The organism is Paenisporosarcina macmurdoensis, from assembly GCF_042658845.1.
Classification (GTDB): Bacteria; Bacillota; Bacilli; order Bacillales_A; family Planococcaceae; genus Paenisporosarcina; species Paenisporosarcina macmurdoensis.
On record NZ_JBHSRI010000011.1, the window covers coordinates 1 to 56,199 of the forward strand.

The window sequence follows — 56,199 nt, forward strand, 5'->3', positions numbered from 1 at the left end:
AGTGATAATGGCAAAGAGGTCACACCCGTTCCCATACCGAACACGGAAGTTAAGCTCTTTAGCGCCAATGGTAGTTGGGGGTCTCCCCCTGCAAGAGTAGGACGTCGCTAGGCAAATAGAAAACCGGTACCTGTTAAAGGGTATCGGTTTTTTTGTGTTCCAATAAATTGAAGTTGAAGAAATAGATGATCAATAAATAGTCCTATGGTACAAAGGAAAGGTATTGACTATATTGCATGTAATTTTCTATTGATTCGAAGATGGGCGAGAAAGAGGAGGACCAGAGAGTTCGAGGAAACAATTGTACTTTAACAATCAAATTACTTCTCTAATGTGTTGCTCACCCAACAGCAGCGTAGCGAAAACCAAACAAAACCAAACAAAATGGCCCTCCTCGAATAGACCCTCGAGGAGGTTTTCTGTGGGAGAATATGGGTGAATCGGAATAAATTATGGATCAAGCCGAATAAATCATCAATGAAACCGAATAAATCAACCATCAAGCGGAATAAATCTTACCTTGGCCAATACGTTGAACAGCATCTTCTGAAATTTGTTCAATGATTATAGCCCCTGTAAGGGTAGGACGTCGCTAGGTAAATAAAAAGCCGGTACCTGTTAAAAGTTGTTGGTTTTTTGCGTTGAATCTAAGGAAGTAAGAGAGAAAGAGGAACAAAGAAAAGAGGTTTTCTGGCTCTTTTCTGTTAGATAGTGTTTTTATGCAGGAGATAAATCGTATCTCTTGCAAGGCCAAAATCAAATGTAAAATGACTTAACAGCAAATAGGGACAAGATCACTAAAATGTTATTCATATTGTTGTATAATAAGGTCATATTGAAGGTGCGAGGGATTAGCAAATGGATAAACGACCAATTGTAGAAGCGATGCAACGTTTTTATGAAAACCAAAACATATCGTTTCATGTGCCAGGCCATAAGCATGGAGCATTGTCTGAATTGCCGCGTGCGTTTATAGATGTGATGAAATTTGATTATACTGAGCTTGCGGGTCTCGATGATTACCATCACCCTGAAGGTATTATAGAAGAAGCTCAAGTTTTACTTGCAAAAACTTATGGTGCTCAGCATAGTTATTTTCTGGTCAATGGTTCTACTGTAGGGAATTTAGCAATGGTGTATGCGACATGCAGAGAAGGCGACCGAGTATTGGTTCAACGCAATGCACATAAGTCAGTTTTTCATGCGCTCGAGTTAGTTGGTGCAGATCCAATATTTTTAACTCCAGAATGGGATGAAGTGACACATTCGGCTACACATGTAAGTTTGGCAACTGTTACAGCGGCAATAGAACAATATGCTGATGCCAAAGCAATACTATTAACGCATCCAACCTATTACGGGGTGACAAATCCCACTATGGGCGAAGCGATTCGGATAGCACATTCACATGGAATTCCGGTGCTAGTTGATGAGGCACACGGTGCACACTTTATAGCAACAGATGAGTTTCCAATGTCTGCGCTTGAAATGGGGGCAGATGTAGTTGTACAATCTGCCCATAAAACGTTACCTGCAATGACGATGGGTTCTTATTTACATATTCAATCAAATCTTGTTTCTAAAGAAGAAGTGAACCGTTACTTGAGAATGCTTCAATCTAGTAGTCCATCGTATGTATTACTCGCCTCACTCGATGATGCAAGACATTTCATTGGAACATATGAGCAGGAAGATTATCAGTTATTTGCCAAGACTCGAAAGCAATTTATAGATAGTTTAAGAACAATTGGATCTCTTGAAGTAGTTGAGGTTGATGATCCATTGAAATTACTTTTACGGGTCCCTAAATTTACTGGTTATAGTTTGCAAAAGCAAATGGAGCGTGAAGGTGTTTACGCGGAGTTAGCGGATCCTGAACAAGTCCTATTGATATTACCGTTGTTAAAGGCAAGGCACCAATTCCCATTTGCGGAAATACGCATGAAGATTAAGAACGCCGTAGAAAAATGCTTAAAACAACAAAGAGACAAAGTAGATATCGATTACTCACATGAATTACAAGCTCTTTCCACTTTAGCTGTTTCGTACAAGGAATTACAGAGTGCAGAAAGTGAATGGATCTTATACACAAAAGCAGCGAGAAGAATTTGTGCGGGAATGGTTATTCCTTATCCACCAGGCATCCCCTTATTCGTTCGTGGAGAACAAATTACAACGACTAAATTAGAAATGCTTGCGGACTATTTAGCGAGGGGAGCAATGATTCAAGGTGAGCATGATTTGGGTCGAAAACAGTTGCTCGTTTTGAAGGAGGAAAAAACATGAACAACCAAGGATTTTTCATTACGATTGAAGGACCAGAAGGCGCAGGAAAGACAACTGTTATGAGTGATGTGGTCGCACAATTGACGGCTGAAGGATACGATATTGTCTCAACACGTGAGCCTGGTGGAATTCGGATTTCGGAACATATACGAGAAGTAATCTTAAATAACACATATACTGAGATGGACGGTCGTACAGAAGCCCTTTTATATGCAGCGGCGAGACGTCAACATTTGGTTGAGAAGATAGCTCCAGCACTGAAAGATAATAAAATTGTTTTATGTGATCGCTTTATAGATGCTTCCCTTGCTTACCAGGGATATGCACGCGGACTAGGAATAGACGAAGTTCTTTCCATTAATGAGTTTGCTATCGGAAAATTAATGCCAGACCTTACATTATTATTCGATCTGGAGCCGTCAATCGGACTAAATAGAATTGCAAAGCACGATGATAGAGAGAAGAATCGACTCGACGTTGAAAGTTTGGCATTCCATGAATCCGTTAGAGAAGGATATCAAGAAGTCGTTAAGCGTTATCCTCACCGTATTCACGTGATCGATGCGTCTAAATCACAAGAACAAGTGACAAAAAATGTACTTGAGGTTCTAAGAAAATCTCTTCAGTCACGCATGAAATGATCCGTCTTTTCATGTTATAATATTAGGAAGAACTTCCGGAAAAGGGGTTGAGCTGATGAAACTTATCGTGGCTGTTGTCCAAGATCAAGATAGTAGTCGTTTATCTAGTGCACTGACAAAAGGTGATTTTCGTGCAACTAAGTTAGCGAGTACTGGTGGGTTTTTACGTTCAGGAAATACAACGTTTTTAATCGGTACAGAGGATGATTTAGTATCTAATGCACTTGATTTAATTCGAGATAATTGCCGTTCTCGTGAGCAAATGGTAGCTCCTGTATCTCCTATGGGAGGCAATGCGGATTCATACATTCCTTACCCAGTTGAAGTTGAAGTTGGTGGCGCGACAGTATTTGTGCTTCCAATTGAACAGTTCCATCATTTTTAACCGATTTATTCGCCATTAATTTTATGTAGCCATACACGAAAATCCCGTGTTTTCCGGATATCCGGAGCACGGTTTTTTTTGAAAGAGAGGGTGAGCAACGAAATGAATGCAAACCTAAAGGACGTAAGAAAATTACAACCTGTTGTTATGAAGCAACTTTCAACGGTTTTTCAAAAAAATCGAGTTGCTCACGCATATCTTTTTGAAGGAGCAAAAGGCACTGGTAAAGTTGCAGTGATGCGATCTTTTGTGAAATTATTGTTATGTGAACAACCGATTGAAAATGTTTCATGTGAAACATGTCGCGGCTGTAGGAGATTTGAGTCAGGCAATCATCCGAATTTTATTCAGATTGAGCCAGACGGTCAAGATATTAAAAAAGATCAAATGTTACAACTGATTTTTGAGATGAATAAAACGGCTCTAGAAGCGGGTCGTAAAATATATGTATTACACAGGGCAGACCGATTAAATGCTTCGGCTGCAAATACCTTACTGAAATTTTTAGAAGAACCTGAAGGATTGGTTACTGCTATCTTATTGACGGAAAAAGCACATGCGATTTTACCAACGATTCGATCCCGTAGTCAAATTGTTTCTTTTCCATCGATTCCTCTTGATGAACGAGTTAAAGTAATGTTAGATGAAGGTCTTACAGCATCGATGGCGGCAACCGTTACTATGGTAACTAATGATTTGGAAGAGTCATTACGATTGGCAAAAGATGAGCAATTTGCACAGGTTCGAAAAACAGTGTTAAAATTGGTAGAGGCAGTTGAAACGAATGTGCATGAAGCGATGCTAACAGTACATGAGGATTGGTTACCTTTGTTAAAAGAAAAAGAAGAAACAGAACAAGCATTGGATTTACTTTTATTCGCATACCGCGATTTAGTGGCAGTTAAGGCGAATAGTAATGCAACATATACGTATCCGGATTTCTTGCCATTTTATCAACAACGCGCTCTTCACATTACGTATGAGCAGTTGTCAAATAAAATTGAGGCCATATTAAAAGCGAAGCAACAATTGCATCGCAATATGAATCGGACGCTGTTAATGGAGCAGTTAATGCTGAATTTGCAGGGGGGATATTCATTTGTATAATGTGGTAGGTGTCCGCTTCAAAAAAGCGGGTAAAATATATTATTTTGATCCAATTGATTTTCCTTTGGAAAAGGATCAGTATGTTATTGTAGAGACAGCACGAGGGATAGAGTATGGCAAGGTTGTAGTTGCCATTAAACAAGTTGAGGAACACGATGTGGTTTTGCCACTTAAACAAGTCGTACGTCCAGCAGATGAACGTGATCGTCATCAAGTAAAAGAAAACAAACTAGAATCCCAGCATGCATTTGATCTTGGAACAGAAAAGATCGTCGAACACACGTTAGACATGAAGCTAGTGGATGTAGAATATACGTTTGACCGCAATAAAATCATCTTTTATTTTACAGCTGAAGGTCGAGTGGACTTCCGTGATTTGGTAAAAGATTTAGCTTCTGTCTTTAGAACACGAATTGAGCTTCGTCAAATTGGTGTAAGAGATGAAGCGAAAATGCTAGGCGGAATTGGTCCATGTGGACGAATGCTGTGTTGTTCTACATTTTTAGGTGATTTTGAACCGGTTTCAATTAAAATGGCGAAGGATCAAAACTTGTCTCTAAATCCTTCGAAAATTTCAGGTTTATGTGGACGATTAATGTGCTGTCTTAAATACGAAAATGATGAGTATGAAACAGCAAAAGAGTTAATGCCTGATATGGGCGCACGTATATCAACACCTGATGGTAAAGGTAAGGTAGTAGGAATTAACTTGTTAGAACGCGTGATGCAAGTAGAAATAGCTGACCAACAACGTGTGCTTGATTATACATTAGAAGAAATACAACAATATGCAGAAACCCAGGTGTAATGGACTGAACAATGAGGTGATTTATGTGAAAGATCGTAATTTCTTGGATACGGTCATGGAGTTTGAACAGCAACTAGAATCATTGCAAGGACAGTTCCATGCACTTAAAGAATTCGTAGCATTTATGATGGAGGAACATCAGTCTTTGCAACAAGAGAATTTTCTTCTTCGCCAACGGTTAGATGAAATTCATGCTGCTGAAGAGGAAGTTTTAAAACAGTCCGAACTGAATGCGAAAAAATTAAGCCGTCTTGATATTGGAGAAGGTTATGATAATTTAGCGCGATTATATCAAGAAGGTTTCCATGTGTGCCATGTGCATTTTGGAAGCTCACGCAAAGGTGAAGATTGCTTATTTTGCCTTGCCTTCTTAAATAAACAAAACGGGTGATGAAAGGCTGAGTCCACTGTAAGTTAGTGGATGTCGGTCTTTTGTTGCGCTGATAGGAAGAAAGAATATTTCGGATATCAGCATATAAAAGGTAGCAGCTTCCACCAATATGGGTGAAAGCTGTGTTTTTCTAATGTTGGAGGGAATAGCAAATGGACTTACACTTACAAGACGATGAGCGATTGGACTATTTGCTAGCAGAAGAACTTCGTATCATTCAAAGTCCGTCGGTTTTTTCTTTTTCACTCGATGCCGTATTACTTGCTAAGTTTACATATGTACCGATCAAACAAGGCGCTATTGTGGATTTATGTTCAGGAAATGGGGTCATCCCATTATTTTTAAGTGCTAGAACTCAGGCGAAAATTATTGGAGTTGAATTGCAACAGCGGTTAGCTGATATGGCTGTGCGAAGTGTGCATTACAATCAATTACACGAACAAATTACCATTATTGAAGGTGATGTTAAAACAATTCCGAAACAACTGGGGTTTGAAAAGTTTGATGTAGTTACGTGCAATCCTCCTTATTTCCCTGCGCATGAAGCAAGTAATAAAAACTTAAAAGAACATATGGCCATTGCTAGACATGAACTGCATTTAACTTTAGATGAAGCGGTGCAATCAGCAAGTCAATTACTGAAGCAAGGTGGAAAAGCGGCATTTGTCCATCGTCCGGGACGGTTGTTAGATATCGTAACAGCGATGAGAGCCAATCGATTGGAGCCTAAACGTATTCGCTTCGTTTACCCAAAAGAAGGAAAAGAAGCGAATACGTTATTAATAGAAGGAATTAAAGATGGCAAACCTGATTTAAAGATTCTTCCCCCCCTATATGTCTATGATCAACATGGCGAATACACAGAAGAAGTGCGAGAGATGTTATATGGAAAGAACTAATGACCATACTTTTTATGTGTTGGAATGTGTAGACGGGTCGTACTATGCTGGTTACACCAATGATTTGAGCAAGCGGGTGAGTGTTCATAATAGTGGTAAAGGGGCAAAGTATACACGAGCGAGACTCCCTGTAGCATGTATTTATCAAGAAGTTCATGAAACGAAACAACTCGCTATGAAAGCAGAATATGCATTCAAACAGTTAACGAAGATTAAGAAAACAGATTATATAGCAAATGGATCGAGAGGTGAACAATGATGAAGACACAAAAAAGCTTTTCAGGACAATCAACAACTGGGATATTGTATTTGGTTGCTACTCCAATAGGAAATCTAGAGGATATGACAATTCGTGCGATTCGTCTTATGAAAGAAGCCGATTATATCGCTGCTGAAGACACTCGAAATACGAAGAGGCTGTGTAACTACTTTGAAATTGATACACCGCTCATCAGTTATCATGAACATAATCTAGAATATGGTGGAGATAAACTTCTTGAGCTACTTCGAGCAGGAAAGAATATTGCTCTTGTTAGTGATGCGGGTTTACCTTGTATTTCAGATCCAGGAGCAGATATTGTTGCTAAAGCGGTGGCTGAACATTTATCTGTGGTACCAATTCCAGGGGCAAACGCGGCATTAAGTGCATTAATTTCATCGGGTCTATCGACGTTGTCATTTACTTTTTACGGCTTTTTACCGAGACAAAAAAAGGATCGAAAAGCTGCACTCGAAGCTATTCAATATCATAAAGAGACCATGATTTTTTATGAAGCTCCACATCGATTAAAAGATACTTTGCGGGATGCGCAACAAATATTGGGGGCATCTAGAAAAGTAGTGTTGGCACGAGAAGTGACGAAAAAGTTTGAAGAATTTGTTAGAGGTACTTTGGAAGAAGCTGTCTCTTGGGCGGAAAACGAAGATATCCGAGGCGAGTTTGTCTTAGTATTTGCTGGTTCTACTGAAGAAAACCCTTTGGAAAGTGAGAAATGGTGGATGGATTTATCTATTATTGATCATGTGAATCAGGTAATTGAAAAACAATCACTGACGTCTAAAGAGGCGATAAAAGTGGTGGCGGTAGAACGGGATTTACCAAAGAGAGAAGTCTATCAAGAATTTCATATTCAAGAATAAAAAAATCCGGAGAGACAAAATGTCGCTCCGGATTTTGAACTTATTTACTTTGGTTTGTTTGAATTTCTTTTACTAACAAATCTGCGCCTTCTGGGCTTAAGATTAATTTTCCGCCAACTAAACGGAAGTTATCATCTGAAACTTCACCAGTAACAACACAAGTCATGTTTGGTAAATATTTTTTTAAGATGATTTTATCTTCATCAACATATATTTCTAATGCGTCTTTTTCTGCAATTCCTAAAGTACGGCGAAGTTCTATTGGAATAACTACGCGTCCTAATTCATCAACTTTACGTACGATACCTGTAGATTTCATAAAAACACTCCTCTCGAATTATAAAGCTAATTCGTCAAATTTCGACATTTATTGCTGTCTGTTATTTATCATACCAACTACTGACAAATCCGTCAATAATTATTCTTGCCAATTGAAAGTAATATTTGTTAAAATTATGATATTTTATAGATAATTTATAATATATTTGATTCTATTATTAAAATATGTCTATTGAATGGCAAAAAATGAAAATAAATGGGAGAAATTTAACGCGAATATTATTCGACATTTTTCGCTAACCTTCTATCATTGAAACAAAAGAAAGACTCAGATAGAATAGAATTACTACTTTATAGGAACGAAAGGGCGAATCTACGTGAACAACCAAAAAAATTCATTTTATATTACGACTCCTATTTATTATCCAAGTGGAAAATTCCATATTGGAACAGCTTATACAACTGTAGCTTCAGATGCTATGGCTCGATACAAGCGATTACGTGGATTTGACGTTCATTTTTTAACAGGAATGGATGAGCATGGTCAAAAGATTCAAGAAAAAGCTCAAGAAGCGGGGAAAGACCCGCAGTCCTATGTAGATGAAATTGCAGAAGCTGCCAAACAAGTTTGGGAATTAATGGACATTTCATATGACGATTTTATTCAAACTACTGAACAACGTCATAAAGATGGCGTGGAAAAGATTTTCCAACTGTTTTTAGATAACGGTGACATTTATAAAGGCGAATACGAAGGGTGGTACTGTACACCTTGTGAATCTTATTTCACAGAAAGCCAATTAGACGATGGCAAATGTCCAGACTGTGGACGTCAAGTAAACAAAGTCAAAGAAGAATCGTATTTCTTCAATATGAAGAAGTATGCAGATCGATTGGTTAAATATTATGATGAGCACTTAGAATTTATAGAACCTGAATCTAGAAAAAATGAAATGATTAACAACTTCATCAAACCAGGGTTAGAAGATTTGTCTGTGTCACGTACTTCATTTGATTGGGGAATTCGAGTGCCAGGCGATGCAAAACACGTTATTTATGTGTGGGTAGATGCATTATCGAATTACATTACTGCACTTGGGTATAAATCGGATGATGAATCTTTATTCAATAAGTTTTGGCCAGCAGATGTACATGTTGTTGGTAAAGACATTGTGCGTTTCCATACGATTTACTGGCCAATCTTCTGTATGGCATTGAACTTACCATTACCTAAAAAAGTGTTTGCACACGGCTTTATCATGATGAAAGACGGTAAAATGTCGAAGTCTAAAGGCAATGTTGTCACACCAGAACTATTAGTTGATCGTTATGGTTTAGATGCAACTCGTTATTTCTTATTGCGTGAGCTGCCGTTTGGAGCTGATGGAGTCTTTTCACCAGAATCCTTTGTGGAACGCACGAATTTTGACTTAGCAAATGACTTAGGAAATTTATTGAATCGTACTGTTTCAATGATGAACAAGTATTTTGATGGTGTCATTCCAACACAGCATAACGAACCAACTGAATTTGATGAGATATTACATGCTCATGCTAGAGAAGTGAAGGAAAAGTATGAAACAAATATGGAAAAAATGCAGTTTAGTATCGTCTTAAGTGACTTATGGTCTCTCGTTTCACGCACAAATAAATATATTGACGAGACACAACCATGGGTCTTAGCAAAAGAACAATCTGACAAGCCAAAACTGGGCTCAGTTATGTGGAATTTGGCTGAAAGTCTTCGTCAAATTGCCGTTTACTTGCAACCATTTATGACAAACGCACCGAAGCAGATTGCGCAACAACTTGGTTTAACTCCAGATACATTAACGTGGGAATCTTTAGAAAATACTTCAAGCATTGCTATTGGAACAAAAGTTATTGAAAAAGGAATTCCGATTTTCCCAAGACTGGATGTAGAATCTGAAATTGCTTATATTCAAGAACACATGCGTGGTTCAGTAACAAAAGAAGAGCCAATCATAGTAAAAGAAGAGACGCCTGAAGAAGTACCCGAAATTACAATTGATCAGTTTTTAAATGTAGATTTACGTGTAGCGACAGTGACGGCTTGCGAGGCTATGCCAAAAGCAGATAAATTGCTAAAACTTCAATTAGATTTAGGCTACGAGCAGCGCCAAGTAGTTTCTGGTATTGCCAAAAGTTATAAACCTGAGGAACTAGTGGGACAAAAAGTAATTGTTGTGGCCAACTTAAAACCCGTAAAACTTCGTGGGGAGTTATCTCAAGGGATGATTCTTGCTGGAGAAAAAGACGGTTACTTGACTCTTGCAACAGTTGATGAAAAGCTTGAAAATGGAGCGAAAGTAAAATAAAAACCTTCTAATAAGCCTGTTTAGCATCCGCTGAGCAGGCTTATTTCTTGTTATAAAGAATCTTAACATGTTATTCTTTAGGGCAATTGTATGATGACGATGCTGTTTTTTAGAAAGAGTATTATTATAATTAGGGCAATTGAACTGATTGACATATAAAAAACATGACTTTGTCATCAAATTGTTACAACCGTGAGATGTTAGGAATCCGAATAATAACTAAAATAGATAATATGTGAGGCGATTGTAGATGTATATAGATACACATGTTCATTTAAATGCAGATCAATATGACGAAGATATAAAAGAAGTAATAGATAGAGCTCTAAAAGCAAAAGTAGAGCATATGGTAGTTGTAGGATTTGATCGTAAAACGATAAAACGAGCAATCTCATTAGCAGAACAATATGAATTTATTTATGCCGTTGTAGGATGGCATCCTGTTGATGCGATTGATTGTACAGACGAAGATTTACTATGGATTGAAGAGTTAGCTGCACATCCGAAAGTTGTAGCAATTGGTGAAACCGGACTGGATTATCACTGGGACAAATCCCCGCATGATGTACAACAAGAGTTATTTAGGAAGCAAATTCGTTTAGCACAAAAAGTCGACTTACCCATCGTCATCCACAATCGAGATGCTACGGAAGACGTCGTTCGTATTTTACAAGAAGAACATGCCGAGAAAACGGGCGGAGTCATGCATTGTTATGGCGGCAGTGTCGAAACTGCACAAATTTGCATCGACTTAAATTTCATGATTTCACTAGGAGGTCCAGTGACATTTAAAAATGCGAAGAAGCCTAAAGAAGTGGCCACTGAGATACCATTAGATTACTTAATGATTGAAACGGATGCTCCGTATTTAGCTCCTCACCCGCACAGAGGGAAACGTAATGAACCAGCACTTGTTGTACTAGTAGCGGAAGAAATTGCCCGATTGAAAAACATCACAGTTGAAGAAGTAGCAAAAGCGACAACTGACAATGCGATGAAATTTTATGGAATTCCTGTATAAAATATGGTCTCCTATCCAATACTTGGATATTAAGACTTTTTTCAGCCAGAATAATTAGACTAATCCCGAATGGTTGACAGTCATTTTTGTAATCTATATAATCACACGAGTGATAAGGAGGCGTTTTTCATGTCAAATAATACCATGAAAACCCTGTTCACCTCATTGAGGAACAAACAAACAGGAATTGCAGTAATTGCAGTTATCTTGTTTATTTCAGTACTATCAGCCGTTCTTTTCGTTGGAACGAAAAAAACTGTCGCTTTGACGGTTAATGGTAAACAACAAGAAATTCATACCCATGCAGATACAGTCAGAGATTTATTAAGTGAACAAAACGTTCAATTCTCTGATGCTGATTTAGTAGTACCCTCATTGAACACATCGATTGAAAATGGAATTGCGGTCGAGTGGGAACAGGCAAAGAAAATGACGATTACAGTTGATGGGGAAGAACAAACCATCCACACAACTTCAGATCAAGTAAGTGAAGTTTTAGCAGAGGCTAAAATTAATGTGACTGAGCATGATAAGTTATTACCTGAGCTAAATGCAAAGGTTGGATCTGATTCGAATATTAATATTGAAAAAGCGTTTCAAGTTACGCTTATAGATGGTGTTAATGAAAAGAAAATTTGGTCCACTTCGACTACGGTCGCTGACTTTTTAAACCAACAAGCGATTAAAATGAATGAATTAGATCGTGTCGAGCAAAGAATGGAAGATGTATTGATTCCAAACGCTGTTATACAAGTCGTTCGAATAGAAAAAGTCACCGATGTAGTGGAAGCAACAACTAATTTCGCTGTAGAAACACGAAAAGATAAAGATTTGCTTAAGGGCAAAGAAAAAGTGGTCCAAGAAGGTAAAAAAGGACTAATTAAACGTACGTATGAAACGATTTCTAAGAATGGCAAGCCTGCACTTCGTATTTTAAAGAGTGAAAAAGTAGTAAATGTCCCTACTAAGAAAGTCATAGCTGTAGGAACTAAAGTCATAACAGCTAGCGTTTCGCGTGGTGCAACAAGTTCTAAAGATACAACTTCACCAGCTACAGTTAAAGCTAAAACTTCAACTTCTAATTCGTCAGCTGCCCCATCAGGTGGGAAAGAGTTTTATGTGTCAGCGACGGCATATACGGCGCACTGTAATGGTTGTTCAGGTATTACGGCCACAGGTATTAATCTTCGTTCAAATCCAGAATTAAAAGTGATTGCGGTAGATCCTAGTGTTATTCCGCTTGGCTCTAAGGTTTGGGTAGAAGGCTATGGTTATGCTGTTGCTGGCGATACTGGTGGAGCGATTAAAGGAATGAAAATTGACTTGTTTATGCCAAATACGGATCAAGCCTTTGGATTTGGTCGCAAACAAGTTAGAGTCAAAGTGCTAAACTAATTCAAGCTAAGCTTTCCCTTACATTTCGGGAAGGCTTTTTGTCTTTACATAAGAAAAATAGAATGTGTGAACTTAAGCGTTTCCGCCTCGCTAGAATTGGCTGCTCAGCTTTTCTGTGTATACATAAAGTCTTGGCGCAAGTAGAATAGTTACAGAACCATTTGGAAAAGAGGCATTGAATCGTGTTTATTGAAGAGGTTATTGTGGTGGAAGGAAAAGATGATACGACAGCTATTAAACGTGCTGTTCGAGCAGATACTATCGAAACAAATGGATCTGCTATATCGGCAGAAACTATTCGTCGAATCCAGCATGCTCAGAACAAAAGAGGCGTTATCGTATTTACGGACCCCGACTACCCAGGACGACGGATTCGTGCCATTATTGAGGATCAAGTGCAAGGTGTCAAGCACGCATTTTTATCAAAAGAAAAAACCATTGCTAAAAATGGCAAAGGTTTAGGAATTGAGCATGCTGCGGATGAAGATATTCGCTCAGCACTACAAAATGTCTACACACCTAGAAACCCATTAAATCAGACTGAAGAAATTTCACTTCACATATTGATGAAATCAAAATTGATTGGTCACCCTGACTCAAAAATGCGTCGTGATCGACTCGGTGAATTATTACAAATTGGCTATACTAATGGCAAGCAACTTCAAAAAAGATTATCAATGTTCCAAATTGAAATCGAGCAATTTGAAAAAGCCTTAGCACAACTGGACCAGGAGGATCTTACATGACTAAAGATATTGCAACGCCAAAACGCACACAAGAAATATTAAAAAAATACGGTTTTTCATTTAAAAAGAGTTTAGGACAAAACTTTTTAATTGACCCGAATGTTCTTCATAACATTGTAAGCCATGCGGATTTAACTGAAGAATCGGCAGCTATTGAAATTGGACCAGGAATCGGTGCATTAACGGAGCATTTAGCACGGAAAGCAGGTCATGTAGTTGCGTTTGAAATTGATCAACGCCTTTTACCTGTCCTTGAAGATACACTTTCACCATACTATAACGTAGAAATTATCCATTCAGATATCTTAAAGGTCAACGTATCAGAGATGATGAAAGAGAAACTGGCCGATTACAAAGATGTTATGGTCGTTGCTAACTTACCGTATTATGTAACAACCCCTATATTAACTAAATTGTTAATGGAAAAACTCCCGATCCGCGGAATGATTGTCATGATGCAAAAAGAAGTGGCAGATCGAATAACGGCAAAACCGAGTACGAAAGCATACGGTTCATTGTCGATTGCTATTCAATATTATATGAAGGCTGAAATTGCCATGATGGTTCCTAAAACTGTATTTATTCCTCAACCAAATGTTGATTCTGCAGTAATTAAATTAACACGTTATGAGACAGCTCCTGTTTCTGTTTTAGACGAGGATTTTCTATTCTTTGTTTGTCGCTCGTCCTTTGCTCAACGCAGAAAAACAATCATAAACAATCTACAATCCCAACTGCCACACGGGAAAGAGAAGAAAGAATTGATTTTAGCTGCACTTGCAGAAGCAAGTATCGATCCAACTCGTCGAGGCGAAACTTTAACGATTCAAGAGTTTGGGAACTTAGCGAACTTATTGCTTCCAAATTTCAAAGAAACACCCGAATTGTAACAAAAACATCACATTTTTTTTTGAAAAAGAAGAATTATTTGGACGAAATTGATTGACAAGTAGTTTGGTTAATTGTTAAAATGTTTAATTCGGTTGACAAATGTTTTTAGCTATGGTATGCTGATGTTTAAGTGAGGTGTAAGCGAAATGCCAAAAACTTTAGCAGATATTAAGAAGTCTTTAGATTGTCATTTGGGTAAACGTTTGCAATTGAAAGCAAACGGTGGTCGCAAGAAAACGATTGAACGAGCGGGCGTTTTACGTGAAACGTATCATGCAGTGTTCGTAGTGGATCTTGATCAGGACGAAAACGCTTTTGAGCGTGTGTCTTACAGCTACACAGATATTTTAACTGAAGCAGTAGAAATTACAATTGTTGACGGAATGCAAGAACTTGTAGTCGTCAAATAATCTTACGTATTATTGAACTTATTTTACTTTATTAAAAACACTCATGGATGTAATTATCCGTGAGTGTTTTTTTGTTTTTAGTACATACTACTTTTGTCAGTCCTCATGAGGAGGAAAAACATGTCACGTAACCGTGTAATGTCAAATCATCTAAAAGAGGAAATTGCGAAAGAACTTGGATTTTATGATGTCGTTGAGCGTGACGGTTGGGGAGGCATAACATCTCGTAATGCCGGCAACATGGTAAAGCGAGCGGTTGAAATGGCACAAACCGGATTAATGAACGGACAAAATCACTACAAGAAGTAGTAGCAATCTTTTCTGCGACGAGTAACCGCAGGAGCAATCACTTTGTTCTTGTTGTTGCGACGAGTAACCGCAGGAGCAAACTCTTTGTTCTTGTTGTTGCGACGAGTAACCGCAGGAGCAAACTCTTTGTTCTTGTTGTTGCGACGAGTAACCGCAGGAGCAAACTCTTTGTTCTTGTTGTTGCGACGAGTAACCGCAGGAGCAAAATCTTTTTTTCTTTGCAAGTTGCGACGAGTAACGGCAAGAGGAAGTTCATACGGGGCTGACAAGGCGGAGAAATCCGCCTTTTATTGTGTTCATTTCTTCAACCTTTTCATCATCATAAGCTGTGGTAAAATAGGGAACAGCAATAAACAGATAAAGGAGGCATTTTTATGCTTTATGTGAAAGCGCCCGCAAAAATCAATCTGACACTGGATGTCCTACACAAAAGACCGGATGGATACCATGAAGTCGAAATGATTATGACAACGGTGGATTTAGCAGATCGAATTGGATTAGAACGGCGTACAGATGGTCAAATCCGCATCATTTCAGCAGACCGCTATGTTCCAGACGACCATCGAAACTTAGCCTATCAAGCGGCAAGATTATTAAGAGATACATATGGGATTAAAGAAGGTGTAACCATTACATTAGAGAAAAAAATTCCTGTCGCTGCTGGCCTTGCTGGCGGAAGTAGTGATGCAGCTGCAACGTTAAAGGGATTAAATTATTTATGGGATTTAAAGTTAACGTCTGATCAATTAGCTGTACACGGTGCTAAAATCGGTTCAGATGTGTCGTTTTGTGTGTACGGGGGAACAGCTCTCGCAACAGGTAGAGGAGAACTTATTCAGGAATTACCTGCACCACCAAACTGTTGGATTATTTTAGCTAAACCCTCTATCGGTGTATCGACGGCTGATGTGTATGGTGGCTTAAAAATAAATGAAGTCATTCATCCGAAAACGAAAGACATGATCCGTGCGATTCACGAGAAAGATTATGAATTAATGTGTGAGGCGATGGGGAATGCTTTAGAAGCTGTAACTTTAAAATTGCATCCTGAAGTCTCGATGATTAAGGAACAAATGATGAAATTTGGGGCAGACGCAGTATTAATGAGCGGAAGTGGTCCCACCGTATTCGGGATTGTCCAACATGAATCGAGAGTAAACCGAATCTATAATGGCTTACGTGGTTTTTGTGACGAAGTTTATGCGGTAAGATTGTTAGGAGAACGGGATCCACTTGCCTAAAACCGTATATTTGTTTAAACTTACGTATAAATCATTCGTGTTTAGGAGTGTGACCGATGAAGTGGAAACGCAGTGAGCGTCTCGTTGATATGACCCATTATTTGTTAGACCATCCTCAACAGTTAATCCCATTAACTTTGTTTGCGGATATGTACCAGTCTGCTAAATCCTCAATAAGTGAGGACTTAACCATTATAAAAGAAACATTTGAAGAAAAAGGGATCGGATTATTAATGACTGTTCCCGGAGCAGCGGGCGGAGTTAAGTATATGCCTAAAATGCGAGATGAAGCCGTTCGTGAATTGATTCACGATTTGATGGAAGAGCTGGGTCACTCAGACCGCTTGTTACCTGGTGGATATTTGTATATGACGGATTTACTTGGCAACCCTGAAATGATGAACCGTGTAGGTAAAGTATTTGCTTCTGCGTTTGCGAAAGAACCGATTGATGTCATCATGACGGTGGCGACAAAAGGTATTTCGATAGCACATGCAATCGCTCGTCACCTAAATGTGCCAGTAGTGGTGGTAAGAAGAGATAGCAAAGTAACTGAAGGATCTACGGTTAGTATTAATTATGTGTCAGGCTCATCTCGTCGTATTCAAACGATGGTGTTGTCGAAGCGCAGTATGAAGAGTGGCCAACGCGTGCTTATTACAGATGACTTTATGAAAGTCGGAGGCACGATGAATGGCATGAAAAATCTACTTGAGGAATTTAATTGTCAATTAGCAGGTGTCGCGGTGTTGGTTGAAACAGAACACGCTGACGAGCAATTAATTGAAAATTATCTTTCACTTGTTAAATTGCACGAAGTGAATGAAAAAGAGCGCACAATCGCTTTAACAGAAGGTAATTATTTTTCGAAAGGTGGAAAAGAATAATGAAAGCAGTATCGACAACGAATGCCCCAGCGGCGATTGGTCCATATGTCCAAGGAATGATTGTAAACGGTATGTTTTATAGTTCGGGTCAAATTCCATTAACAGCTGAAGGCAACATGGTGGAAGGTTCAATTACTGAACAAACACATCAAGTTTTTACAAACTTGAAAGCTGTACTAGAAGAAGCGGGCTCTTCTTTGCATCAAGTTGTGAAGACTACTGTATTTATTAAAGATATGAACGACTTTGTTACGTTTAATGAAATTTATGGTCAACATTTTGGAGATCATAAACCAGCGCGTTCGACAGTGGAAGTTGCACGACTACCTAAAGACGCGCAAGTTGAAATAGAAGTTATAGCCGTTATTGCCTAAAATTCCGAAAAAACCATAGAGCTTTTCTCTATGGTTTTTTTGTATATATTTTTAATTTTTAAAATATTCCATTAAAAAGAAGGAAAAATATGATAAATGTAGAATATAGTTGTCAGAGTCTGTAAATCATCTATGAAGAAAGGTGGGTAAAAGAATGGAAGTAACTGATGTTAGATTACGTCGAGTACAAACTGATGGCCGCATGCGCGCCATTGCTTCCATCACACTAGACAGCGAGTTTGTCGTACATGATATTCGGGTCATTGACGGCAACGCAGGGCTATTTGTGGCAATGCCAAGTAAACGAACGCCAGATGGAGAATTTCGAGATATCGCACATCCGATTAATACTGGAACGCGTACGAAAATTCAAGAGGCGGTATTACATGCATACCATGAGTCTAGCGAAGAAGATGTTATTTCATATGAAGAAGCTGGCGCTTAATAGAGAACAATTGAGAGACTTGTCATATCCGTGATAGGTTTCTTTTTTTTTAATAAAACAGCGTGGAATTTTGGAGCTGCAATACTAGTAACGATAGCGCCTGTTGTGCCTCTTTTTTTAATTTTAATGAAAGGCTATGTTAAAGGGTGCTGTTGCTATTAAACGAAAATCCAAAGTGTCCATTCTTGTTGACTCATGCGGCTAGCGCATTTGGACAATAAGTAACCGTAAAGTTAATCAAATAGCACATTGTAACTCGCCAATCCGACACGGGTGTTGTATAAGTTGAAGTAGAAACATATTCTACTAAAAAAGAGGTGTTCCATGTGAACTTTTTAACCAAATTTAGTTTGAAAAATGCAGCAGCGGTATTTATTATTTCTTTCTTACTCATTGTCCTTGGTCTTTATTCCTTTAGTCGTTTGAAAATTGATTTGTTACCAAACATCGAATTCCCTCAATTATCGGTACAGGTAGTGTATCCAGGTGCTTCACCGGAAGATGTAGACGACCTAATCATCACTCCGATTGAAGAAAAGTTGGAAGGAATTGAAGGAGCCACTGAAATTCAGAGCGTTTCCTATGAAACAATAGGCATCATTAATTTACAGTTTCCTTTTGATACGGATTTAGATCGTGCAGAACAACAAACGGAAACGGCTATTCGTGGACTTGAATTACCGGAAGGTGCCGAAACGGAAATTAGCCGCTTATCATTTGGTTCTTTCCCCATCTTCAATATTTCTCTTTTTGGCAAAGGCCAAGAAAACATTGAAGAACTGTTGAATAAAGAAGTCATTCCAGAGTTAAATAAAATTCCTGGCATCAATTCGGTGTCTGTAGGTGGTTTGCAAGAAGAATTATTACAAATCACTGTCAATCAAGATAAAGCGGCGGAAGCGGGACTTTCCCTCAGCCAGATAAAAGAACAAATTGATCAACAAATCTTTTCATTCCCAGCTGGAACCGTCAATGATAATGATATTAATATTCCAGTTCGCGTAGAAGAGAAGCTAGAGTCGATTGAGAAGTTACAATCCCTGAGACTCAGGTCTTCATTTAATTCACAGGGACCACCAGTAGAGCTACAAGATATCGCTACAATCGAAGAAGTATCCAAACAAAGTGAGATTACTCGCTATAACCAAGAAGATGCATTGTCGATGGCGGTAACGAAAAAACAAGATGCCAACACAGTGGAAGTAGCCAATCGAGTGATTGAAGTGTTAAATCAATACGATGATCGTCTCAAATACGCAGTCGGTTTTGATTCGGCGGATGGAATTGAAAAATCAGTAGAAACCTTAGTAAAAGAAGGGTTACTTGGCGCTTTATTCGCATCACTTGCCGTGTTGATTTTCTTGCGTAATTTCCGGGCAACGATTATCGCGATCATTTCCATTCCATTATCATTGCTGATTGCAGCTATTTTCTTAGCTCAACTCGATATCAGTTTGAACATCATGACACTGGGCGGGATGGCCGTTGCAGTTGGTCGAGTTGTCGACGATAGTATTGTGGTGATAGAAAATATCTTCCGTCGTTTGCGAAAATCAAATGAACCAATGTCGAATGAATTAGTAGCGTCGTCAACCAAAGAAATTTTACGTGCCATCACGTCATCAACCTTGACCACGATAGTCGTGTTTTTACCAATTGGTTTCGTCAGTGGCATTACCGGGGAGTTTTTCTTACCGTTTGCTTTAACGGTTATTTTCTCACTAGCAGCTTCGTTGCTCGTCGCGGTAACCATTGTGCCGATTTTAGCGCGGTTTGCATTTAAGAAAGTGAAACAAGAAGAAAAAGAAGATGCGATGCAACGCTTCTATGAACGTGTTATTTTATGGTCGTTAAACCGCAAAGTGGTTATTTTAGTATTGTCCGTATTGCTCCTTGGCGGCTCATTTGCGCTTGTCCCAGGGTTAGGCTTCACCTTTATTCCAAATGAAGAAACAAAGCTCGTCCAAGCGAGTGTAGAGCTTCCTGCGTCTACATCACTTGAACGGACAAACGAAGTATCTCTTGAAGTAGAAAAACTATTAGCAGAATTAGAAGATATTAAAGATGTCACAACCGCAGTAGGCTCTCGTGATTTTGGAACAGGAATTAAACTTGAGAATCGTGCCGGTTATATTTTGACGTTAAATGAAAATGTAGATGTCTCTGACTTCGTGGAGTCATTAGAGGAAGATATGGAAGCTGTCATTGCAGATATTTCTCCGGATTCCACCATTTCAGTTTCAGAGCTTTCAACTGGTGGACCTCCTACGAATAACAATGTGTCAGTAGATTTATTTGCAAGCGACTTAGAAGCTCTGTCAAAAGCTGCTTCGGATGTTGAAGCTTACATGAATACAGTAGATTCATTAAAATATGTCTCGAATAATTTCTCGGAAAAGCAACAACAATTAGTCATTCAAATTGATTCGGCTAAAGCCGACGAATTAGGAGTATCTGGCTTCCAACTACTGGGTGCAATTGCTGATCAAACAAAGCCAGTTTCTGTTGGCAACTTAACGCTTGATAATATTGATCGTTCTGTTCAATTATCGTACGACGAATCACTAAAGAGTATTGACGAAATTCGAACACTACCGATTTTTACAGCTAGCGGTCCTGTCGAAGTGCAAGACGTTGCTACAATAGAAGAAATTGATTCAGTCACAGCTATACAAAAACTAGACGGAAAAGTATTTGCACGGATCGAAGCACAAATCGATGCGGAGAACATACAAAAAGTTTCATCTGAAGTAGCAGAAGGAGTAAAAGCGAACGTGGACTTGCCGGAAGGGGTCAGTTTAGAAAGTGGTGGAGGAAGTGATGACACGGTTGAAATCTTCCAACAACTCGGACTCGCCATTGCAAGTGCAATTGGACTCGTGTATTTAACGATGCTCATTACATTCGGGCAAGCGCGTATTCCGTTCATTATCTTGTCTTCACTTATTTTCGTACCAATTGGTGCTTTGATTGGATTAGTTATTGCACGTGAGCCATTGTCAGTTAGCGTCATGATTGGATTCTTGATGCTCATCGGAATTGTCACTACGAACGCCATCGTTTTGGTGGATCGTATTAACCAAAACAGGAATGACAAAGGGATGCTCATTCGAGAAGCACTTGTCGAAGCGGGTAAAACGCGTTTACGACCAATTTTAATGACGGCTTTTGCAACGATTGCAGCGCTCATTCCACTTGCGCTCACGACTTCGTCAGGGACGTTAATTTCAAAAGGGTTAGCAGTAACGGTAATTGGTGGGTTAACTTCATCTACCTTGCTAACGTTGGTAATTATTCCCGTAATGTACGAAATCTTTTATGCTCGTCAAGCGAAACGTGAAAAACAAGTGAATTAACAGGTTAAGGACTTCCACCATTTGGGTGTGAAGTCCTTTTTATTGGAAAATGATTAATCATAATGGTTTTGTCACTATTTTGTCAAGCGAGATTTCCTTGAATTACGGTTGTATTTCGGCTATAGTCAAAAGAGTAAATTGAACATATTGGAGGACTTACTTAATGGCACATACATACGCAGTGGTTTTAGCTGCAGGTCAAGGTACACGTATGAAGTCCAAATTATATAAAGTTTTACACCCCGTTTGTGGCAAACCTATGGTTGAACATGTGGTTGATCATATTCAAGCAATTGGTGTAGAGCGTATTGTGACCATCGTAGGTCATGGTGCTGAAAAGGTAAAAGACCAGCTTGGGAGTCGTAGTGAATATGCGCTTCAAGAACAACAACTCGGAACGGCACACGCTGTATTACAGGCAAATGCAGCTTTAGGGAAGTTAGCTGGGACAACACTAGTTATTTGTGGAGACACCCCACTAATTCGACCAGAAACGATGAAAGCTTTACTTGCACATCATCAAGAAACTTCGGCTAAGGCGACGATTCTTACTGGAATTCCTGAAGATCCTACAGGTTACGGTCGCATTCTTCGTAATGCTGAAGGCCGTGTTGAACGCATTGTAGAGCAAAAAGATGCATCGGCTGACGAACAACAAGTGAAAGAGATTAACTCTGGCACATACTGCTTTGATAATGAAGCTTTATTTGCAGCGTTAAAGCTTGTGAAAAATGATAATTCACAAGGTGAATTCTATTTGCCAGATGTGATTGAAATCTTGAAATCTCAAGGTAATATTGTTTCTGCTTTCGCAACAGATGATTTTGAAGAAACGCTTGGTGTTAACGATCGTGTAGCACTTTCGCAAGCTGAAACGTTGATGCGTAAACGCATTATCGAAAAACATATGCGAAACGGTGTAACGATTATCAACCCAGCTAATACTTACATTAGCTCGGATGCAATTATTGGCTCTGATACGGTGTTGCAACCAGGTGTTATGATTGAAGGGGCTAGTGAAGTAGGCGAAGATTGTTTAATTGGCCCAAATAGCCAAATTACAAATAGTAAAATTGGCCATCGTACAACTGTACATTCATCTGTCGTTACTGAAAGTGTTATTGGCGAAGATACAGCGGTTGGTCCATTTGCTCATATTCGTCCAAATTCAGAAATTGGCAATGAAGCGAAAATCGGTAATTTTGTCGAAATTAAAAAAACAAAATTAGGTAACCAATCGAAAGTATCACATTTAAGCTATATTGGAGATGCTGATGTTGGGGAACGTGTAAATATTGGTTGTGGCACGATTACTGTGAATTATGATGGTAAAAATAAATTCTTAACGACGATAGAGGACGATTCCTTTGTCGGATGTAATTCAAACTTAGTCGCTCCTGTAAAGATTGGTCAAGGGGCGTATGTCGCAGCTGGATCGACCATTACCAAAGATGTACCTGCACAATCTTTATCGATTGCACGCGCTCGACAAGAGAACAAAGAGGGATACGCTCAAAAACTAAAATTAAAATAACAGGAGGAACATCATGTCTTACCAATATGCAGACACGAAATTAAAAATTTTCTCATTAAACTCAAACGAGTCTCTTGCTAGAGAAATAGCAGAAGAAGTGGGCCTTCCACTTGGTAAAATTTCTGTTAACCGTTTTAGCGATGGTGAAGTTCAAATTAACATTGAAGAAAGTATTCGTGGGTGTGATGTCTTCATCATTCAGTCAACTTCTTCTCCTGTAAACGAAAACTTAATGGAACTTTTAATTATGGTAGACGCTGTGAAACGTGCTTCTGCGCGCACAGTAAACGTTGTTCTTCCTTACTATGGTTATGCTCGTCAAGACCGTAAAGCACGCGCTCGTGAACCAATTACAGCGAAACTCGTGGCTAATTTACTAGAAACTGCTGGTGCAACGCGTGCCATCGTATTAGATTTACATGCTCCTCAAATTCAAGGGTTCTTTGATATTTTGATTGACCACTTAATCGCAGTGCCGATTTTGTCCGATTATTTCTTAGAGAAAAATATCGACCCTTCTGACATTGTGATTGTTTCACCTGATCATGGCGGAGTTACGCGTGCACGTAAAATGGCGGATCGATTAAAAGCACCTATTGCTATAATCGATAAGCGTCGTCCTCGTCCTAATGTGGCGGAAGTCATGAATATTGTTGGTAATGTAGATGGAAAAATATGTATTTTAATTGATGATATTATTGATACTGCAGGTACAATTACAATTGCAGCTAACGCTCTTGTAGAAAGTGGAGCAAAAGAAGTGTATGCTTGTTGTACACATCCGGTATTGTCAGGGCCGGCAATTGAACGTATCGACAACTCTGTTATTAAAGAATTAGTGATTACGAACTCGATTGAATTACCAGCAGAAAAAAGTTCTCCGAAGATTCTACAATTGTCAGTTGCTCATCTTTTAGCAGAAGCCATTGTACGTGTATTCGAAGAAAAATCAGTTAGTACGTTATTTGATTGATATTCCTAGGTTTTATTTACTAGGCAATTGGGTAAACATAGAAACAGAAAAGACTTACACAGGAGAGTGAATCTACATGTCAACAACAGTAAAAACACAAGTACGTGAAAAAGGTCAACATTCTAATTTAACTAAATTACGCGGTGAAGGTTTCGTACCTGCAGTCGTTTATGGTTATAAAACAGGTACATCTTCAATCGCAGTAAGCGAAAAAGATTTACTTAAAACATTACGTGAAGTTGGTCGTAACGGTGTTATGAAATTAGAACTTGAAGGAAAAAAACTTAATGTTGTATTAAGTGATTACCAAATGGACGTTTTAAAAGGCAGAGTTGTTCATGCAGACTTCTTAGCAATTAACATGTCTGATGAATTAGAAGTTAGCGTTACAGTTGTACCAACAGGAGATTCTGTAGGCGTAAGCGAAGGCGGAGTCTTGAATCAATCAAACCGTGAAGTAACGATTAAAGTAAAACCATCTGCAATCCCAGAAGTAATTGAAGTAGATGTTACTGAACTTGCTGTTGGTGATACATTAACAGTTGGCGATATTCGTGAAAAAACAGAGTTCCATATTTTGAACGAAGATGATTTCGCATTAGTATCAGTTTCTGCTCCACGTTCAGATGAAGAATTGGAAACTACAGCTGACGAACCAGCAGTAGCTGAAGATGAAAACGCTGAAGAAAACACTGAAAAAGCAACTGAAACAAAAGAATAAGATATTTTCAAAAAGGGATTGTCATTTGACAGTCCTTTTTTTTATGGAATCTATTCTTTGTGGTAAAATGAGAAGTATTCAGTAAGTAAAGGACGTATCGTTTATGAAAATGATAATCGGACTCGGGAATCCCGGGAAACCGTATGAACACACAAGACATAATATTGGGTTTGATGTAATAGATGAGTTATCAAAACGGTTCAATTCACCATTAAACCAAATGAAGTTTAAAGGGATGTACACAATTATTCATCGACCAGAAGGCAAGTTCTTGCTCGTAAAACCGCTCACATATATGAATTTGTCGGGTGAATGTATCGTGCCCATGATGAATTATTTCGATGTAGCGGAAGAGGATATCGTGGTCATTTATGATGATTTGGATCTGGCAGTTGGCAAATTAAGACTTCGTCAAAAAGGCAGTGCAGGTGGTCATAATGGGATCAAGTCCATGATTCAACACCTAGGGACACAGGAGTTTAATCGCATTCGTGTGGGAGTTGATCGTCCACCAGCTGGTATGAAAGTACCCGATTATGTATTGTCTAGGTTTAAATCTGACGAAAAACCTTTGATGAATGAGGCGATAACTAAAAGTGCTGATGCATGTGAAGTTTGGTTATCCTCCCCATTTCTAGAAGTAATGAACCGTTTTAATGGTGCATAAGGAATAATTTTAGTCCGTCCGGTCTATACTTTGAAAAAGGAGGCCGGTCCGTATTATGGCAATTCGTGTAAAGTGTCGGCATTGCAAGACAGACATGGGGCATCTATCAGGCCAATCAGCTCTGCAACATGGTCGAGTAAAGCAAATGAGAGAAGAATTTGCAGAAGAGTTTATTACAGAAGATGAAGAGGGAACACTAACAGTAACCAGTATTTGTGAGCATTGTGAAAAATCTTTACGGGACAATCCAAATTACTATGCTATACAAAAGTGGATACAATAAGAATTAGCTTTGGCGCGGGTTTCGCGCACAAAGCCTTTTTCTGTTTTTCTAGGGCATAGACTATAATTTATCGTGTCTAGCTCTGAAGCCTAGCTCGCACCTCCGCTTCAGAAACTCATTCGAAAACAGCTTTTCGAATGAGTTTCATCCGCCGTCGGAGTCAAGCTAGAGTAGGCTTCTGCACTTTTCTTACAAGGAGGTTCACATATGGAACCATTACATCAATTATTAATGAAAGATCATCATATAACGACGTTGCTTTCAGATATTCAAAAAGGTAACGACCAGCAACTCGTGACAGGCCTCGTTGGAGGAGCACGTCCACTTTTCATCCAGTCGATAGCAAAAGAGATGGAGAGACCAATTTTAATAGTTTCACCAAATTTGCTACAGGCTCAGCGACTATTTGAAGATATGGTTAAGCTACTGGGCGAAGATCAAGTGCGATTATATCCAGCCGATGAATTGATTGCAGCGGATTTGTCAGCATCAAGTCCTGAACTTCGAGCAGAGCGTATTGAGACGCTTGAATTTATGCATTCTCAGAAGCGTGGAGTCGTTATTACGCCAATTGCAGGGCTTCGTCGCCATATGCCAAACTTACAGCAATGGAGAGCGAGTCGTCTTGAAACGGCTCTCGGAGAACAAGTAGTGATGGACGACTGGCTCGATCAATTGGTAGCAATGGGCTACTCTAGGCAAGCGATGGTTACTGCACCTGGAGAGTTTGCATTACGTGGAGGTATTCTAGATATTTACCCCATCTATTTGCAACATCCAGTGCGACTTGAATTTTTCGATACAGAGGTCGATTCTATTCGTACCTTTTCCGCGGAAGATCAACGTTCGATTGAAAAGCTAAAAGAAGTCTGTATCCTTCCAGCAACAGAATTTGTGTGGACGCGACACCAACTTCTCATTCTTGCTGAAAAATTAGAAGATTCATTGGCTGCTAGTTTGAAGAAATTGAAGAAGCCCGAAACAAAGGAACTGCTGCTGCAACATATCAATCATGACATCGAACTGTTGAAGCAAGGTGATGTACCTGAACAAATGACCAAGTATATCTCCATACTAGAAGATCACCCTACTTTCTTAGGCGATTATTTCGCGCAAGATGGTTTGGTGTTATTTGACGAGCTTGGACGAATCCAAGAAACAACGGATTCACTAGAACGCGAAGAAAAAGATTGGTATATTTCTTTACTTGAAGAAGGAAAAACCGTTCATGATGTGAAATTGTCATTTAGTTTTAAAGAAATAATGGGCATGTTAAATCAGCGGAAAGTGTATTTATCTTTGTTTGCACGTACATTCTCCGGCCTTAAAATAAAGAAATCAATCGCGTTTTCATGTAAACAGATGCAACATTTTCACGGGCAAATGAACCTGTTGAAAAGTGAAATGGAACGTTTTGTTTCGGGTAAATTTTTTGTCTTTATCTTGGCTGATGGAAAAGAACGACAGAAAAAAGTGAAAGATGTTCTCGAAGATTACGGTATGACCAGTCATGTTTTAGTGGAACAGGATGCACCTGAACTCCCTGGTATTTATATCGTAGAAGGTGACATGTCGAGTGGTTTTGAATTGCCTCTTCAGCGCTTAGCGGTTCTGACGGATGAAGAACTATTTAAACAACGTCCGAAAAAGAAAGCACGTCCACAAAAAATGACGAATGCTGAGCGTATTAAAAGTTATTCTGAAATCAAACCTGGCGATCATATCGTTCATATACATCATGGTATTGGGAAGTATATTGGTATTGAGACGCTTGAAATCAACGGGATTCATAAAGACTACTTACACATTCGCTACCGTGCAGAAGATAAATTATTTGTCCCAGTTGATCAAATTGACCAAATTCAAAAATACGTCGCGTCTGAAGAAAAAGAGCCAAAGCTACATAAACTAGGCGGCGCCGAGTGGAAGAAAACAAAAATTAAAGTAACAGCTGCGGTGCAAGATATTGCAGACGATTTAATTAAACTGTATGCAAAACGCGAGTCTGAAAAAGGGCATGCTTTTGAGCCGGACCAAGATATGCAACAAGCATTTGAATCAGCCTTTGCATATGAAGAAACAGATGATCAATTGCGTTCAATTGAAGAAGTTAAGCGTGATATGGAAAAAGAACGACCAATGGATCGCTTGATTTGTGGGGACGTTGGGTACGGTAAGACGGAAGTGGCAATTCGAGCTGCCTTTAAAGCTGTGCAAGAGAGTAAACAAGTAGCTTTCCTGGTACCAACGACCATTTTAGCGCAACAACATTACGAAACCATGAAAGAACGATTTGCTGATTTTCCAGTCGAAGTCGGCTTGCTAAGTCGTTTCCGTTCAAAAAAAGAGCAAACTGAAACAACTAAAGGATTAAAAGCAGGCGTAATTGATGTCGTCGTTGGGACACATCGTTTATTATCAAAAGACATTGTCTATCATGATTTAGGATTACTTATTGTCGATGAAGAACAGCGATTTGGTGTAACACATAAAGAGAAAATTAAACAGTTAAAAACGAATGTCGATGTCTTAACATTGACTGCTACTCCTATTCCGAGAACTCTTCATATGTCGATGATCGGAGTTCGTGATTTATCTATTATTGAAACGCCTCCAGCCAATCGTTTTCCGGTTCAAACATATGTCATGGAACAAAATCCATCTCTAGTCCGAGAAGCAATTGAACGTGAAATGGCTCGGGGAGGACAATCATTTTATTTGTATAACCGAGTAGAAGATATGGCACGGAAAGTGGATGAAATTCAAATGCTTGTTCCTGAAGCGCGTGTAGGTTTTGCGCACGGGCAAATGGCGGAACGAGAGCTGGAATCCGTCATTCTGTCATTTTTAGAAGGGGACTATGATGTACTCGTAACTACGACCATTATCGAAACTGGGATTGATATTCCTAATGTGAATACGCTAATTGTTCAAAATGCAGATCGTATGGGGCTGTCACAATTGTATCAATTAAGAGGACGTGTAGGTCGGTCAAACCGCGTGGCTTATGCGTACTTCATGTATCAACGTGACAAAGTGTTAACGGACGTTGCTGAGAAACGATTGCAAGCCATTAAAGAATTTACAGAACTGGGTTCAGGATTTAAAATTGCCATGCGCGATTTATCAATCCGTGGAGCAGGAAACTTACTAGGCTCACAACAACATGGCTTTATCGATTCAGTCGGCTTTGACTTGTATGCTCAAATGTTACAAGAAGCGATTGATGAAAGACAAAGTGGCATCAAAAAAGATGAAATCTTCGAAGTCGAAATTTCGATACCGTATGACGCGTATTTGCCAGATGCTTACATTCCAGATGGATTCCAAAAAATTCAGATGTATAAACGAATTAAAGCAGTGGAGAATGAGAAAGATTACGAAGATTTAGTGGATGAATTAATTGACCGTTTTGGGAATATGCCAATTGAGGCAGAACGGTTAATGCGAATTTCTCGAATGAAAGTTTGGGCAAAATTAGCGAGCGTTGAATCCATTAAAGAACAACATAAACAATTGATTGTGAAATTTTCGAAAAACGGCACACAAACAACCAACGGTGCCGTGTTAGTGGAGTCGTCCATGGTTTACGGGCGAGCAGTAGGTTTCCAGATGAATGCCAATCAACAATTGCTGTTATCTATTGATGAAAAGAAAACAGGTACACATCATCCGTTTGATGTTTTAGAAGCTATGATGAAGGTTTTACCTGATGCGCAAAAAGAAGTTGATTCCTTTATTGGTGAGCAATGACGAACCTGCATAATTTGTCCAATCTTGATGCATACTAAGTTTGAAATCAAAGAAATTTGAATTCTGTCGAAAGTGAGGCAACAAGGATGAAAGCAACAGGTATCGTCAGACGAATTGATGACCTCGGCCGTGTCGTCATTCCAAAAGAAATAAGAAGAACACTTCGCATCCGCGAAGGGGACCCGCTAGAAATTTTTACGGACCGAGATGGCGAAGTCATTTTAAAAAAGTACTCCCCAATTAATGAACTTGGTAGTTTTGCGCAAGAGTATGCAGAAACACTGTATGCGACACTGGGCACACCCGCTTTTATCAGCGACCGAGATGAAATGATCGCAGTAGCAGGCGTATCAAAAAAAGATTATATTAATCGTCGATTATCCTCTCAAGCAGAAGAAATTTTGCAAACGCGATCGATTATTTCGGAAAAAATGGAAAAATCGGTTGAATGGGTTCCAGGTCAAGTTGAGCAAGTGAAATCGTATTGTGTCGCGCCAATTATTGTTGATGGCAACCCAATCGGAGCTGTTTACTTGATTTCAAAAGTTCATTTCATCGGAGAAACAGAAACAAAAGCAGTAGAAACAGCAGCCCACTTTTTAGCCAAACAAATGGAACACTGAAAAGCGAAGAAGGCCACGCTAGACCGACTCCGACGTTGGAGGAACCGAATCGAAACTCGTTTTCGAGTGAGGTTGTGAAACGGAGGTGCGGTCTGGCCTTCGAAGCTAGACACTGAAAAGTGCAGTACGCCGTTTAGACCGACACCGGTGCTGGAAGGAAGAAAGGTGGAAATCCGCCTTTCTGACCCTAAAAGGTCCACGAGGTCTGGCGTAAGGAACTAGATATAGCAGAGAAGCGTCTTCTTATTCACATAAGAAGACGTTTTTTTCGTGTTATAATGGAAATCATAAAAAGTGGATACGTCCGCGCTAGCTATGGATTGATTGGAATGAGGAACAAACTATGACCAATGATTGGACGATGCAAAAATTTATGAAAGGTGCTGTATTATTGACGATCGCCGCCTTAATCGTCAAAGCCTTAAGTGCAGTGTATCGTATTCCTTTTCAAAATATCGTAGGAGATCAAGGGTTTTACATATATCAGCAAGTATACCCATTTATTGGGGTTCTGACCGTTTGGACCTCATATGGATTTGCGGTCGCTATTTCAAAACTCTTAGCAGATGCACATGAGCAGTCACACCCAAATCAACGCTCGACCATCTTACGTATTGCATTTATCTATTTAAGTATTATCTCGATTATCAGTTTTGCGTTGTTGTTTACAGGAGCGGATGTATTAGCACAATGGATGGGTGATGAAGAACTTGCTCAACTTCTCCGCACCGGCTCGTTTGTGGTGTTATTAATGCCTATGCTTGCGCTACTAAAAGGTTCATTTCAATCAGAGGGACGAATGGAACCCGTTGCATATGGACAAGTTGTTGAACAGATGGTGCGTGTAACCGTTATTTTAGTAGGTACATATTTTGTCGTGAAGACAGGCGCATCTTTATATACGGCAGGGAGTGCGGCATTATTGGGTGCCATCGTTGGCGAAATCGCTGGTATTGTATTGCTTCTTCTCTTTGTACGAAAACAATTTTCAATTGAATTATTGAAGAAAGGACCAAACACAGTTGCGGTTGGTCCAATTATTAAGGATTTGACCATCATTAGCTTAAGTGTCAGTATGAGTTCTCTTATCTTGTTATTTTTCCAACTGGTCGACTCTTTTACCGTTTTTAGTAGTTTAACTGAAACGGGAATGAATCGGCTAACCGCAATGGAAACGAAAGGCACCTATGACCGAGGATTACCCCTTGTTCAAATGGGGATTCTAATCGCTTCTACATTGTCCCTTTCTATCGTCCCGTTAATTGCACATACTACGAAAAAAAAGACCGGTAGAAATGCTGTCCCTTACGCACAATTAACGTTTCGGATTGCCCTTTTATTTGGAACTGCAGCGACGCTAGGTTTGATTTTAGTATTGCCGCCAGTTAATGAAATGTTGTTTGAAACAAGAGATTTATCGGCAACTTTAATGGTTTTTTGTATCCAAATCTTTTGGCTATCGTTAATTTTAACTATGACGTCTGTGCTGCAAGGGTTAGGAAAAGTGATTCTTCCGGCCATCTTGCTAATCACTGGACTTATTCTTAAATGGCTATGCAATGCTTGGTTACTTCCTAAGTATGGAATAATGGGAGCAGCGATAGCTAGTAATGTTGGATTTGCCTTTATCACCATAAGTTTATACCTGTATTTATATTCAATTTGGAAGATTCGTTTTGCGACAGTCAGATTTTATGGCCATTTAGTGGTAGCATCGCTACTAATGATTGTTACCGTGCTGACGTGGGGCATTGTCGCAGACAGTTGGGTATTTGATGGACTGTCAAGCCGCTTAAGCGCCATGTTTACAGCTCTCACTAGTGTAGGTTTAGGTGCGACTGTCTTTTTACTTTATATAGCAAAGAGTCGAATTATTGCAGAAAAAGAATGGTTTTTATTGCCACTAGGGCGAAGAATGGCCATGATTCAATTATGGCTACATATTGAAGAGAGAAAGGGGTGACGCTTGTGAATACGATTACAGTGCTAGGATTAGGAGCGGGAGATTTAGAGCAGTTACCGCTAGGTGTATACAAAAAATTAGTGAAAGCACAACGCCTTTATGTGCGGACAGCTGAACATCCGGTGTTACAAGAATTAGTGAATGAAGGAATTTCATTTGAAAGTTTTGATGCAATATATGAAAAACACGATGCCTTTGAAGCGGTTTATAAAGAAATTGTTGAAACATTAATCACATTAGCACAATCAGATTCTATATTTTATGCAGTTCCAGGTCATCCTTTAGTTGCGGAACAAACTGTTCAGTGGTTAGTACAAGCAGAAAAAGAGGGACGCATTCAACTTGAAATTATTGGTGGGCAAAGCTTTTTAGATCCAATTTTTAATGCATTACGTATTGATCCAATTGAAGGTTTTCAATTGCTTGATGGGACGATGTTCAAAAGAGATGATGTTCAGATGTCTCAACACGTCTTAATTGCCCAAGTATATGATGGCTACAGTGCGTCGGATGTGAAGTTAACGTTAATGGAGAAGTATCCAGCAGATTATCCAGTAACCATAGTCACTGCTGCTGGTTCGGCCGAGGAGGTATTGAGAGTTGTCCCTCTATTCGAACTCGACCGTGCTGCGGAACTAAACAATTTGACGACGATTTATGTGCCGCCGACAAGTAAGCGGGAAGATCGATTAAAAGAATGGTCAACATTCAGAGAGATTATTGCTATGCTTCGTGCACCTGAAGGGTGTCCGTGGGATCGTGAACAAACACATGAGACCTTAAAAAAATACTTAATAGAAGAAGTGCATGAATTTTTACAAGCTGTAAACGATCAAGATGATGAAGGTATGATTGAAGAACTCGGGGACGTTTTACTTCAAGTGTTCTTACATGCTCAAATCGGAGAAGATGATGGATACTTTAGTTTAGAAGATGTGCTAGAAAGCGTTTCTTCTAAAATGATTCACAGACATCCACATGTCTTTGGTGACGTGAAAGTTGAAAGTTCAGATGATGTATTGCGCAATTGGCAGCAATTGAAATCTGCTGAAAAAGGCAATCAAAACAAACGCATTCTAGATGGACAAGAACGCTCAGAGTCATCGCTTTTGACATCATATAACTTCCAAAAAGAGGCAGCTAAAGTTGGTTTTGACTGGCCGAATGCGGAAGGTGCATGGTTGAAATTTGAAGAAGAGTGGCAAGAATTTAAACAAGAAATTAGTGAAGGCACTACAGAATCACAGCTTGATGAACTAGGCGATGTGCTATTTACAATTGTCAATGTAGCTCGTTTTTATGGTCTATCGCCAGAAGAAGCCATGATACATGCAAATAGAAAATTTAAAAACCGCTTTCACTTTGTTGAAGATAGTGTAGTACAAGGCAAGGGTGAGTTTAGTGGCTATACACTAGAGGAACTCGAAGCATTTTGGCAACAAGCCAAACAATTAAAAGGGGATGAATGACATGAGATTAGATAAATTTTTAAAAGTTTCACGTTTAATTAAACGACGTACACTCGCAAAAGAAGTAGCAGATCAAGGTCGTATTACGGTCAATGGCAAAGTAAGTAAAGCCAGTTCGGTCATTAAAGTAGGCGACGAATTAGCTATTCGTTTCGGTCAAAAGGTTGTAACAGCACGTATCGAGATGCTAAAAGAGGCTGTAAAAAAAGAAGAGTCAACGTTGATGTATACCATTTTAAAAGAAGAGAGACTTGAAAAGGTTGATCCTGAGTTTGTTGATGATGAAGATTAATTAATTGATGGGCATGGCCAAAAAATGGTCATGCTTTTTTGTTTGGCTGCATATAGTTAATGGACTGGACAAGTAAAGGAGGAATTTTATGCAATATCAAGCCGAACATGCATCCATCACGATTCCATCAGGAGATCACGTAGTTAGTTTACGAAATCGTAAGCGTATGGACTTAACATCTGTCAAATCCATTGAGCGTTTTGACGCAGAAGAGTTTGTAGTAAGAACTTCACAAGGACATTTAAATATTAAAGGTGAAGAGTTACGCATTGTTCATTTAGATGTGGACAAAGGGTTACTGACACTCGAAGGTCTTGTACGAACATTCCAATACGATGATGAAGATCGTGAACCTAGCCGTAATTTCCTGCATAAATTGTTTGGATGACGATTTCATATCAATTCTTAAGTCTGTTGGCCATGATTTTAAGTGGCGTGGCCACAGGTTTTCTAGTTGAAAGTTTTCGCGACAGTTGCCAAGCTCTCCGTCCAGGTGCATTACTCAGGCGTTACCAAAGGTTTTTTGAAATTTTTTTATGGGTAGGACTCGGAATCGCGAGTTTTTACTTATTATTTCATATAAGAGATGGAACTTGGAGAATATATGACCCGTGTGCTCAAATTATAGGAATCATTAGTTATGAATTGTGGTTTCGCAAGCCAATGCTCTTAGGGAGACATGTATTTATGCGATTAATCGCTCAGCCCATATGGTGGATTCTACATGTAATTGTGACAATTATTCGTACTATTTTGCGCATCATTATTAAAATATGTATGACTATACTATGGCCATTAATAAAAGTATTTGAAAAAATAATTGAAAAAATACCCCGAAGGTCCCTTCAAAAAAAGTAATTTATCAGTTATAATAGCAACTACTAATTAGTTGACAAATTATGGCTGGGAGTGAACAACATGGGTGTGAATAACCGTAAAAATGAAGAAAATCGTAATGTTTCATCCATTAATAAGGATTATGTCCGCTCGGTAGAACGCCAAGAGAAGCGTGAAAAAGCACATAAAATTCGTTTGTTTAGACGATTGAGTGCTTTTGCTGTCATCGTAGTCCTGGTTATGGGTTGGCTAACTCTTACAATGTTTGATAAATCACAAGCACTAGCTGCTAAAGAAAGCAAAAAGTCAGAAGTTCTTCAATCGCTAGAACAAGTTCAAGATGAACAAGACATGTTGAAATCTCAAATTTTAAAATTAAATGATGATGACTATATTGCGAAGCTTGCAAGAAAAGAATACTTCCTTTCAGATGATAACGAAATAATTTTTGCTATCCCTGAAAATGAAGGAAATGACGACAAAAACATTGATTCAAAAGAGTAGTCTTATTGACACTCTTTTTTTGTTGGCTATAATTAAGAGTGGAGATCTTTATTTTCGGATCCGATTTTACTATTACAAGGCTTCTAAAGGAGCCGGCTTAATTTCTAAGGAGGAGCATTTTTTTTATGTCAATTGAAGTAGGCAGCAAGGTACAAGGTAAAGTAACAGGAATCACAAATTTCGGCGCATTCGTAGAACTACCAGGTGGCTCAACGGGTCTTGTTCATATCAGTGAAGTCGCTGACAACTATGTAAAAGATATCAACGAGCATTTGAAAGTCGGCGATATGGTTGAAGTTAAAGTGATGAATGTGGAAGCTGACGGCAAAATCGGCTTATCTATTCGTAAAGCCAAGCCACAAGCTGAGCGACCAGAACGTCCTCAACGTCCACGCCCGAATAGTCGTCCAAACGATCGAGATCGTCCGTTTAAAGAGAATTTTGAACAAAAAATGGCACGTTTCTTAAAAGACAGTGAAGAACGTTTGACCACTTTAAAACGTGCCACTGAAACGAAACGTGGCGGTCGCGGCGCGAAACGAGGATAATTGCTGGCTGTTTTGATCGTAGAAAAAGTGTTTTTACAACATCCCTGCTGATATGCAGGGATGTTTTTTTGTTGTTATAAGAAATTTCATTTTTATTTGAACTACTTTCATCGTCCACTCAACTTGGCTTATCGTCCATTCAACTTGAGTTTCCGTCCACTCAATTGAGGTTATCGTCCATTTAATTTGATTATCGTCCACTCGCGTAACGTAATCGTCCATTCGCTTGCAGAAGGACACCATTCTTCCCCAGATGGACAGCGGTCTCTATGAGTGACTTAGTTATTTTAACAAGATAAGAAAGTGTATAATTTTAGTTCCATAAATCCAGTGTTTCAGGGACAAAAGATTGATTCATTAATAGTGTTGATTTCCGTTTCAAGCGGACGCTTTCCGAGGGGCGGGCGGTGAGCCTCCTCGGTCGCTTCGCGATCTGCGGGGTCTCACCTGTCCCGCTGATCCCGCCGGAGTCGCCGCCTTCCACTACAATCAATGAAGTGAGTAGTAAACAGCAAGAAAATCTATCAATAGCTTATTGCTAAGACACGAATAAATGATTCTAAGTTAAGCTAGAGATAGAACCAACCTATAATCCAAGTTGCCATCAACAGGCTACTATGGTTACTCTTATTAAAAGGATAGGGCGCACTTTTTGCCCGGTTTTTCTTAGTAGTCTCAGCATGATAATTTCATTTCTGGATAAAGGAAATCTGTCATATGCGAAGCGTACGGAAGACCGAAAAATCTCAACGCTCATTAAAATAAAGAATAATAAACTTTTTGCAATGGCTGGTCTAAGGTTATCTTGGAAGTCACCGAACTGGGAGCTTGGTCCGTTGTGGAATAAAGGGATTGATAGCTGTAGTAGCGAAAAATAACAGAAAGGGGTGTGGGTTATGAGTAAACAACAAATTTTAAGAACACATAAAAATTATCAAATGTGGTTGGATTCTTTAAAAGAACTAACACCTGAACAAGCAATGAGTCCATACATGCCAGGAAAATGGTCACCAAATGAGATTATTATGCATTTGGCGGAATGGGATCGCTTCACTACGGAAGAGAGACTTCCTGAAATGAAAGAAGGGGGTAAACTTGAAAGTTTTCCAGCATTCGAAGAGTTTAATGCAAAAGCTGCAGCACGTGCTGCTGAACAAACATTTGAAGAAACCATTGCTTATGCGAAAAGTGAACGTCAGCGTATTACGCAAAAACTTCAAGAAGTAGATGAAAGTGAATGGGACAAAGAATTTCAAATTGGTCATCACACTTTGTCGATTACGAGCTATTTCACTGATTTTTGGGAGCATGATGAACATCACAAACGACAAATTGAGCGTGTAAGAAGTAGATAAACGAAGATTTTGTAGGTATGCAAATAAAAAAACTCACAAGAGAATATTCTCTTGTGAGTTTTTTTGGATGACCCCTACGGGATTCGAACCCGTGTTACCGCCGTGAAAGGGCGGTGTCTTAACCGCTTGACCAAGGGGCCGAGGAAAAGCGTTTTGCCGCACTTTTCAATGCGCATATGCGCTTTTCTGTAATGGCGGCCGAGGGGATCGAACCCCCGACCTCACGGGTATGAACCGTACGCTCTAGCCAGCTGAGCTAGGCCGCCGTCTTTAAAGAACATTTATAATAATACAAGTGAACATGTGGTAGTGTCAAGCGGTCTTTTAAAAGTTTATCCCGTATCTTCTGATATTTCGTCGAAATGTTTTTGTTCCGCACTGTCAAGAATTGACAAACTTTAAACAACCCTTCTCCTATAATGAAAATTATCGTAAGGGAAGGGATTGGTTTCATGAAGTCACTAACAACTGATGGTATGAAGAAAATACCCGTTTGGAGCAGGTGGATGCTCTTAGTAAAAAAGAAAAAGTTAAAAATCATGCTATCTGCCTTAATCTTATTCTTTGCATTCTTCTTATCAAAAGCGGTGTTATTTGAAGCAGCCGTGCCATTCTTTTTACCTGTTTGGGCCATCGTGGCCAGAAGGTATCCACGTTATCTACCGTTTGTTTGGATTGGGGGGATCAGTGGGAGCTTAACGCTCGGAATAGGTCAGGCAGTTCTCCATGTATTGCAAATAGGTGGCTATCAAGCAGTAAGCCAAGTTCTAAAAAATAAAAAGTTCATACCATTTCAAGTTGCTATGGTGATCTTGCTTGTCCAGTTTGGCTGGCAGTGGGTATCATACGGCGGAGACATACCATTGTCGGTGTCTTTACTCGTTATGTATGAAAGCATCTTATCAGCGATTATGACGGTCTTTTTATTCCAATTATTTGTTCCCATGCACGCTTTAACGACAGCGAAATGGACGTTTGAACGAATAGGTGCAGCGGTTATGGTGAGTGCTTTGATGTTAACTGGGATGGGAGGGTTGTTATTTGGTCTCATTTCAGTACCTCTTGTGCTAGTCCATATTGTACTATTTGGAGCGGTGAGTGTAGGTGGAGTTTTCGTGGGAACAGCTGTTGCTACGATTATGGGAACTATTCTTAGTTTATCCCAACTATCGTTTAGCGGCATGATTGCGGTTTATGCCTTATCGGGTTTATGTGCCGGGCTGTTTCAAAATAAAAACCGATTATGGATTGCTAGCGGTTCTTTCGGAGCTGCGTTATTCTTCACTGTATACGACACAACCTTACCGCTTGATAAAGTTTATTTTGCTTCACTCGCTTGTGCGAGCATGATTTATTTTATATTACCAACTACTTGGATAAACTATGCTCAGAATCAGTTTTTCCCAAAACCATCATCAGTTCTTTTTAAAAGACAACAATGGCTAACAGATAAAGTGAATACACAATTATTCGACTTCCAACAGTTTGTTGAATTTATTACTCAACTTGTAAACGATCGCTTTCCTACACATAAAGAAACTGCTTCAACTAGCCAATCACCCGATTATTCTGTATGTGGAACTTGCTTTAGGCAAGATAAGTGCTGGGGTGCTGCAGGTAAAGGGATGTATCCAGTGGTTGAAGAATGGAAAGAAATGAGAGCCCATACGAAGTCAGGGGTTCGTTATCGCTTAAATGATCGGATTCAAGAAAAATGTGTGCGTTCGAACGGCTTGGTTGATGCACTTGAAGAAGAGTACGCAAACAACAAACTCGCTGGACATTATGCTCATGGGAAAAAGATGCTTGCCTACCAATTGCGTGACATGAGTCAACATGTCAGTGATCTTATGGCGGATCTTCAGATGAATGAAGCAAATCATGAATCGGAAGAAGAGAAAATTTCAAGACGTTTAGATGATGCCAAAATTGCGCATTTTCAAATTGATATGCTTTCCGAAGAACAAGGAGCAAGAAAAATTGTTTGTTGTTTACCAATCAAACAAGCAGAGTGGGAAACGAATCAAATGATAGGTGAGCGACTTATCATGCCGATTCTCCATGAATTATATGATGAACCATTTGAAATTAGTCGTACTTCTGAAATTCAGGATCCATTTCCACATCTTCAAATCACTTTTCAATCGGCTGTTAGATTTTCGTATGATTATGGGGTATTTACGAGATCGTACCAGAATACGGTATATTCAGGGGATGCCCATAGTGTCATTCCGTTGCATAGTGGACTCGTTGCATTCGTATTATCAGATGGTATGGGTCAAAACATGGAAGCGTATCATGAAAGTAGAAAAGTCATTCGCTTATTACGAGAATGTTTGCAACATCAAATGAATCCGGAAACAGCGATGCATACGCTACATTACGTCATGTCTCTCAAACACCATTCAGATTTATATGCAACAGTGGATTTAGCGCTACTTGATTTACAGCAAGGTAAACTATGGTCATTTAAAGCAGGAAGCATGTCAACGTATTTACTCAGAGGAAAAGATTGTGTGAAAATCGATAGTCAAAGTGTGCCAATTGGGTTCTTGCCAACCATGTCAGTGGACGCAGAAGAACGTATTGTAAAAGACGGAGATATTTTAGTTATGTTGTCAGACGGAATGTTTTCACCAGACTACTCATTAGAGGAACAAGAAAACGAACTGATTCGTTTAATGAGAAAGTATGAATCGACACCAACTAGTTCACTCGCCGATGTATTGGCTGCTGAATTTAACAATAAATACCCAGCTGCTGAAGATGATCGAACGTTATTTGTGGTCAAAGTAAAGCACGCTGTCCCAGAATGGTCACTCTTTTCACCATCTAATCGAAATATTTCCCGGGAAAGAATGATAAAATAGAATCAAAGCTAGGAGGTGACAAGAAGTTGGACTTTCGTAATGACGTATTTTCTTATATTCAAAAAGACAACTTAATAAGCAAAGGAGATCGACTTCTTGTTGCATGTTCTGGGGGCGCAGATTCAATTGCGCTCCTCACTTTTTTGCACAAACAAAAAGATTCTCTCGCAATCGAGATTGGTTGTATTCATGCTAATCATGGTCTTAGAGGGGAAGAGTCAGACGTAGATGAACGTTTTGTAAAGTCTGTGTGCGACAATTGGAACATTCCCTTTCATAGTACAACGCTAGCTATACAAAGCATCCTCCTTCGTGAAAATGGAAACCTACAAGATATATGTCGCCGTGAACGTTATCACTTTTTTGAACAAGTGATGGAGGAATGTAATTACAGCAAACTTGTAGTAGCACATCACGCCGATGACCAAGTAGAATCTGTATTGATGGGTTTAACGAGGGGAACAAGATCGAATGGGATGTATGCGAAGCGTCAATTTGGTACCGGTAAATTAATTCGTCCGTTTTTATCTGTCACACGAAAACAAATAGAACAATATTTAAATGAACAACACATTACATATCGTGAAGATTCGAGTAATAAAAAGGATACATATACGCGTAATCGATTCCGCCACCATATCGTACCGCTTGTCCAAGAAGAAAACCCGAATGTATCAGTGGCTATTACCAAATGGACACAGCAACAGCAACAAGATGAGCAATTGCTGGATAAGCTCGCCGTGACGGAATATGAAAAAATCATTCGTTCATCGGCCACTCATTCACTGACAATAGACCTAGAACAATTTCAAGGTATCGAGGTTGCTTTACAAAAAAGAGTAGTTCTACTACTATTAAACTATCTATACCCTACTGAAAGTTTATGGTTAAGCCATTCACTTATTGATCAAATCCATAACCAGTGTCTCGAACGTGATGGTTCAAGTGAGATTCATCTTCCAAATGGAAGAAAAGGTTTCCGCCACTACTCGACGATGCGGTTTTCTTTGGATGAAGCAAGCACACCGACAACCCCTACTGAAAGTGTTATTGTCATGGGGGAGTGGGTAACTGTCGGCTTGGACTTACGGATAAAGATGATTAATCGAGAAGCTGCGATTAATAGGGACAACGGATGGTATGTAACACTTAATCTAAGTGAACTACCTATTCATGTTCGGGGAAGACAACCGGGAGACCGATTGCTACTCAAAGGAATGGAAGAATCTAAGCGTTTGTCGCGTTTAATGATTGATGAAAAAGTTCCTCGACATAACCGTCAGGCTGTTCAATTGCTTGTCACACATCAAGGAGAGATAATTGGTGTACCAGGCGTGCGATTAGGTTCGCGTTTTACTAAACAGCCACATGAAGGTTGGACGCATCAGTTCATGATTGAAAAAGAGAGCCACTAAGCTCAAGGAGGAACCAATATGTTAGAAAAAGATATTCAAGAAGTATTGATTTCTGAAGAACAGCTACAAACAAAGATTCGTGAATTAGGAGAAGTGTTAACGGCTGATTACAACGATAAATTCCCACTCGCAATTGGCGTATTAAAAGGCGCTATGCCATTTATGGCAGATCTTATGAAACGTATGGATATTTACATGGAAATTGATTTCATGGACGTTTCAAGTTACGGAAATGCCACAGTTTCTTCAGGCGAAGTGAAAATTGTAAAAGATTTAAACACAAGTGTTGAGGGCCGTGACGTGTTGATTCTAGAAGATATTATCGACAGCGGGTTAACACTTAGCTATTTAGTGGACCTTTTTAAATACCGTAAAGCAAAATCGATTAAAGTCGTGACATTACTAGACAAACCAACGGGTCGTAAAGTAGATTTACAAGCTGATTACGTTGGATTTATTGTGCCTGATGCTTTTGTTGTAGGGTACGGATTAGACTACATGGAAAAATATCGTAACTTACCTTATGTAGGCGTATTGAAGAAAGAAGTTTACTCGTTTTAATAGAGTGGGTAGAATTTCTGACATAAATTAAAGAATAACGTGTAAAAGGCAAGGCATATCGTTGTACCCTTTTTTCTACGTATGATAAGATTATCAATAGTTTTTCTGTATATTTCTTGAGGGGGTTCATGATGAATCGAATATTTCGATACACCATATTTTATTTATTAATTTTCCTCGTAATTATTGGGATTTTTGGTACGTTTAACAGCGGGAAAGACCCAACCAAAGAAGTCAATTACGGCGAGTTTCTTACTGCGTTAGAAAGTGGCAAGGTTACTGAGTTCTCAATGCAACCAGATCAAGGGGTGTATGAAGTTCGAGGTAAAATGGAAGGTTATAAAAAAGACGAAGAGTTCATCACTGCCATTACGATGGATGATCCTACAGTCTTAACGACCATTCGCGAAGCTGCCAAAACGAATGATGTAAAAGTTTTACCAGCACCTGAAACAAGCGGATGGGTGCAATTCTTTACCGGCTTAATTCCATTCATCATTATCTTTATCTTGTTCTTCTTCTTGTTGAACCAAGCTCAAGGTGGCGGTAATAAAGTAATGAGTTTCGGTAAGAGCAAAGCAAAATTATATGATAATGAAAAGAAAAAAGTTCGTTTTGACGATGTTGCTGGAGCAGACGAAGAGAAACAAGAACTTGTAGAAGTGGTTGAATTCTTAAAAGACCCTCGCAAATTCGATGCCATTGGTGCTCGTATTCCTAAAGGGATTCTTCTAGTCGGTCCTCCAGGTACTGGTAAAACGTTGCTTGCTCGTGCTGTTGCAGGCGAATCAGGCGTTCCATTCTTCTCAATCAGTGGTTCAGACTTTGTTGAAATGTTTGTTGGGGTTGGTGCATCTCGTGTGCGTGACCTTTTCGAAAATGCAAAGAAAAATGCGCCATGTATCATTTTCATCGATGAAATTGATGCAGTTGGTCGTCAACGTGGAGCAGGTCTTGGTGGTGGACACGATGAGCGTGAACAAACCTTGAACCAATTACTTGTTGAAATGGATGGTTTCGGAGCGAACGAAGGTATTATTATCGTCGCAGCAACGAACCGACCAGATATTTTAGATCCAGCTCTTCTTCGTCCAGGTCGTTTTGACCGTCAAATCACGGTTGGTCGCCCAGACGTTAAAGGTCGTGAAGCTGTACTAAGAGTACACGCACGTAACAAACCTTTAGAAGATGAAGTAGATTTCAAAGCGATTGCACAACGTACTCCAGGATTTTCTGGTGCGGATTTAGAAAATCTTCTGAACGAAGCAGCTTTAGTTGCTGCTCGTAGTAACAAGAAGAAGATTGATATGCTAGATATTGATGAAGCGACTGACCGTGTCATTGCAGGTCCTGCTAAAACGGGTAAAGTCATTTCTAAAAAAGAACGTAATATTGTTGCCTACCACGAAGCGGGACACGTAGTAATTGGATTAACTTTAGATGATGCAGAAATTGTACATAAAGTAACCATCGTTCCACGTGGTCAAGCAGGCGGTTATGCGGTTATGTTACCAAAAGAAGATCGTTACTTTATGACTAAACCAGAGTTACTTGATAAAATTTCTGGTTTACTTGGTGGACGTGTAGCTGAGGATGTTGTCTTCGGTGAAGTCTCAACCGGTGCTCATAATGACTTCCAACGTGCGACGAGTATTGCTCGAAGCATGGTGACAGAATACGGAATGAGCGATAAACTCGGACCGATGCAGTTTGGTCAAGCGCAAGGCGGTAACGTCTTCTTAGGTCGTGACTTTAACTCTGAACAAAACTATTCAGATGCGATTGCTTACGAAATTGACCAAGAAATGCAAATTATGATTAAAGAGCAATACGCCCGTACAAAAGAAATTTTGACGGAAAAACGTGAATTGCTTGAGCTCATTGCAACTACACTTCTTGAAGTGGAAACATTAGATGCTGGGCAAATTATGCACTTAAAAGAGCATGGTACTTTACCGGTTCGCCCGGTTAAGCAACCAATACTTGAAGAAGCAGATGTGGCAACGGCAAAGGTTGACGAAGTAACACCAGATGTTACAGGCGCACCAAACGACCCATCTACAGCCAATTTACCGAAGGAAGAAACGACAGTTGAACCTTCGCGTGACATTAAAGAAGATCGTAAATAACGCATAATACACAAAAAGCTGATTGACCTCCCTTTGCGGAAGTCAATCAGCTTTTTTATGCATAGATAATTGTGGTATGATGACTTACAGAAAAGCAGAGGTTTGAACTGGCTCTGGTAGACGCTGAAAAGTCTTGAAAGCCAGGATAGGCAGACTGGCATGCAGAAGCAATCGATAAATAGAATTTGTGAGGTACAATAATGATACTCGTTTTAGATACTGGAAATACGAATATTGTGCTGGGTGTTTATCATTCAGATGAATTAATTCATCATTGGCGCATGGAAACCGATCGTTACAAAACGGAAGACGAATACGGCATGCAAGTTAAGTCCTTATTTACTCATGCGGGTATCGAGTTTAGTCAAATTCATGGCATCATCATTTCGTCCGTTGTTCCGTCGATCATGTTCTCGTTAGAGCGCATGTGTCAAAAATACTTTGGCCTCAAACCGCTTGTCGTTGGTCCGGGTGTAAAAACAGGGTTGAATATTAAATATGAAAACCCTCGCGAGGTTGGAGCTGACCGCATTGTCAACGCCGTGGCAGCGATAGAAGAATATGGACCACCCCTTATTATTGTGGATTTTGGAACAGCCACAACCTATTGTTATATAAATGAAAAAGGTGAATATATGGGAGGCGCGATTGCTCCTGGTATTGGGATATCAACCGAAGCGTTATTTACTAAAGCATCCAAATTGCCACGAATTGAATTAACAAAACCAGAAAATGTAGTTGGAAAAAATACAGTTTCGGCTATGCAAGCTGGTATTGTTTATGGCTACGTCGGGCAAGTTGAAGGTATTGTATCGCGTATGAAAGCACAAAGTAAAGAGCAGCCAACGGTCATTGCGACTGGTGGAATGGCTAATTTAATTGCGTCGGAATCGACAGTAATTGATAAAATTGATCCGTATTTAACTTTAAAAGGACTGCACATCATATACGAACGTAACCAATAAGAAAAGAGGTACCAAAAAATGAATGATTATTTAGTAAGAGCTTTAGCGTTTGATGGAAAAGTGAGAGCTTTTTCTGTCCGTACAACAGATACAATAAGTGAAGCACAGCAGCGTCATGCAACATGGCCAACTGCATCAGCGGCACTCGGTCGATCGATGACTGCAGGTGTCATGATGGGTGCCATGTTAAAAGGTGAAGATAAACTGACGGTTAAGGTAGAAGGAAAAGGTCCAATTGGTGCCATTGTCGTCGATAGTAACTCAAAAGGAGAAGTACGTGGGTATGTTTCACAACCACAAACGCACTTTGATTTAAATGAACACGGCAAACTGGATGTGAAACGGGCTGTAGGAACTGATGGTATGTTGACGATTGTCAAAGATCTAGGCATGCGCGATTTCTTTACAGGGTCAGTACCGCTTGTATCAGGTGAATTAGGCGAAGATTTCACTTATTATTTTGCATCGTCTGAACAAGTTCCGTCTTCCGTGGGGTTAGGCGTGTTAGTTAATCCGGATAATACAATTTTGGCATCAGGCGGATTTATCATTCAGTTAATGCCAGGAATTGAAGATGACACAATTTCTATTATTGAAGAAAAACTAAGCTCGATGGAGCCTGTTTCTACATTAATTGCAAAAGGGTTATCTCCTGAAGAATTATTGGAAGAAATTTTAGGTAAAGAAAATGTCCGAGTACTAGATAAAATGCCGGTTTCATTTGAATGTAATTGTTCGAAGGACCGTTTTGGTACAGCGATTTTAGCGTTAGGTGCAGATGAAATCCAAGAAATGATTGACGATGACGGCAAAGCAGAAGCACAATGTCATTTCTGTATGGAAACATATGATTATTCTCAACAAGAACTGGAATCATATATAGATGAAATCAAATCATAACCATATAGGTCGTTCTCATGATGAGCGACCTGCTCAGAAAAAATTGAAAACAAAGCCAGTTCTTATTGTGTTGGGTATATTATTGCTCGGCAACTTGTTGTGGTTCATCGCATGGTTGATTCCAAACGGACCAACTAATGAGAATGAAGTTGTAGCGTCAGTTGGGAAAGAGCAAATTTTCCGTGAAGACTGGATGGTCGCGATGGAAGAGCAGTATGGAAAAGAGACACTACTTGAAATGGTAAACGCTCAAGTAATGAACACGGCTGCTAATAAATACGAAATAAAAGTAACGGATAAAGAAATAGATTTAGAACTTTCCTTAATCCGAACTGCTCAAGATAGTACGGGATCACAAGGTCAGTCTTTGAACAGTGAGATGCAACGTCAAAAAATACGCGGCCAATTAATACTAGACAAAGTGTTAACAAAAGACGTGGTGATTGAAGACGAGCAAATCAAAGCATTTTATAATGAAAACCAGGCTCTATACAATATTCCTACTACGTATCAAGCGAGTTTGATTGTTTTACAGACAATATCAGATGCGCAGGAGGCTGTAAATGAACTTGACAATGGTTCTTCATTTGATGTGTTAGCGCGTGAACGCTCAGTGGATACTTCTTCGGCAAGTCTTGGTGGGGATATCGGATTTATTTCGGAAGGTCAAGAGAATGTTGATGCTTCAGTTGTGGAAGCAGCTAGCAAACTAGAAGTAGACCAATGGAGTAGTCCCGTTTCACTGGCAGACGATCGATATGGTGTCGTTTATTTGAAAGATATTGCAGAAGGTCAAGAATTCACATATGAAGATGTCAAAAATCATATTAAGCGTGAATTGGCGTTGGAACAATTACCACAATCCGTTTCTCCAGAAGCATTTTGGAATGAATTTGACACACAATGGTTTTATGGTGAATGACCCGAAATGCTGAAAACGCCACTCTAGCTCGACTCCATGAAATGTGGAACAGGCTACTCTAATCCGTCTCTGGCGCTGGAGCGACTGAATCGAAAACGTGTTTTCGAATGAAGGTGCGAAGCTTAAGAGTGGATTGGCCTGTGCAACTGGACATCGACGGTGGAAGAAACGAATCGAAAACCCGTTTTCGAATGAGTTTCTGAAGCGGAGGTGCGAGCTGGCGTTTGAAGCTGGACACCGAAATGCTGAAAACGCCACTCTAGCTCGACTCCGACGGTGGAAGAAACGAATCGAAAACCCGTTTTCGAATGAGTTTCTGAAGCGGAGGTGCGAGCTGGCGTTTGAAGCTAGACACCGAAATGCTGAAAACACCCAAACGTTGGAATAATTCATAAAAATACGTGAAGTTACGTATGATAGCGGTATACCCAAGCAGTTTTCTGATTCGTTCAGGTGGCTGCTTTTTGTTTGCGAAAAGTCAGAAAAATTGGTAGGATTAAGAGGATAAAAAAACCAATTGAACTACTAGGGATTAGGAGTGAGAAAATGACGCGAGTAGGTAATTCAGTAGCAGATTTAGTAGGAAAAACACCGATTGTGAAATTAAACCGTCTGACAGGACCTGAAGATGCAGAGGTTTATTTAAAGTTAGAATTCTTCAACCCAAGTAGTAGTGTGAAAGATCGTATTGCTCTTTCAATGGTTGAAGCGGCTGAACGTGATGGAAAGTTAAAACAAGGTGATACGATTATTGAACCGACGAGCGGTAACACGGGAATAGGACTTGCAATGATCGCTGCAGCGAAAGGCTACAAATCTGTACTCGTTATGCCTGAAACGATGAGTATGGAGCGACGTAATTTGTTACGTGCATATGGCGCAGAATTAGTGTTAACTCCTGGGCCAGACGGAATGAAGGGCGCTATAGCGAAAGCAACTGAACTAGCAGAAGAAAAAGGCTGGTATATGCCTCAACAATTTAACAATTTAGCAAATCCAGAAGTACATCGTTTAACAACTGGACCGGAAATTGTAGAAGCGATGGATCAACTAGATGCTTTTATTTCAGGTATTGGTACAGGTGGAACGATAACGGGTGCTGGCGAAGTATTGAAAAAGCACTTCCCAGGCATTGAAATTGTAGCAGTTGAGCCAAAAGATTCGGCTATTTTATCAGGTGGTCAACCAGGACCTCATAAAATCCAAGGAATTGGAGCCGGTTTTGTGCCTGAAGTGTTGAACACTGACATTTACGATAGCATCATTCAAGTGTCGAATGAAGAAGCATATGAAACAGCACGAAAAGTAGCACGTGAAGAAGGCATTCTTGGTGGTGTTTCGTCAGGAGCCGCTGTGCATGCTGCATTAGAAGTAGCGCGCAGACTGGGTAAAGGCAAAAAAGTTTTAGCTATTCTTCCTTCAAATGGAGAGCGCTATTTAAGTACACCACTGTATCAATTTGATGACTAACCATACTAGATGAAGAGAGAGCGGAGACGTTCTCTCTTTTTTGTGGCGTTTAACTAGTCATTCACGATAAGATGAAAGCGAGAATTGTTTTCAGGGGGAGAATGGACATGCGTGATGTTCAATTACATACAACAAAGATTTCATTAAATAAAGATGAATTTTATTATGCTTATAAAGAGTTAAGTCAATTTGAAACTCACCACATCTTGATGGAAAGTGGACGTGGGGGACAATTCAGTGTGGCGGCATGGAATCCATTAGCCATTATCGAATCAACAGAAAGTGGCTTGCGTATTAAGTGGCGTGATGGAAAAGTAGAAGAAAGACACGGCGAAGCTCTGCAATTAGTCGAAAAGTTAGTGGAAGAATATCAATTTGCACATATCGCAGATTTACCAGATTTCCAAGGCGGTGCGGCAGGGTTCATTACGTACGACTATGCTCGACAAATTGAAACGATGCCTAACGATACGGAAGATGATATGCATATTCCTGACTTGTTTTTCTACTTGCTTGATCAATGGGCAGTTTTAGACATTGACAAAGAACAAGTGCATATCATGCATATATCGACAGCTGATGTTGATTTGCCAGCCGAAAGTGAAAAATGGAGACAAGCTGCTAAGAAAGGTTTAGAGACTCGAGTGTTTACCGCGGGCGGTGCGACAGAAGTGCCTGACGACCAGACTGAGCTACATGTCTCGATGACTGGGGACGTTTTTGAAGAAGCGGTGCGTAGCATTCAGGCGTATATTAGCCAAGGGGATGTGTTCCAAGTAAACTTGTCCGTCCGTCAATCGAAGGAGCTAAGCGTTTCTCCAGTGACGTATTATGAAGCTTTGCGTTCGTTTAATCCTTCGCCTTACATGGCATTTATTCAATCTCCGGAGTTTGCAGTTGTGTCAGGTTCACCTGAGTTACTAGTGAAGAAAAAAGGCGACGAATTATCGACTCGTCCAATCGCTGGTACACGTCCTCGCGGGGAAAATGAACAGGAAGATGAGCGTCTTGCCAAAGAATTAATTGATAATGAAAAAGAACGCGCAGAACATGTCATGTTGGTTGATTTAGAACGCAATGATTTAGGGCGTGTTTCGGCGTATGGTTCTGTTGAAGTAAATGAATTCATGGTTATCGAAAAATATTCACACGTCATGCATATTGTGTCAAACGTTAGAGGAACACTAGCTGCAGATACGTCGAACGCTGAAGTTATTCGCGCGGTGTTTCCTGGGGGAACCATTACAGGAGCGCCGAAAATCCGAACAATGGAAATTATTGAAGAACTTGAACCGGTCAGACGTGGTTTATATACAGGTTCAATCGGTTGGCTCGGTTACACAGGCGATTTGGAATTCAATATCGTTATTCGTACAGCGTTTGTAAAAGACGGAATCGCACATATTCAAGCAGGAGCGGGTATTGTTATTGACTCCAGTCCGGAAAATGAGTACATCGAATCGTTAAATAAAGCAAAAGCACTGTGGCAAGCAAAATCAATGGCGGAGGGAGTGGGGAACAAATGATTTTAATGATCGATAACTACGATTCATTTACCTATAACTTAGTTCAATATTTTGGTGAACTTGGAAAAGACTTAGTCGTTAAGCGCAATGATGAATTGACGATTGCTAATATTGAATCGTTAAAACCTGAAATGATTGTTGTTTCTCCAGGACCTTGTACGCCGAATGATGCAGGCATCAGCCTAAATGTTATCACTCACTTTGCCGGAAAGATTCCGATTTTTGGTGTCTGTCTGGGTCATCAATCGATTGGACAAGCATTCGGTGGGAACGTTATTCGAGCGGAGCGCTTAATGCATGGCAAAACATCGCCGGTTCATCACGATGGAAAAGGTGTAAATACAGGAATGCCCAACCCATTTCAAGCAACTCGTTATCATTCGTTAATTGTTGAAAAAGAATCGTTTCCCGATTGTTTAGAAGTGACGTCTTGGACCGCTGAAGGCGAGATCATGGGTCTTCGTCATCGGGAGTTTGCTATTGAAGGCGTTCAGTATCATCCTGAATCAATCATGACTGAAGAAGGCAAACAGTTACTTCGTAATTTTATTCAGACGTATTGCCAGCCGGCGAAGAAGCAGGAAGTGTAATGTGGGCTTGGATGAATGGAGAGTTTGTGAAAGCAGATGAGTTGCGTATCTCGCCTTTTGACCACGGGTTTTTATATGGTTTAGGCTTTTTCGAAACATTTCGTACGTATGAAGGACAACCTTTCTTACTCGAAGAACATATAGAACGTTTGCGAAAGGCGCTCGATGAATTTCGGATTGATGTCGAATTGGATGTAGATAAACTGACGGCAATTATATGTGAATTAAATGCGCGAAGTGGTGGAGAAGACGGTTATTTTCGACTGAATGTATCTGCTGGCGTGCATGATATTGGGTTAGCACCATCTGTTTATGAAAAACCAACAGTGATTTTGTTCAGAAAAAACTTACCGCCATTGACGCGTGGGAAAGAAAAATCAGCTGTGTGGTTAAAAACTCGACGCAATACACCAGAAAGTGAACAACGCTATAAATCGCATCATTATGCAAATAATGTCCTGGCGCGCTTAGAGTTGCCATCACTTGCCGAACAGGAAGGCTTCTTTTTAACAGGCGAAGGGCATGTAGCGGAAGGCATCACTTCCAATATTTTTTGGGTGAAAGACGGGGGTTTGTATACTCCTGCCCTCGAAACGGGAATATTAGCTGGAATTACACGCGACTGGGTGATTTGGGAAGCACACTCACTTGGAATTAATGTGGTGGAAGGCTTATTTACTCCTGATAAGCTAGAAGCGGCTGAAGAAGTATTTGTGACAAATGCCGTACAAGAGTTGGTACCCATTCTTCAACTTGGATCAAGTCGGTTCGCCGGAAGAAATGGAATGCTTTACACAAAGTTACACGAACTTTATGTGAAACAAGTGGAACAGACAAGCAAGGAGCGATAAAGGTGAATTTAACAAACTATACAAAAGCGTTAGAAGTGAATGGGACGGTTTTTGATTTTCATAAAGAAACTATGGTTATGGGGATATTAAATGTAACCCCTGACTCATTCTCCGATGGCGGCCGATATGATGCGGTAGAAGCGGCAGTCATTCATGCAAAGAAAATGGTTGCTGACGGAGCGAAAATAATTGATGTCGGTGGAGAATCAACTCGACCAGGGCACGCTGCTGTCGGTCTTGAAGAAGAACTCGCGCGTGTCATTCCAGTTATACAGGCTTTATCTAGGGAACTCGATGTTGCCATATCGATTGATACATATAAAGCAGAAGTGGCGGAAGCTGCCATACTAGCTGGTGCTCATATTATTAATGATGTTTGGGGTGCTAAGCGTGAACCTGCTATAGCAGAAGTGGCAGCAAGACTCGGTGTGCCGATTTTATTGATGCATAACCGTGATAACACGGACTACACTGATTTCTGGCCGGACGTACGCAAGGATTTAGAAGAAAGTATCCAAATTGCCAAAGACGCAGGCGTTCCAAACCATCATATTTGGCTAGATCCAGGCATTGGATTTGCTAAAACAACACAACAAAATATTTTGATGATGCAACATGTACAAGATGTTGTCGACATGGGATATCCCGTGTTGCTAGGAACATCTCGCAAGTCTACAATTGGCAAAGTCTTAAATCTGCCGGTTAATGAGCGTTTAGAAGGAACTGCAGCAACGGTTTCCTTTGGTATTATGCATGGATGTCACATGATGCGAGTTCATGACGTCAAAGAAATTGTTCGTACTGTTCGCATGATGGATGTATTGACGGGCAAACAACTATATATAGAAAGTTAAGGGTGAATGAAATGGATTATATTCATGTGAACGACATGGAATTTTGGGGAAATCATGGTGTATTTGCTGAAGAAACGAAACTAGGCCAACGATTCCGCGTAACACTTTCTCTAGCTGTTGATTTACAAGAAGCTGGTCAAACGGACAATTTAGACAAAACCGTTAACTATGCCGAAGCGTTCTTCATTTGCCAAAAGATTGTTGAAGGTCAACCGGTTAAGTTAGTGGAGGCTGTGGCAGAGCGTATTGCAACAGAAATTTTAACGACTTTCAAAGATCGCGTTAAAGGCTGTAAAGTAATCGTTATTAAACCAGACCCGCCAATTCCTGGTCATTATCGATCGATATCTGTTGAAATCACGAGAGGCGATTATGTATGAACACCGCATATCTTTCGTTAGGTTCGAATCTCGGAAATCGTTTTGAGATGTTGCAAGATGCTATTCGAATGTTGCAGGAAAAACCCGCGGTAAAAGTAACTCGTGTTTCTTCTGTTTATGAAACCGACCCTGTAGGATACACTGAACAAGCAACGTTTTTAAATGTAGTCGTCGAAATAAAGAGTAATTTGTCCGCAGAAGAAATCCTTTTTATTTGCTTAGATACTGAGCAAACTCTAGGGAGAATTCGTGAATTCCGCTGGGGACCTAGGTGTATAGACCTTGACATTTTGCTCTATAATGACGAAAATATGGAGTCAGAGAGCTTAACAGTACCTCATCCGCGTATGCATGAGAGAGGATTCGTTCTCATTCCGTTAATTGAATTGGTACCTAATGGTATTCATCCAGTAACGGGTGTGTCTTTTAGCGAGTATGCAAAAGGACAGAAAGAAGGCGTTCACGTATGGAAAACAATCGATGGGGTCGACGCATTCGTGCGTTCAGAAAACTAAAAGGGATGAAGCAACTCGACTTTGCCGGAAAGATAGGCATGTCAACATCGATTTTAGGTCAAATCGAACGTGGTACTCGAATACCAACAATAGAACAACTAGATACTATGGCATTAGTGCTTCATATAGAGGTAAAAGAGTTAATGGGTGAAACGAATTCACAAGGAAAGGAGGGTTAACAATGACAAAGATGAGTGATAAGCCATTTCAAATTGGTAAGCATGTAATGGATAACCGAGTAGTTTTAGCACCAATGGCTGGTATTTGTAACTCGGCATTCCGTTTAACGGTCAAGGAATTCGGTGCAGGTCTCGTTTATGCAGAGATGATTAGTGATAAAGGCATTGTGCAGAAAAACGAAAAGACGATGAACATGTTATATATTGACGACAGAGAAAACCCATTGTCATTACAAATTTTTGGTGGAGACAAAGATACACTTGTGGAAGCTGCGAAATATGTAGACCAAAACACGACAGCAGATATTATCGATATTAACATGGGATGCCCAGTATCGAAAATTATCAAATGTGAAGCGGGCGCGAAGTTATTACTAGATCCAGAAAAAATTTACGAAATGGTTGCCGCAGTTGTCGACAACGTTAAAAAACCAGTAAGTGTGAAAATGCGTACTGGATGGGATCTTGATCATTTATATGCAGTTCAAAACGCACAAGCAGTTGAACGTGCGGGCGGATCAGCGGTTGCTGTTCACGGTCGTACGCGTGTACAAATGTATGAAGGTCACGCTGACTGGGATATCATTCGCCAAGTGAAAGAGAATGTTAAGATTCCGGTTATTGGTAACGGGGATGTAGAAACGCCTCAAGATGCGAAGCGTATGTTAGAAGAAACAGGCGTGGATGCTGTCATGATCGGTCGCGCAGCTTTAGGTGACCCTTGGATGATTTACCGCACAGTTGAATACTTGGAGTCTGGTGAATTAAAACCGGAACCATCTGTTCGCGAGAAAATGGATGTATGCTTACTTCACTTCGAACGTTTAATGGCACTTAAAGGTGAACATGTTGCTGTTCGAGAAATGCGTAAACATGCATCATGGTACTTAAAAGGCATCCGTGGAAACGGTAAAGCGCGTAATTTGATTAACCAAACTGAATCTGCACTAGAACTACGCACATTCATTAACAACTTTGCGGAAGAGCAAATGGCTTTAGGTCGTGAACTAGAAACAAGCATTATGTAAAACAAGGAGAGCTGTCACTTTCGTGATAGCTCTTTTATATATAGAAGAAACTTTTCAGAATTATAGAAATATCTATAGATTTAACCGAAAAATGCGATAAGACGTGAAGACGATTGTGAAATTGTGTACAATAGGTTCATTATGAATGGCTAGCTACTACGAACAAATTGTATTTTTCATTCGATTTTTTCTAAATCGAATGTAGTCTAATGAGTTCTACTTAGCTTTCCGTTAAATGGTTAAACGGAGCTATCAAAAGAAAAGGGAGTGAAATGAATATGTCACATTTAGATGAAACAGAAACAAATGATCAACTTTTGGTGAGACGCCAAAAGATGACTTCGATAAGTGAAAGTGGACTGGATCCATTTGGTGGGCGTTATGAACGTACACATTTGTCTACAGGAATTCATGAAGAGTTTGAGCAGTTTTCAAAAGAACAATTAGAAGAAGAACCACGTGAAGTAACGATTGCTGGAAGAATCATGACAAAGCGCGGAAAAGGGAAAGCTGGATTTGCGCATCTTCAAGACTTCGGCGGTCAAGTTCAAATTTATGTACGTAAAGATGCAATTGGCGATGATGCTTACCATTTGTTTACTACGGCTGACTTAGGTGATATTGTCGGCGTTCGAGGGAATCTTTTCCGTACACAAGTAGGCGAGCTTTCGGTAAAAGCAATTGAATTTACCTTCCTAACAAAAGCACTACGTCCGATGCCGGAAAAATTCCACGGCTTAAAAGATGTGGAACAACGTTACCGTCAACGCTACCTAGACTTACTTACTAGTCAAGAAAGCAAAAATACATTTATTACACGTAGCCGTATCATTCAATCGATGCGTCGTTACTTAGATGCACAAGGTTTCTTGGAAGTGGAAACACCACTTATGCACGCAATAGCGGGTGGAGCGACAGCGCGTCCGTTTATTACACATCATAACGCCTTAGACATGACGTTATATATGCGTATTGCAATTGAGCTACACTTGAAACGATTAATCGTGGGCGGCTTAGAAAAAGTATATGAAATCGGACGCGTATTCCGAAATGAAGGAATTTCAACGAGACACAACCCGGAATTTACAATGCTTGAGTTGTATGAAGCGTATGCAGATTACAACGACATCATGGCGTTAACTGAAAACGTAATCGCACACGTAGCACAAGATGTACTTGGAACTACGAAAGTGATGTACGGAGAAGATGAGATTGATTTATCTCCTGGTTGGAAACGTCTACACATGGCAGATGCAGTTAAAGAAACAACTGGCGTTGATTTCTGGGTAGAGATGACGAAAGAACAAGCTCACGCGTTTGCGAATGAGCACGGCGTGGATGTTAAACCTTCTATGGAAGCGGGACATGTACTAAATGAATTCTTTGAACAAAAAGTCGAAGAGTCATTAGTTCAACCTACATTCATTTATGGTCACCCGGTGGAAATCTCACCATTAGCTAAGAAAAATCCACAAGACGGTCGTTTCACAGATCGCTTTGAGTTATTTATTGTTCGTCGTGAACACGCAAATGCTTTTACTGAATTAAACGACCCAATCGATCAACGTGAACGTTTCGAAGCTCAACTTGTCGAAAAAGAAGCAGGTAATGATGAAGCACATGAAATGGATGATGATTTTATCGAAGCTTTAGAATACGGAATGCCTCCAACTGGCGGACTAGGTATCGGTATCGATCGTTTAATTATGCTATTAACGAATTCACCATCGATTCGCGATGTGCTATTATTCCCACAAATGCGTCACCGTGACTAATACAATTAGAAAAAGCTAGAAGCGATTCTAGCTTTTTCTTTTTTATTTCATAAAAGGCTTGCCTCGTCCAATAGATGGTGGTATATTAATCAAGTTGCTAATTTAAGTGCGACAAAGTGAATGAAAATAGCAAAACTTTTTGTTGACATGACAAACGGAATTTGTTATGATATAAAAGTTGTCGTCGCGAGAGTGACCAACTAATGAACCTTGAAAACTGAACAGCAAAACGTCAACTAACAAGCGGAACGCACTTCGGTGCCGGAAGCACAAACGTTTTCTTACGCCGACACCTGTTGGTATTGAAAACAAACTTGAACTTAACCGTTCATTATAAACGTCAAATTTTTGACGCCAGCAACAAAGTCGAGCTAATCGACTCACCTATTATGGAGAG

56 protein-coding genes, 2 tRNA genes and 1 rRNA gene are annotated in these 56,199 nt (G+C 39.8%); 55 read left to right on the top strand and 4 right to left on the bottom strand.

Features of this window, described 5'->3' with window-relative positions:
- The 10 genes from rrf to rsmI all read left to right on the top strand — a co-directional run.
- Window positions 1–113: ribosomal RNA gene (rrf, locus tag ACFPYN_RS09010) — 5S ribosomal RNA — on the top strand; the annotation flags it as partial.
- Window positions 114–858: 745 nt separating this feature from the next.
- Window positions 859–2,286 (top strand): aminotransferase class I/II-fold pyridoxal phosphate-dependent enzyme, encoded by a 1,428-nt coding sequence (locus ACFPYN_RS09015; RefSeq protein WP_377733676.1) that lies wholly within the window; start codon window positions 859–861, stop codon window positions 2,284–2,286.
- Window positions 2,283–2,927 carry a dTMP kinase gene (gene tmk / locus ACFPYN_RS09020; protein ID WP_377733678.1) on the top strand — a complete coding sequence of 215 codons (645 nt, stop codon included), beginning with the start codon at window positions 2,283–2,285 and terminating at the stop codon, window positions 2,925–2,927. Before ACFPYN_RS09015 ends, tmk begins: the two co-directional genes overlap by 4 nt.
- A gap of 55 nt (window positions 2,928–2,982) precedes the next feature.
- Window positions 2,983–3,312 (top strand): cyclic-di-AMP receptor, encoded by a 330-nt coding sequence (locus ACFPYN_RS09025; RefSeq protein ID WP_377733679.1) that lies wholly within the window; start codon window positions 2,983–2,985, stop codon window positions 3,310–3,312.
- A gap of 102 nt (window positions 3,313–3,414) precedes the next feature.
- Window positions 3,415–4,419, top strand: coding sequence for a DNA polymerase III subunit delta' (gene holB / locus ACFPYN_RS09030; protein WP_377733680.1), 1,005 nt, complete (start codon window positions 3,415–3,417; stop codon window positions 4,417–4,419).
- On the top strand, window positions 4,412–5,227 hold the full coding sequence (locus ACFPYN_RS09035) for a PSP1 domain-containing protein (protein ID WP_377733681.1): 816 nt from the start codon (window positions 4,412–4,414) through the stop codon (window positions 5,225–5,227). Before holB ends, ACFPYN_RS09035 begins: the two co-directional genes overlap by 8 nt.
- Before the next feature lie 25 nt (window positions 5,228–5,252).
- Entirely contained in the window at window positions 5,253–5,618 is a 366-nt protein-coding gene (gene yabA, locus ACFPYN_RS09040) for a DNA replication initiation control protein YabA (protein ID WP_024536323.1), read from the top strand.
- Window positions 5,619–5,770: 152 nt separating this feature from the next.
- Window positions 5,771–6,517 carry a tRNA1(Val) (adenine(37)-N6)-methyltransferase gene (locus ACFPYN_RS09045; RefSeq protein ID WP_377733683.1) on the top strand — a complete coding sequence of 249 codons (747 nt, stop codon included), beginning with the start codon at window positions 5,771–5,773 and terminating at the stop codon, window positions 6,515–6,517.
- Complete coding sequence (locus ACFPYN_RS09050; RefSeq protein WP_377733684.1) at window positions 6,504–6,776, top strand: GIY-YIG nuclease family protein; 273 nt, start codon at window positions 6,504–6,506, stop codon at window positions 6,774–6,776. Before ACFPYN_RS09045 ends, ACFPYN_RS09050 begins: the two co-directional genes overlap by 14 nt.
- Complete coding sequence (rsmI, locus tag ACFPYN_RS09055; protein ID WP_377733739.1) at window positions 6,776–7,657, top strand: 16S rRNA (cytidine(1402)-2'-O)-methyltransferase; 882 nt, start codon at window positions 6,776–6,778, stop codon at window positions 7,655–7,657. The genes ACFPYN_RS09050 and rsmI overlap by 1 nt, the downstream gene beginning before the upstream one ends.
- Window positions 7,658–7,697: 40 nt before the next feature.
- Here rsmI and ACFPYN_RS09060 read toward each other — a convergent pair whose 3' ends face one another.
- The gene (locus ACFPYN_RS09060) at window positions 7,698–7,976 is read right to left on the bottom strand and encodes an AbrB/MazE/SpoVT family DNA-binding domain-containing protein (protein ID WP_377733685.1); all 279 of its coding nucleotides are present in this window, start codon (window positions 7,974–7,976) and stop codon (window positions 7,698–7,700) included.
- Window positions 7,977–8,313: 337 nt separating this feature from the next.
- On the opposite strand from ACFPYN_RS09060, the gene metG reads away from it, so the two are divergent.
- From metG to ACFPYN_RS09095, 7 genes are all read left to right on the top strand, one after another.
- Window positions 8,314–10,275 carry a methionine--tRNA ligase gene (metG, locus tag ACFPYN_RS09065; protein WP_377733687.1) on the top strand — a complete coding sequence of 654 codons (1,962 nt, stop codon included), beginning with the start codon at window positions 8,314–8,316 and terminating at the stop codon, window positions 10,273–10,275.
- A 250-nt stretch (window positions 10,276–10,525) separates the two neighbouring features.
- Window positions 10,526–11,296: a TatD family hydrolase gene (locus tag ACFPYN_RS09070; protein ID WP_377733689.1), complete on the top strand. Its 771-nt coding sequence runs from the start codon at window positions 10,526–10,528 to the stop codon at window positions 11,294–11,296.
- Window positions 11,297–11,425: 129 nt separating this feature from the next.
- A complete protein-coding gene (locus tag ACFPYN_RS09075) occupies window positions 11,426–12,691 on the top strand; it encodes a ubiquitin-like domain-containing protein (RefSeq protein ID WP_377733690.1) in 1,266 nt (421 codons plus the stop codon).
- Between the two features lie 182 nt (window positions 12,692–12,873).
- Window positions 12,874–13,437: a ribonuclease M5 gene (gene rnmV / locus ACFPYN_RS09080; protein ID WP_377733691.1), complete on the top strand. Its 564-nt coding sequence runs from the start codon at window positions 12,874–12,876 to the stop codon at window positions 13,435–13,437.
- Complete coding sequence (gene rsmA / locus ACFPYN_RS09085) at window positions 13,434–14,327, top strand: 16S rRNA (adenine(1518)-N(6)/adenine(1519)-N(6))-dimethyltransferase RsmA (RefSeq protein WP_377733692.1); 894 nt, start codon at window positions 13,434–13,436, stop codon at window positions 14,325–14,327. The genes rnmV and rsmA overlap by 4 nt, the downstream gene beginning before the upstream one ends.
- 147 nt (window positions 14,328–14,474) lie before the next feature.
- Window positions 14,475–14,738, top strand: coding sequence for a biofilm formation stimulator Veg (gene veg / locus ACFPYN_RS09090; RefSeq protein ID WP_016429962.1), 264 nt, complete (start codon window positions 14,475–14,477; stop codon window positions 14,736–14,738).
- A 120-nt stretch (window positions 14,739–14,858) separates the two neighbouring features.
- Window positions 14,859–15,047, top strand: coding sequence for a small, acid-soluble spore protein, alpha/beta type (locus ACFPYN_RS09095; RefSeq protein ID WP_377733693.1), 189 nt, complete (start codon window positions 14,859–14,861; stop codon window positions 15,045–15,047).
- Here the strand turns inward: ACFPYN_RS09095 and ACFPYN_RS09100 are convergent.
- Window positions 15,035–15,316, bottom strand: coding sequence for a hypothetical protein (locus tag ACFPYN_RS09100; RefSeq protein ID WP_377733694.1), 282 nt, complete (start codon window positions 15,314–15,316; stop codon window positions 15,035–15,037). The genes ACFPYN_RS09095 and ACFPYN_RS09100 overlap by 13 nt on opposite strands.
- A 105-nt stretch (window positions 15,317–15,421) precedes the next feature.
- Here ACFPYN_RS09100 and ispE point away from each other — a divergent pair, with 105 nt between their 5' ends.
- From ispE to ACFPYN_RS09205, 21 genes are all read left to right on the top strand, one after another.
- Window positions 15,422–16,288 carry a 4-(cytidine 5'-diphospho)-2-C-methyl-D-erythritol kinase gene (gene ispE, locus ACFPYN_RS09105; RefSeq protein WP_377733695.1) on the top strand — a complete coding sequence of 289 codons (867 nt, stop codon included), beginning with the start codon at window positions 15,422–15,424 and terminating at the stop codon, window positions 16,286–16,288.
- A 56-nt stretch (window positions 16,289–16,344) separates the two neighbouring features.
- Window positions 16,345–17,175: a pur operon repressor gene (gene purR, locus ACFPYN_RS09110; RefSeq protein ID WP_377733697.1), complete on the top strand. Its 831-nt coding sequence runs from the start codon at window positions 16,345–16,347 to the stop codon at window positions 17,173–17,175.
- Window positions 17,175–17,549, top strand: coding sequence for a RidA family protein (locus ACFPYN_RS09115; protein ID WP_377733698.1), 375 nt, complete (start codon window positions 17,175–17,177; stop codon window positions 17,547–17,549). Before purR ends, ACFPYN_RS09115 begins: the two co-directional genes overlap by 1 nt.
- A 154-nt stretch (window positions 17,550–17,703) precedes the next feature.
- On the top strand, window positions 17,704–17,994 hold the full coding sequence (gene spoVG / locus ACFPYN_RS09120) for a septation regulator SpoVG (protein WP_377733700.1): 291 nt from the start codon (window positions 17,704–17,706) through the stop codon (window positions 17,992–17,994).
- Between the two features lie 326 nt (window positions 17,995–18,320).
- Complete coding sequence (locus ACFPYN_RS09125) at window positions 18,321–21,350, top strand: efflux RND transporter permease subunit (RefSeq protein WP_377733702.1); 3,030 nt, start codon at window positions 18,321–18,323, stop codon at window positions 21,348–21,350.
- A gap of 163 nt (window positions 21,351–21,513) precedes the next feature.
- Window positions 21,514–22,884, top strand: a complete 1,371-nt coding sequence (glmU, locus tag ACFPYN_RS09130) for a bifunctional UDP-N-acetylglucosamine diphosphorylase/glucosamine-1-phosphate N-acetyltransferase GlmU (RefSeq protein ID WP_377733704.1) — start codon at window positions 21,514–21,516, stop codon at window positions 22,882–22,884.
- Window positions 22,885–22,897: 13 nt separating this feature from the next.
- Window positions 22,898–23,857 (top strand): ribose-phosphate diphosphokinase, encoded by a 960-nt coding sequence (locus ACFPYN_RS09135; RefSeq protein ID WP_377733706.1) that lies wholly within the window; start codon window positions 22,898–22,900, stop codon window positions 23,855–23,857.
- A 76-nt stretch (window positions 23,858–23,933) separates the two neighbouring features.
- Window positions 23,934–24,578, top strand: coding sequence for a 50S ribosomal protein L25/general stress protein Ctc (locus tag ACFPYN_RS09140; RefSeq protein WP_377733707.1), 645 nt, complete (start codon window positions 23,934–23,936; stop codon window positions 24,576–24,578).
- 103 nt (window positions 24,579–24,681) lie between these two features.
- Window positions 24,682–25,245: an aminoacyl-tRNA hydrolase gene (gene pth, locus ACFPYN_RS09145; RefSeq protein ID WP_377733708.1), complete on the top strand. Its 564-nt coding sequence runs from the start codon at window positions 24,682–24,684 to the stop codon at window positions 25,243–25,245.
- A gap of 55 nt (window positions 25,246–25,300) precedes the next feature.
- On the top strand, window positions 25,301–25,528 hold the full coding sequence (locus tag ACFPYN_RS09150) for an anti-sigma-F factor Fin (protein WP_377733709.1): 228 nt from the start codon (window positions 25,301–25,303) through the stop codon (window positions 25,526–25,528).
- A 207-nt stretch (window positions 25,529–25,735) separates the two neighbouring features.
- Entirely contained in the window at window positions 25,736–29,281 is a 3,546-nt protein-coding gene (mfd, locus tag ACFPYN_RS09155; RefSeq protein WP_377733710.1) for a transcription-repair coupling factor, read from the top strand.
- An 86-nt stretch (window positions 29,282–29,367) separates the two neighbouring features.
- On the top strand, window positions 29,368–29,904 hold the full coding sequence (gene spoVT, locus ACFPYN_RS09160; RefSeq protein WP_377733711.1) for a stage V sporulation protein T: 537 nt from the start codon (window positions 29,368–29,370) through the stop codon (window positions 29,902–29,904).
- A gap of 343 nt (window positions 29,905–30,247) precedes the next feature.
- Complete coding sequence (locus ACFPYN_RS09165) at window positions 30,248–31,867, top strand: putative polysaccharide biosynthesis protein (RefSeq protein ID WP_377733712.1); 1,620 nt, start codon at window positions 30,248–30,250, stop codon at window positions 31,865–31,867.
- A 5-nt stretch (window positions 31,868–31,872) separates the two neighbouring features.
- A complete protein-coding gene (locus ACFPYN_RS09170) occupies window positions 31,873–33,336 on the top strand; it encodes a bifunctional methyltransferase/pyrophosphohydrolase YabN (protein ID WP_377733713.1) in 1,464 nt (487 codons plus the stop codon).
- 1 nt (window position 33,337) lies between these two features.
- Entirely contained in the window at window positions 33,338–33,628 is a 291-nt protein-coding gene (locus tag ACFPYN_RS09175; protein ID WP_377733714.1) for an RNA-binding S4 domain-containing protein, read from the top strand.
- An 88-nt stretch (window positions 33,629–33,716) separates the two neighbouring features.
- The gene (gene yabP, locus ACFPYN_RS09180) at window positions 33,717–34,016 is read left to right on the top strand and encodes a sporulation protein YabP (protein ID WP_024536349.1); all 300 of its coding nucleotides are present in this window, start codon (window positions 33,717–33,719) and stop codon (window positions 34,014–34,016) included.
- Window positions 34,013–34,486, top strand: a complete 474-nt coding sequence (gene yabQ / locus ACFPYN_RS09185; protein ID WP_377733715.1) for a spore cortex biosynthesis protein YabQ — start codon at window positions 34,013–34,015, stop codon at window positions 34,484–34,486. The genes yabP and yabQ overlap by 4 nt, the downstream gene beginning before the upstream one ends.
- A gap of 60 nt (window positions 34,487–34,546) precedes the next feature.
- Window positions 34,547–34,969, top strand: coding sequence for an FtsB family cell division protein (locus tag ACFPYN_RS09190; protein WP_377733716.1), 423 nt, complete (start codon window positions 34,547–34,549; stop codon window positions 34,967–34,969).
- A gap of 125 nt (window positions 34,970–35,094) precedes the next feature.
- Window positions 35,095–35,517, top strand: coding sequence for a S1 domain-containing RNA-binding protein (locus ACFPYN_RS09195; protein WP_017382038.1), 423 nt, complete (start codon window positions 35,095–35,097; stop codon window positions 35,515–35,517).
- Between the two features lie 680 nt (window positions 35,518–36,197).
- Window positions 36,198–36,395 carry a hypothetical protein gene (locus ACFPYN_RS09200; RefSeq protein ID WP_377733718.1) on the top strand — a complete coding sequence of 66 codons (198 nt, stop codon included), beginning with the start codon at window positions 36,198–36,200 and terminating at the stop codon, window positions 36,393–36,395.
- A gap of 18 nt (window positions 36,396–36,413) precedes the next feature.
- Complete coding sequence (locus ACFPYN_RS09205) at window positions 36,414–36,872, top strand: DinB family protein (protein ID WP_377733720.1); 459 nt, start codon at window positions 36,414–36,416, stop codon at window positions 36,870–36,872.
- 68 nt (window positions 36,873–36,940) lie between these two features.
- Here the strand turns inward: ACFPYN_RS09205 and ACFPYN_RS09210 are convergent.
- Window positions 36,941–37,012 (bottom strand) — tRNA-Glu (locus ACFPYN_RS09210).
- A 52-nt stretch (window positions 37,013–37,064) separates the two neighbouring features.
- A tRNA-Met gene (locus ACFPYN_RS09215) sits at window positions 37,065–37,138 on the bottom strand.
- A 186-nt stretch (window positions 37,139–37,324) separates the two neighbouring features.
- Here ACFPYN_RS09215 and ACFPYN_RS09220 point away from each other — a divergent pair.
- The 17 genes from ACFPYN_RS09220 (at window position 37,325) to lysS (ending at window position 55,802) form a co-directional block, all read left to right on the top strand.
- Window positions 37,325–39,742 (top strand): SpoIIE family protein phosphatase, encoded by a 2,418-nt coding sequence (locus ACFPYN_RS09220; protein WP_377733721.1) that lies wholly within the window; start codon window positions 37,325–37,327, stop codon window positions 39,740–39,742.
- A 26-nt stretch (window positions 39,743–39,768) separates the two neighbouring features.
- The gene (gene tilS / locus ACFPYN_RS09225; RefSeq protein WP_377733722.1) at window positions 39,769–41,157 is read left to right on the top strand and encodes a tRNA lysidine(34) synthetase TilS; all 1,389 of its coding nucleotides are present in this window, start codon (window positions 39,769–39,771) and stop codon (window positions 41,155–41,157) included.
- 18 nt (window positions 41,158–41,175) lie between these two features.
- Window positions 41,176–41,718, top strand: coding sequence for a hypoxanthine phosphoribosyltransferase (gene hpt, locus ACFPYN_RS09230; RefSeq protein ID WP_024536356.1), 543 nt, complete (start codon window positions 41,176–41,178; stop codon window positions 41,716–41,718).
- 131 nt (window positions 41,719–41,849) lie between these two features.
- Window positions 41,850–43,847: an ATP-dependent zinc metalloprotease FtsH gene (ftsH, locus tag ACFPYN_RS09235; RefSeq protein ID WP_377733723.1), complete on the top strand. Its 1,998-nt coding sequence runs from the start codon at window positions 41,850–41,852 to the stop codon at window positions 43,845–43,847.
- A 200-nt stretch (window positions 43,848–44,047) separates the two neighbouring features.
- A complete protein-coding gene (locus ACFPYN_RS09240; protein WP_377733724.1) occupies window positions 44,048–44,812 on the top strand; it encodes a type III pantothenate kinase in 765 nt (254 codons plus the stop codon).
- Between the two features lie 18 nt (window positions 44,813–44,830).
- Complete coding sequence (gene hslO, locus ACFPYN_RS09245; protein ID WP_377733725.1) at window positions 44,831–45,712, top strand: Hsp33 family molecular chaperone HslO; 882 nt, start codon at window positions 44,831–44,833, stop codon at window positions 45,710–45,712.
- Window positions 45,696–46,634, top strand: coding sequence for a peptidyl-prolyl cis-trans isomerase (locus ACFPYN_RS09250; RefSeq protein ID WP_377733726.1), 939 nt, complete (start codon window positions 45,696–45,698; stop codon window positions 46,632–46,634). Before hslO ends, ACFPYN_RS09250 begins: the two co-directional genes overlap by 17 nt.
- Window positions 46,635–47,180: 546 nt before the next feature.
- The gene (gene cysK, locus ACFPYN_RS09255) at window positions 47,181–48,104 is read left to right on the top strand and encodes a cysteine synthase A (protein WP_377733727.1); all 924 of its coding nucleotides are present in this window, start codon (window positions 47,181–47,183) and stop codon (window positions 48,102–48,104) included.
- Window positions 48,105–48,211: 107 nt separating this feature from the next.
- A complete protein-coding gene (locus ACFPYN_RS09260; RefSeq protein WP_377733728.1) occupies window positions 48,212–49,630 on the top strand; it encodes an anthranilate synthase component I family protein in 1,419 nt (472 codons plus the stop codon).
- Window positions 49,627–50,220, top strand: coding sequence for an aminodeoxychorismate/anthranilate synthase component II (gene pabA / locus ACFPYN_RS09265; RefSeq protein ID WP_377733729.1), 594 nt, complete (start codon window positions 49,627–49,629; stop codon window positions 50,218–50,220). Before ACFPYN_RS09260 ends, pabA begins: the two co-directional genes overlap by 4 nt.
- The gene (gene pabC, locus ACFPYN_RS09270; protein ID WP_377733731.1) at window positions 50,220–51,071 is read left to right on the top strand and encodes an aminodeoxychorismate lyase; all 852 of its coding nucleotides are present in this window, start codon (window positions 50,220–50,222) and stop codon (window positions 51,069–51,071) included. Before pabA ends, pabC begins: the two co-directional genes overlap by 1 nt.
- A 2-nt stretch (window positions 51,072–51,073) precedes the next feature.
- A complete protein-coding gene (folP, locus tag ACFPYN_RS09275) occupies window positions 51,074–51,925 on the top strand; it encodes a dihydropteroate synthase (RefSeq protein ID WP_377733732.1) in 852 nt (283 codons plus the stop codon).
- Between the two features lie 11 nt (window positions 51,926–51,936).
- The gene (gene folB, locus ACFPYN_RS09280) at window positions 51,937–52,305 is read left to right on the top strand and encodes a dihydroneopterin aldolase (RefSeq protein ID WP_377733733.1); all 369 of its coding nucleotides are present in this window, start codon (window positions 51,937–51,939) and stop codon (window positions 52,303–52,305) included.
- Window positions 52,302–52,820, top strand: coding sequence for a 2-amino-4-hydroxy-6-hydroxymethyldihydropteridine diphosphokinase (gene folK / locus ACFPYN_RS09285; RefSeq protein ID WP_377733734.1), 519 nt, complete (start codon window positions 52,302–52,304; stop codon window positions 52,818–52,820). The genes folB and folK overlap by 4 nt, the downstream gene beginning before the upstream one ends.
- Entirely contained in the window at window positions 52,772–52,999 is a 228-nt protein-coding gene (locus ACFPYN_RS09290; RefSeq protein ID WP_377733736.1) for a helix-turn-helix domain-containing protein, read from the top strand. Before folK ends, ACFPYN_RS09290 begins: the two co-directional genes overlap by 49 nt.
- A gap of 2 nt (window positions 53,000–53,001) precedes the next feature.
- On the top strand, window positions 53,002–54,027 hold the full coding sequence (dusB, locus tag ACFPYN_RS09295) for a tRNA dihydrouridine synthase DusB (RefSeq protein ID WP_377733737.1): 1,026 nt from the start codon (window positions 53,002–53,004) through the stop codon (window positions 54,025–54,027).
- 278 nt (window positions 54,028–54,305) lie between these two features.
- A complete protein-coding gene (gene lysS / locus ACFPYN_RS09300; protein WP_377733738.1) occupies window positions 54,306–55,802 on the top strand; it encodes a lysine--tRNA ligase in 1,497 nt (498 codons plus the stop codon).
- Window positions 55,803–56,199 lie beyond the last annotated feature (397 nt).

What these genes read in the sequence shown, in the direction of transcription:
- ACFPYN_RS09015 (WP_377733676.1), top strand. Translation starts at nt 859, where the DNA reads ATGGATAAACGACCAATTGTAGAAGCGATGCAACGTTTTTATGAAAAC.
- tmk (WP_377733678.1), top strand. Translation starts at nt 2,283, where the DNA reads ATGAACAACCAAGGATTTTTCATTACGATTGAAGGACCAGAAGGCGCA.
- ACFPYN_RS09025 (WP_377733679.1), top strand. Translation starts at nt 2,983, where the DNA reads ATGAAACTTATCGTGGCTGTTGTCCAAGATCAAGATAGTAGTCGTTTA.
- holB (WP_377733680.1), top strand. Translation starts at nt 3,415, where the DNA reads ATGAATGCAAACCTAAAGGACGTAAGAAAATTACAACCTGTTGTTATG.
- ACFPYN_RS09045 (WP_377733683.1), top strand. Translation starts at nt 5,771, where the DNA reads ATGGACTTACACTTACAAGACGATGAGCGATTGGACTATTTGCTAGCA.
- ACFPYN_RS09050 (WP_377733684.1), top strand. Translation starts at nt 6,504, where the DNA reads ATGGAAAGAACTAATGACCATACTTTTTATGTGTTGGAATGTGTAGAC.
- rsmI (WP_377733739.1), top strand. Translation starts at nt 6,776, where the DNA reads ATGAAGACACAAAAAAGCTTTTCAGGACAATCAACAACTGGGATATTG.
- ACFPYN_RS09060 (WP_377733685.1), bottom strand. Translation starts at nt 7,976, where the DNA reads ATGAAATCTACAGGTATCGTACGTAAAGTTGATGAATTAGGACGCGTA.
- ACFPYN_RS09070 (WP_377733689.1), top strand. Translation starts at nt 10,526, where the DNA reads ATGTATATAGATACACATGTTCATTTAAATGCAGATCAATATGACGAA.
- ACFPYN_RS09075 (WP_377733690.1), top strand. Translation starts at nt 11,426, where the DNA reads ATGTCAAATAATACCATGAAAACCCTGTTCACCTCATTGAGGAACAAA.
- rsmA (WP_377733692.1), top strand. Translation starts at nt 13,434, where the DNA reads ATGACTAAAGATATTGCAACGCCAAAACGCACACAAGAAATATTAAAA.
- veg (WP_016429962.1), top strand. Translation starts at nt 14,475, where the DNA reads ATGCCAAAAACTTTAGCAGATATTAAGAAGTCTTTAGATTGTCATTTG.
- ACFPYN_RS09095 (WP_377733693.1), top strand. Translation starts at nt 14,859, where the DNA reads ATGTCACGTAACCGTGTAATGTCAAATCATCTAAAAGAGGAAATTGCG.
- ispE (WP_377733695.1), top strand. Translation starts at nt 15,422, where the DNA reads ATGCTTTATGTGAAAGCGCCCGCAAAAATCAATCTGACACTGGATGTC.
- purR (WP_377733697.1), top strand. Translation starts at nt 16,345, where the DNA reads ATGAAGTGGAAACGCAGTGAGCGTCTCGTTGATATGACCCATTATTTG.
- ACFPYN_RS09115 (WP_377733698.1), top strand. Translation starts at nt 17,175, where the DNA reads ATGAAAGCAGTATCGACAACGAATGCCCCAGCGGCGATTGGTCCATAT.
- spoVG (WP_377733700.1), top strand. Translation starts at nt 17,704, where the DNA reads ATGGAAGTAACTGATGTTAGATTACGTCGAGTACAAACTGATGGCCGC.
- glmU (WP_377733704.1), top strand. Translation starts at nt 21,514, where the DNA reads ATGGCACATACATACGCAGTGGTTTTAGCTGCAGGTCAAGGTACACGT.
- ACFPYN_RS09135 (WP_377733706.1), top strand. Translation starts at nt 22,898, where the DNA reads ATGTCTTACCAATATGCAGACACGAAATTAAAAATTTTCTCATTAAAC.
- ACFPYN_RS09140 (WP_377733707.1), top strand. Translation starts at nt 23,934, where the DNA reads ATGTCAACAACAGTAAAAACACAAGTACGTGAAAAAGGTCAACATTCT.
- pth (WP_377733708.1), top strand. Translation starts at nt 24,682, where the DNA reads ATGAAAATGATAATCGGACTCGGGAATCCCGGGAAACCGTATGAACAC.
- ACFPYN_RS09150 (WP_377733709.1), top strand. Translation starts at nt 25,301, where the DNA reads ATGGCAATTCGTGTAAAGTGTCGGCATTGCAAGACAGACATGGGGCAT.
- mfd (WP_377733710.1), top strand. Translation starts at nt 25,736, where the DNA reads ATGGAACCATTACATCAATTATTAATGAAAGATCATCATATAACGACG.
- spoVT (WP_377733711.1), top strand. Translation starts at nt 29,368, where the DNA reads ATGAAAGCAACAGGTATCGTCAGACGAATTGATGACCTCGGCCGTGTC.
- ACFPYN_RS09165 (WP_377733712.1), top strand. Translation starts at nt 30,248, where the DNA reads ATGACCAATGATTGGACGATGCAAAAATTTATGAAAGGTGCTGTATTA.
- ACFPYN_RS09175 (WP_377733714.1), top strand. Translation starts at nt 33,338, where the DNA reads ATGAGATTAGATAAATTTTTAAAAGTTTCACGTTTAATTAAACGACGT.
- yabP (WP_024536349.1), top strand. Translation starts at nt 33,717, where the DNA reads ATGCAATATCAAGCCGAACATGCATCCATCACGATTCCATCAGGAGAT.
- yabQ (WP_377733715.1), top strand. Translation starts at nt 34,013, where the DNA reads ATGACGATTTCATATCAATTCTTAAGTCTGTTGGCCATGATTTTAAGT.
- ACFPYN_RS09190 (WP_377733716.1), top strand. Translation starts at nt 34,547, where the DNA reads ATGGGTGTGAATAACCGTAAAAATGAAGAAAATCGTAATGTTTCATCC.
- ACFPYN_RS09195 (WP_017382038.1), top strand. Translation starts at nt 35,095, where the DNA reads ATGTCAATTGAAGTAGGCAGCAAGGTACAAGGTAAAGTAACAGGAATC.
- ACFPYN_RS09200 (WP_377733718.1), top strand. Translation starts at nt 36,198, where the DNA reads ATGATAATTTCATTTCTGGATAAAGGAAATCTGTCATATGCGAAGCGT.
- ACFPYN_RS09205 (WP_377733720.1), top strand. Translation starts at nt 36,414, where the DNA reads ATGAGTAAACAACAAATTTTAAGAACACATAAAAATTATCAAATGTGG.
- ACFPYN_RS09220 (WP_377733721.1), top strand. Translation starts at nt 37,325, where the DNA reads ATGAAGTCACTAACAACTGATGGTATGAAGAAAATACCCGTTTGGAGC.
- hpt (WP_024536356.1), top strand. Translation starts at nt 41,176, where the DNA reads ATGTTAGAAAAAGATATTCAAGAAGTATTGATTTCTGAAGAACAGCTA.
- ftsH (WP_377733723.1), top strand. Translation starts at nt 41,850, where the DNA reads ATGAATCGAATATTTCGATACACCATATTTTATTTATTAATTTTCCTC.
- ACFPYN_RS09240 (WP_377733724.1), top strand. Translation starts at nt 44,048, where the DNA reads ATGATACTCGTTTTAGATACTGGAAATACGAATATTGTGCTGGGTGTT.
- hslO (WP_377733725.1), top strand. Translation starts at nt 44,831, where the DNA reads ATGAATGATTATTTAGTAAGAGCTTTAGCGTTTGATGGAAAAGTGAGA.
- ACFPYN_RS09250 (WP_377733726.1), top strand. Translation starts at nt 45,696, where the DNA reads ATGAAATCAAATCATAACCATATAGGTCGTTCTCATGATGAGCGACCT.
- cysK (WP_377733727.1), top strand. Translation starts at nt 47,181, where the DNA reads ATGACGCGAGTAGGTAATTCAGTAGCAGATTTAGTAGGAAAAACACCG.
- ACFPYN_RS09260 (WP_377733728.1), top strand. Translation starts at nt 48,212, where the DNA reads ATGCGTGATGTTCAATTACATACAACAAAGATTTCATTAAATAAAGAT.
- pabA (WP_377733729.1), top strand. Translation starts at nt 49,627, where the DNA reads ATGATTTTAATGATCGATAACTACGATTCATTTACCTATAACTTAGTT.
- pabC (WP_377733731.1), top strand. Translation starts at nt 50,220, where the DNA reads ATGTGGGCTTGGATGAATGGAGAGTTTGTGAAAGCAGATGAGTTGCGT.
- folB (WP_377733733.1), top strand. Translation starts at nt 51,937, where the DNA reads ATGGATTATATTCATGTGAACGACATGGAATTTTGGGGAAATCATGGT.
- folK (WP_377733734.1), top strand. Translation starts at nt 52,302, where the DNA reads ATGAACACCGCATATCTTTCGTTAGGTTCGAATCTCGGAAATCGTTTT.
- ACFPYN_RS09290 (WP_377733736.1), top strand. Translation starts at nt 52,772, where the DNA reads ATGGAAAACAATCGATGGGGTCGACGCATTCGTGCGTTCAGAAAACTA.
- dusB (WP_377733737.1), top strand. Translation starts at nt 53,002, where the DNA reads ATGACAAAGATGAGTGATAAGCCATTTCAAATTGGTAAGCATGTAATG.
- lysS (WP_377733738.1), top strand. Translation starts at nt 54,306, where the DNA reads ATGTCACATTTAGATGAAACAGAAACAAATGATCAACTTTTGGTGAGA.